This window comes from Lentzea indica (assembly GCF_012184385.1).
In the GTDB taxonomy this organism is placed as follows: domain Bacteria; phylum Actinomycetota; class Actinomycetes; order Mycobacteriales; family Pseudonocardiaceae; genus Lentzea; species Lentzea indica.
Genome location: NZ_VSRL01000044.1, coordinates 1 through 50,134, shown reverse-complemented (window position 1 = coordinate 50,134; position 50,134 = coordinate 1). Strand labels below are relative to the sequence as shown.

47 protein-coding genes and 1 pseudogene are annotated in these 50,134 nt (G+C 67.9%); 25 read left to right on the top strand and 23 right to left on the bottom strand.

All coding sequences use genetic code 11. The features are described 5' to 3' along the window. Nucleotides 1-553 (bottom strand): hypothetical protein (locus FXN61_RS52130; protein ID WP_246291556.1); only part of this gene is annotated, 553 nt, incomplete at its 3' end. On the opposite strand from FXN61_RS52130, the gene FXN61_RS52125 reads away from it, so the two are divergent. The 5 genes from FXN61_RS52125 (at nucleotide 534) to FXN61_RS15140 (ending at nucleotide 4,802) form a co-directional block, all read left to right on the top strand. Further along, on the top strand, nucleotides 534-1,511 hold the full coding sequence (locus tag FXN61_RS52125) for a glycosyltransferase family 2 protein (protein WP_312877750.1): 978 nt from the start codon (nucleotides 534-536) through the stop codon (nucleotides 1,509-1,511). The two genes, FXN61_RS52130 and FXN61_RS52125, sit on opposite strands and share 20 nt — an antisense overlap. Nucleotides 1,512-1,532: 21 nt before the next feature. Next, nucleotides 1,533-2,087, top strand: a complete 555-nt coding sequence (locus FXN61_RS54315) for a TetR/AcrR family transcriptional regulator (protein ID WP_223165444.1) — start codon at nucleotides 1,533-1,535, stop codon at nucleotides 2,085-2,087. Between the two features lie 78 nt (nucleotides 2,088-2,165). Next, complete coding sequence (locus FXN61_RS55335; RefSeq protein WP_167974378.1) at nucleotides 2,166-3,359, top strand: cytochrome P450; 1,194 nt, start codon at nucleotides 2,166-2,168, stop codon at nucleotides 3,357-3,359. An 11-nt stretch (nucleotides 3,360-3,370) separates the two neighbouring features. Then, nucleotides 3,371-3,565, top strand: coding sequence for a ferredoxin (locus FXN61_RS15145; protein WP_167974376.1), 195 nt, complete (start codon nucleotides 3,371-3,373; stop codon nucleotides 3,563-3,565). Between the two features lie 277 nt (nucleotides 3,566-3,842). Beyond that, nucleotides 3,843-4,802, top strand: a complete 960-nt coding sequence (locus FXN61_RS15140; RefSeq protein WP_512698747.1) for an NsdA family TPR-like regulatory protein — start codon at nucleotides 3,843-3,845, stop codon at nucleotides 4,800-4,802. 85 nt (nucleotides 4,803-4,887) lie between these two features. On the opposite strand, the gene FXN61_RS15135 is transcribed toward FXN61_RS15140, so the two are convergent. Beyond that, the gene (locus FXN61_RS15135) at nucleotides 4,888-5,349 is read right to left on the bottom strand and encodes a hypothetical protein (protein WP_167974372.1); all 462 of its coding nucleotides are present in this window, start codon (nucleotides 5,347-5,349) and stop codon (nucleotides 4,888-4,890) included. A gap of 72 nt (nucleotides 5,350-5,421) precedes the next feature. Here FXN61_RS15135 and FXN61_RS15130 point away from each other — a divergent pair, with 72 nt between their 5' ends. Next, complete coding sequence (locus tag FXN61_RS15130) at nucleotides 5,422-8,349, top strand: AfsR/SARP family transcriptional regulator (protein WP_167974370.1); 2,928 nt, start codon at nucleotides 5,422-5,424, stop codon at nucleotides 8,347-8,349. Nucleotides 8,350-8,364: 15 nt separating this feature from the next. Here FXN61_RS15130 and FXN61_RS15125 read toward each other — a convergent pair whose 3' ends face one another. Together FXN61_RS15125 and FXN61_RS15120 are read right to left on the bottom strand one after the other, a co-directional pair. Then, the gene (locus FXN61_RS15125) at nucleotides 8,365-9,327 is read right to left on the bottom strand and encodes a MerR family transcriptional regulator (RefSeq protein ID WP_246291554.1); all 963 of its coding nucleotides are present in this window, start codon (nucleotides 9,325-9,327) and stop codon (nucleotides 8,365-8,367) included. A 97-nt stretch (nucleotides 9,328-9,424) separates the two neighbouring features. Next, complete coding sequence (locus FXN61_RS15120; protein ID WP_312877749.1) at nucleotides 9,425-10,225, bottom strand: LURP-one-related family protein; 801 nt, start codon at nucleotides 10,223-10,225, stop codon at nucleotides 9,425-9,427. Nucleotides 10,226-10,274: 49 nt separating this feature from the next. Here FXN61_RS15120 and FXN61_RS15115 point away from each other — a divergent pair, with 49 nt between their 5' ends. Continuing rightward, nucleotides 10,275-10,904 (top strand): TNT domain-containing protein, encoded by a 630-nt coding sequence (locus tag FXN61_RS15115; protein WP_223165442.1) that lies wholly within the window; start codon nucleotides 10,275-10,277, stop codon nucleotides 10,902-10,904. Here FXN61_RS15115 and FXN61_RS15110 read toward each other — a convergent pair. From FXN61_RS15110 to FXN61_RS15095, 4 genes are all read right to left on the bottom strand, one after another. Beyond that, nucleotides 10,897-11,088 (bottom strand): ferredoxin, encoded by a 192-nt coding sequence (locus tag FXN61_RS15110; protein ID WP_167974365.1) that lies wholly within the window; start codon nucleotides 11,086-11,088, stop codon nucleotides 10,897-10,899. The genes FXN61_RS15115 and FXN61_RS15110 overlap by 8 nt on opposite strands. Before the next feature lie 2 nt (nucleotides 11,089-11,090). Next, complete coding sequence (locus FXN61_RS15105) at nucleotides 11,091-12,296, bottom strand: cytochrome P450 (RefSeq protein WP_167974363.1); 1,206 nt, start codon at nucleotides 12,294-12,296, stop codon at nucleotides 11,091-11,093. 31 nt (nucleotides 12,297-12,327) lie between these two features. Then, nucleotides 12,328-13,887 carry an ABC-F family ATP-binding cassette domain-containing protein gene (locus tag FXN61_RS15100; RefSeq protein WP_312877748.1) on the bottom strand — a complete coding sequence of 520 codons (1,560 nt, stop codon included), beginning with the start codon at nucleotides 13,885-13,887 and terminating at the stop codon, nucleotides 12,328-12,330. Between the two features lie 107 nt (nucleotides 13,888-13,994). Then, complete coding sequence (locus FXN61_RS15095) at nucleotides 13,995-14,531, bottom strand: TetR/AcrR family transcriptional regulator (protein WP_223165441.1); 537 nt, start codon at nucleotides 14,529-14,531, stop codon at nucleotides 13,995-13,997. A 70-nt stretch (nucleotides 14,532-14,601) separates the two neighbouring features. On the opposite strand from FXN61_RS15095, the gene FXN61_RS52110 reads away from it, so the two are divergent. The 8 genes from FXN61_RS52110 to FXN61_RS55325 all read left to right on the top strand — a co-directional run bounded on the left by FXN61_RS52110 (nucleotide 14,602) and on the right by FXN61_RS55325 (nucleotide 20,985). After that, nucleotides 14,602-15,285: an FAD-dependent oxidoreductase gene (locus FXN61_RS52110; protein ID WP_246291553.1), complete on the top strand. Its 684-nt coding sequence runs from the start codon at nucleotides 14,602-14,604 to the stop codon at nucleotides 15,283-15,285. Beyond that, nucleotides 15,264-15,647: an FAD-dependent monooxygenase gene (locus FXN61_RS54310; protein WP_281360470.1), complete on the top strand. Its 384-nt coding sequence runs from the start codon at nucleotides 15,264-15,266 to the stop codon at nucleotides 15,645-15,647. Before FXN61_RS52110 ends, FXN61_RS54310 begins: the two co-directional genes overlap by 22 nt. A 298-nt stretch (nucleotides 15,648-15,945) precedes the next feature. Beyond that, entirely contained in the window at nucleotides 15,946-17,121 is a 1,176-nt protein-coding gene (locus tag FXN61_RS15085; RefSeq protein WP_167974359.1) for a nitric oxide synthase oxygenase, read from the top strand. A 63-nt stretch (nucleotides 17,122-17,184) separates the two neighbouring features. After that, nucleotides 17,185-18,231: an APC family permease gene (locus FXN61_RS15080; protein ID WP_312877747.1), complete on the top strand. Its 1,047-nt coding sequence runs from the start codon at nucleotides 17,185-17,187 to the stop codon at nucleotides 18,229-18,231. A gap of 39 nt (nucleotides 18,232-18,270) precedes the next feature. Continuing rightward, nucleotides 18,271-19,368 (top strand): Re/Si-specific NAD(P)(+) transhydrogenase subunit alpha, encoded by a 1,098-nt coding sequence (locus tag FXN61_RS15075; protein ID WP_167974355.1) that lies wholly within the window; start codon nucleotides 18,271-18,273, stop codon nucleotides 19,366-19,368. Then, nucleotides 19,365-19,631: an NAD(P) transhydrogenase subunit alpha part 2 gene (locus FXN61_RS15070; RefSeq protein ID WP_045309221.1), complete on the top strand. Its 267-nt coding sequence runs from the start codon at nucleotides 19,365-19,367 to the stop codon at nucleotides 19,629-19,631. The genes FXN61_RS15075 and FXN61_RS15070 overlap by 4 nt, the downstream gene beginning before the upstream one ends. Beyond that, nucleotides 19,628-20,134: an NAD(P)(+) transhydrogenase (Re/Si-specific) subunit beta gene (locus FXN61_RS55330; protein ID WP_312877746.1), complete on the top strand. Its 507-nt coding sequence runs from the start codon at nucleotides 19,628-19,630 to the stop codon at nucleotides 20,132-20,134. The genes FXN61_RS15070 and FXN61_RS55330 overlap by 4 nt, the downstream gene beginning before the upstream one ends. Nucleotides 20,135-20,136: 2 nt before the next feature. Then, complete coding sequence (locus tag FXN61_RS55325) at nucleotides 20,137-20,985, top strand: NAD(P)(+) transhydrogenase (Re/Si-specific) subunit beta (protein WP_312877745.1); 849 nt, start codon at nucleotides 20,137-20,139, stop codon at nucleotides 20,983-20,985. 131 nt (nucleotides 20,986-21,116) lie between these two features. Here FXN61_RS55325 and FXN61_RS54305 read toward each other — a convergent pair whose 3' ends face one another. From FXN61_RS54305 to FXN61_RS15045, 4 genes are all read right to left on the bottom strand, one after another. Further along, nucleotides 21,117-21,518: a beta/alpha barrel domain-containing protein gene (locus tag FXN61_RS54305; protein ID WP_281360472.1), complete on the bottom strand. Its 402-nt coding sequence runs from the start codon at nucleotides 21,516-21,518 to the stop codon at nucleotides 21,117-21,119. Next, nucleotides 21,425-23,083, bottom strand: a complete 1,659-nt coding sequence (locus tag FXN61_RS15055; protein WP_167974353.1) for a diguanylate cyclase domain-containing protein — start codon at nucleotides 23,081-23,083, stop codon at nucleotides 21,425-21,427. The genes FXN61_RS54305 and FXN61_RS15055 overlap by 94 nt, the downstream gene beginning before the upstream one ends. Before the next feature lie 54 nt (nucleotides 23,084-23,137). Next, nucleotides 23,138-23,941, bottom strand: a complete 804-nt coding sequence (locus FXN61_RS15050) for an SAM-dependent methyltransferase (protein ID WP_167974344.1) — start codon at nucleotides 23,939-23,941, stop codon at nucleotides 23,138-23,140. A 75-nt stretch (nucleotides 23,942-24,016) separates the two neighbouring features. Beyond that, complete coding sequence (locus FXN61_RS15045) at nucleotides 24,017-25,051, bottom strand: MFS transporter (protein ID WP_167974342.1); 1,035 nt, start codon at nucleotides 25,049-25,051, stop codon at nucleotides 24,017-24,019. Nucleotides 25,052-25,128: 77 nt separating this feature from the next. On the opposite strand from FXN61_RS15045, the gene FXN61_RS15040 reads away from it, so the two are divergent. The 4 genes from FXN61_RS15040 to crcB all read left to right on the top strand — a co-directional run bounded on the left by FXN61_RS15040 (nucleotide 25,129) and on the right by crcB (nucleotide 27,555). Next, the gene (locus FXN61_RS15040) at nucleotides 25,129-26,295 is read left to right on the top strand and encodes an RNA-guided endonuclease InsQ/TnpB family protein (protein WP_167974340.1); all 1,167 of its coding nucleotides are present in this window, start codon (nucleotides 25,129-25,131) and stop codon (nucleotides 26,293-26,295) included. A 129-nt stretch (nucleotides 26,296-26,424) separates the two neighbouring features. Further along, nucleotides 26,425-26,865 carry a MarR family winged helix-turn-helix transcriptional regulator gene (locus FXN61_RS15035; protein ID WP_167974338.1) on the top strand — a complete coding sequence of 147 codons (441 nt, stop codon included), beginning with the start codon at nucleotides 26,425-26,427 and terminating at the stop codon, nucleotides 26,863-26,865. Further along, nucleotides 26,849-27,220, top strand: a complete 372-nt coding sequence (locus FXN61_RS15030; RefSeq protein ID WP_167974336.1) for a fluoride efflux transporter FluC — start codon at nucleotides 26,849-26,851, stop codon at nucleotides 27,218-27,220. The genes FXN61_RS15035 and FXN61_RS15030 overlap by 17 nt, the downstream gene beginning before the upstream one ends. Next, nucleotides 27,217-27,555: a fluoride efflux transporter CrcB gene (gene crcB, locus FXN61_RS15025; protein WP_167974334.1), complete on the top strand. Its 339-nt coding sequence runs from the start codon at nucleotides 27,217-27,219 to the stop codon at nucleotides 27,553-27,555. Before FXN61_RS15030 ends, crcB begins: the two co-directional genes overlap by 4 nt. Here the strand turns inward: crcB and FXN61_RS15020 are convergent. From FXN61_RS15020 to FXN61_RS15005, 4 genes are all read right to left on the bottom strand, one after another. Beyond that, a complete protein-coding gene (locus FXN61_RS15020; protein WP_167974332.1) occupies nucleotides 27,530-30,094 on the bottom strand; it encodes an NACHT domain-containing protein in 2,565 nt (854 codons plus the stop codon). The two genes, crcB and FXN61_RS15020, sit on opposite strands and share 26 nt — an antisense overlap. Before the next feature lie 9 nt (nucleotides 30,095-30,103). Further along, nucleotides 30,104-32,716 (bottom strand): NACHT domain-containing protein, encoded by a 2,613-nt coding sequence (locus tag FXN61_RS15015; protein ID WP_167974330.1) that lies wholly within the window; start codon nucleotides 32,714-32,716, stop codon nucleotides 30,104-30,106. 19 nt (nucleotides 32,717-32,735) lie between these two features. Beyond that, a complete protein-coding gene (locus tag FXN61_RS15010; protein WP_167974386.1) occupies nucleotides 32,736-34,967 on the bottom strand; it encodes a HelD family protein in 2,232 nt (743 codons plus the stop codon). A gap of 136 nt (nucleotides 34,968-35,103) precedes the next feature. Beyond that, nucleotides 35,104-35,544, bottom strand: a complete 441-nt coding sequence (locus FXN61_RS15005; protein ID WP_167974328.1) for a MarR family winged helix-turn-helix transcriptional regulator — start codon at nucleotides 35,542-35,544, stop codon at nucleotides 35,104-35,106. 136 nt (nucleotides 35,545-35,680) lie between these two features. Between FXN61_RS15005 and FXN61_RS15000 the strand changes: the two genes are divergently transcribed. The 3 genes from FXN61_RS15000 to FXN61_RS14990 all read left to right on the top strand — a co-directional run bounded on the left by FXN61_RS15000 (nucleotide 35,681) and on the right by FXN61_RS14990 (nucleotide 37,213). Next, nucleotides 35,681-36,283 carry a hypothetical protein gene (locus tag FXN61_RS15000; RefSeq protein ID WP_167974326.1) on the top strand — a complete coding sequence of 201 codons (603 nt, stop codon included), beginning with the start codon at nucleotides 35,681-35,683 and terminating at the stop codon, nucleotides 36,281-36,283. Nucleotide 36,284: 1 nt separating this feature from the next. Further along, the gene (locus FXN61_RS14995; RefSeq protein WP_167974324.1) at nucleotides 36,285-36,503 is read left to right on the top strand and encodes a DUF6343 family protein; all 219 of its coding nucleotides are present in this window, start codon (nucleotides 36,285-36,287) and stop codon (nucleotides 36,501-36,503) included. Nucleotides 36,504-36,598: 95 nt separating this feature from the next. Beyond that, a complete protein-coding gene (locus tag FXN61_RS14990) occupies nucleotides 36,599-37,213 on the top strand; it encodes a TetR/AcrR family transcriptional regulator (RefSeq protein ID WP_167974384.1) in 615 nt (204 codons plus the stop codon). Here FXN61_RS14990 and FXN61_RS14985 read toward each other — a convergent pair. Genes FXN61_RS14985 through FXN61_RS14975 form a run of 3 tightly spaced genes read right to left on the bottom strand, consistent with a single transcriptional unit; the run spans nucleotide 37,201 to nucleotide 40,167 of the window. Continuing rightward, complete coding sequence (locus FXN61_RS14985; RefSeq protein ID WP_167974322.1) at nucleotides 37,201-38,541, bottom strand: dihydrolipoyl dehydrogenase family protein; 1,341 nt, start codon at nucleotides 38,539-38,541, stop codon at nucleotides 37,201-37,203. The two genes, FXN61_RS14990 and FXN61_RS14985, sit on opposite strands and share 13 nt — an antisense overlap. Nucleotides 38,542-38,562: 21 nt before the next feature. Beyond that, nucleotides 38,563-38,922 carry a VOC family protein gene (locus tag FXN61_RS14980; RefSeq protein ID WP_167974320.1) on the bottom strand — a complete coding sequence of 120 codons (360 nt, stop codon included), beginning with the start codon at nucleotides 38,920-38,922 and terminating at the stop codon, nucleotides 38,563-38,565. Between the two features lie 12 nt (nucleotides 38,923-38,934). Further along, nucleotides 38,935-40,167 (bottom strand): hypothetical protein, encoded by a 1,233-nt coding sequence (locus FXN61_RS14975; protein WP_167974318.1) that lies wholly within the window; start codon nucleotides 40,165-40,167, stop codon nucleotides 38,935-38,937. A 143-nt stretch (nucleotides 40,168-40,310) separates the two neighbouring features. On the opposite strand from FXN61_RS14975, the gene FXN61_RS14970 reads away from it, so the two are divergent. Together FXN61_RS14970 and FXN61_RS14965 are read left to right on the top strand one after the other, a co-directional pair. Beyond that, a complete protein-coding gene (locus FXN61_RS14970; RefSeq protein WP_167974315.1) occupies nucleotides 40,311-41,657 on the top strand; it encodes a S8 family serine peptidase in 1,347 nt (448 codons plus the stop codon). 199 nt (nucleotides 41,658-41,856) lie between these two features. After that, a pseudogene (locus tag FXN61_RS14965) lies at nucleotides 41,857-42,359 on the top strand (DUF3145 domain-containing protein). Nucleotides 42,360-42,376: 17 nt separating this feature from the next. Here the strand turns inward: FXN61_RS14965 and FXN61_RS14960 are convergent. The 4 genes from FXN61_RS14960 to lanKC form a co-directional block, all read right to left on the bottom strand. Then, a complete protein-coding gene (locus FXN61_RS14960; protein WP_167974382.1) occupies nucleotides 42,377-44,095 on the bottom strand; it encodes an ABC transporter ATP-binding protein in 1,719 nt (572 codons plus the stop codon). Then, on the bottom strand, nucleotides 44,095-45,717 hold the full coding sequence (locus FXN61_RS14955; protein WP_167974313.1) for an ABC transporter ATP-binding protein: 1,623 nt from the start codon (nucleotides 45,715-45,717) through the stop codon (nucleotides 44,095-44,097). Before FXN61_RS14955 ends, FXN61_RS14960 begins: the two co-directional genes overlap by 1 nt. 143 nt (nucleotides 45,718-45,860) lie before the next feature. After that, nucleotides 45,861-46,019: a SapB/AmfS family lanthipeptide gene (locus FXN61_RS14950; protein WP_167974311.1), complete on the bottom strand. Its 159-nt coding sequence runs from the start codon at nucleotides 46,017-46,019 to the stop codon at nucleotides 45,861-45,863. Between the two features lie 42 nt (nucleotides 46,020-46,061). After that, entirely contained in the window at nucleotides 46,062-48,629 is a 2,568-nt protein-coding gene (gene lanKC / locus FXN61_RS14945; protein WP_167974309.1) for a class III lanthionine synthetase LanKC, read from the bottom strand. A gap of 600 nt (nucleotides 48,630-49,229) precedes the next feature. Between lanKC and FXN61_RS14940 the strand changes: the two genes are divergently transcribed. Further along, nucleotides 49,230-49,802 carry a hypothetical protein gene (locus FXN61_RS14940; protein WP_167974307.1) on the top strand — a complete coding sequence of 191 codons (573 nt, stop codon included), beginning with the start codon at nucleotides 49,230-49,232 and terminating at the stop codon, nucleotides 49,800-49,802. Nucleotides 49,803-50,134 lie beyond the last annotated feature (332 nt).

Here is a 50,134-nt window from a genome sequence, read left to right as displayed (position 1 = left end):
CGACGCGCTGCGGCGTCCACACGCGGCTGACCGGCGCGCGGCCGAGATCGACAGCGGCGACCGGGACTTCCAGGACATCGGCACGCTGGTGCGGATGTCGTTGCGGGAGCAGGGAGGCATCGTCCGGCTGCACGACGACGGCAGCATCGGCGCCGACATCGCCCTTGAGCTGGCGAAGGTGCCCGGCTACCGGTTCGTCCCGGTCACCGGCGACCAGCCGGTCGAGGCCACCGCGACGGAACGGTTCACCGGCGCGGTCACCACGTGGTCGCAGCGCAACGGTGGCGTCGTGCTCGTGCTGCTCGGCACGGCGATCGCGATCGCCGCCCTGCTCGGCATCCTGCGGACCCTCATGCAGCTCGGTCTCGCACACACCGACCGTCGGCTGCGACGAGAGAGCGACCAGGCACCGCCGCCGTGGTTCGCGCCGCCGGTCTCGGTGATCATCCCGGCGTACGACGAGGCACTGAACATCGCCGCCACGGTGAGGTCGATCGCCGCGAACAACCATCTCGCCGAACGTCGAGGTGATCGTGGTCGACGACGGTTCCACGGACGGCACCGCGGACCGCGCCGAGGAGCTGAACCTGCCGGGTGTCACCGTGATCCGGCAGGTCAACCAGGGCAAGCCCGCCGCGCTCAACACGGGCATCCGCCGGGCGAGGCACGACGTGCTCGTGCTGCTCGACGGCGACACGATCTTCGAGCCGGACACGATCGGCCAGCTCGTGCAGCCGTTCGCGGACACCGGCGTCGGCGCGGTCTCCGGCAACGCCAAGGTCGGCAACCGCCAGGGTCTGCTCGGGCGCTGGCAGCACCTGGAGTACTGCGCCGGGTCCAATCTGGACAGACAGATCCTGCACGGGCTGCGGTGCATCCCGACGGTGCCGGGCGCGGTCGGGGCGTTCCGCAAGGCCGCGATCACCGACGTCGGCGGCGTCAGCGACGACACGCTGGCCGAGGACACCGACCTCACGATGGCGGTCACGCGCGCGGGCTGGCGGGTCGCGTACCGGCCACAGGCCAAGGCGTGGACCGAGGCGCCGGTCACCGTCCGCGGCCTGTTCCGCCAGCGTTACCGCTGGTCGTACGGCACTTTCCAGGCGATGTGGAAACATCGCGGCGCGTTGATCGAGAACGGGCCGATGGGCCGGTTCGGACTCATCTACCTGTTGGCGTTCCACCTGCTGTTGCCGTTGCTCGCCCCGGTGATGGATCTGTATGTGATGTACGGATTCCTCGTCGCGGACGCGCCCCTCGCGGCGATCGTGTGGACAGTATTTCTGCTGATCCAGACCGCGAGCGCGGGCTACGCGCTGCGGCTCGACGGCGAGTCGCTCAAGCCGTTGTGGGCATATCCCCTACAGCAGATTGTATACAGGCAGCTGATGTACGCGGTCGTGATCCAGTCGCTGATCACCGCGCTGCACGGCACGCAGCTGCGGTGGATGTCGGTGCGGCGAACGGGTCGGCTCTTGGACGCGCCCGGCGGTACGGTGCACGTCACTTAGCCACGGTCGGAAGGAATGCGGGTGGGTCGCACTCCCTTGGACGCGCCCGCGCGTCAGCAGGAGGTCTTCGCCGCCGTGCTCGACGTGCTGGCCGAGGTCGGCTACGCCCGGTTCAACATGGACCTCGTCGCGTCCAGGGCGCGCGCGAGCAAGGCGAGCCTCTACCAGCGCTGGCCGTCGAAGGCGCGGCTGATCACGGACGCTCTGAGGGCGAACCTGCCGGAGCTGCCTCAGCCGGACGAAGGAACGTTCGCCGAGGACGTGCGCCAGATCCTGCGCTCGTGGGGCGAGCCGATGCCGTTCGACACCGCAGGGATCTTCCTCGGGCTGCTCGAGGGAAGCCGCCAGGACGCCGACCTCGCATGCCTCCGTGCGGAGCACATCGACCGCGCCTACACGGAGCATCTTCAGGTCGCCGTGGATCGGGCGAAAGCGCGCGGCGAACTGCCGGAGCGCCTCGACGCCGGCATCCTCATCACCGCGCTGATCTCGACTTTCGTCCTGCGTTCCGACGAGCAGGGTGTGATCGACGGCATCGTCGACGGCCTGTTGACACCGCTGATAGGGACCAACTAACTCGTCAGATCGTAGTTGCTGCGCTACGTTCGGTCATGGAGTCAAAAGAACAGTTTTGTTCTGTTGAGGGGAACTCTCGTGACCGAAGCTGCCGTCTGCCCAGTCATGCACGAACGCGACCACCCGCTGCAGCCGCCGGTCGGATTCGCCGAGGCCGTCAGCGACGGCCCGGTCAAGATGCTCTGGCCCAACGGCGTCGAGGCCTGGGTCGTGTCCAGCTACGCCGGTGTCCGGCAGGTGCTGTCCGACCCGCGCTTCAGCACCCGCAAGGGTGGCCACCCGGAGATGCGCACCGACGAGGGCGAGCCCGTGGTCGACGCTGACCAGCCGGGCAACATCAACGGCATCGACGGCGAGGCGCACATGCGGTTGCGCCGTCCGCTGGCTCGCGGCTTCATGGTCAAGCGCATGAACGAGCTGCGTCCGCGCATCCAGCAGATCGTCGACGAACACCTGGACGTCATGGAGGCCAAGGGCGCCCCGGCTGATCTGGTCGGCTCGCTGTGCCTGCCGCTGCCGTCGCTGGTGATCGCCGAGCTGCTGGGCGTGCCGCCCGAGCATCAGGAGTTGTTCCAGGCGACCGCCAGGGAGATGTTCGGCAAGAACGGCTCCAAGGACGAGTACATCGCGCACGCCACCAAGCTCGGCGAGGTGCTGTCGCCGATCGTCGCGGAGAAGAAGGCCGCGGGCACCAACGACGACATGATCGGCCTGATGGCCAACGACACCGACTTCAGCATGCAGGAGCTGATCTTCCTCTGCATCGGGCTGCTCGCCGCCGGCCACGAGACGACGTCGAACTTCCTGGGCCTGTTCACCCTGCACCTGTTCGAACAGCCCGACCAACTGGAGATCCTGCGGCGCGACCCGAGCCGCGCCGACGTGATCGTCGAGGAGCTCATGCGGTACACGGTCGGCCAGCTGGGCGGCGTCGGCATCACCCGCAGGGCGACCGAGGACGTCGAGGTCGACGGCGTGCTGATCAAGGCAGGGGACTGGGTGAGCGTGTCGCTGCTGGCGAACCTCGACGAGGAGCTCTGCCCCCGTGCGGAGGAGCTCGACCTGGAACGCGATGCCGTGTCGCACCTGGGCTTCGGTTTCGGGCCTCACCAGTGCCTCGGCGCCAACCTGGCCCGTGCGGAGCTTCAGATCGGATTGCGGTCACTTTTCACCCGGTTCCCGAACCTGCGTCCGGCGGTGCAGGTGACGGAGATGAGCTATCGCAACGACATGATCACCTACGGCGCGGCCGCGATCCCGGTGGTGTGGTGATGCCAGGGAGCGTGACGGTCCGGATAGACCAGACCGGGTGCATCGGATCGGGCCAGTGCGTGCTCGCCGCACCGGACGTGTTCGATCAGTCAGATGACGACGGGCTCGGCATCGTGCTGATCCCGGAACCCTCAGCCGACCTGCTGCCGGGCGTTCGTGACGCGGTGGAGAGGTGCCCTGCCCAGGTGGTGAGCCTGGAAGAGTGACTTGATCGGCCGTTCCGGTGAGGTGCCATCACTGGAAATTGATTCAGTTCCTGTTCGCCGGCACCTCGTTGGCCCCTTTCCCGTCACCATCACCGTCCAGAATCGTAAGCGCGACCACCACGGCGTTGTGGTGGCGCGCCAACGTGTCCGGGGAGAGTCGAAAGACCCTTCCCGACCAGGCCGGACAGCGGGATGGTGACGGCGGCGCGGTGAATACCGGTGGTGTGCAACGGGTACCTGTACAGCGGGGGTCCGGCGCACGTCAGGAGGGCCAGCTATGGTCAACAGCGACGCATTTCCAGCTCGCGTGGACAAAACCGACGTGCGGCACGTGGAAACACTGACCAGCGCACTGCGGGCACTGGATTACGAATATGGCGGCGGCGCCTGCCGTGACGCCTGCGTCGCGTTGTTGAACTGGGCGAACCCGCTGCTCGACGCAGGCTCGTCCGGACGGGTGCTGCACCGGCTCCAGGTGGCCATCGCCGACCTGCACAACCTGGCCGGCTGGGCGTCGTTCGACATGGGACTTCTCGAGTCGGCACACCTGCACTTCGGCCGTGCGATGAGCCTCGCCCGTGCGTCGGGCAACAGCGCGTTGGAGGCCAACATCCACTACAGGATGGGCCGCGTGCACCTGCACTATGAGCTGGCCGAGGACGCTTTGGCGTCGTTCCAACGAGGTCTGCCCATCGCGCAGGCCAGCGGATCCACGTTGGCCCTGTCGATCCTGCACGCCAACGAGGCATGGGCGTTCGCGAAGATGGGCGCCGAGAGGCAGGCGTTGCGCCAGTTCGCACGCGCGGAGGAGGAGTTCGAACGCGCTGAGGGCGAGGACGCACCGCCGTGGGCCCGGTTCTTCGACCTCGCCGACCTGGTGTCGATCGGCGGCATGGTGCACACCGAGCTCGCCCGCACCTGCGACGTGAAGTACGCGCGGTCCGCGATCCCGTTGCTGACCAGGGCCATTTCCTCCGGGGGAGAGGAAGCGTCACGCAGCCAGTCCTTCCGGCTCGCGGCGCTGGCGGTGAACTACCTGGTGCAGAACGAGGCCGAGCAGGCGCGGGACATCGGGGAGCAGGCGATCGCGGTCTCCGGTCCGATCCGCTCGGCGCGCACGCGGGACCGGATGCGGCCGTTGAAGCAGGAAGCGGAACGGATGCGCGGCAACGAGGCCGCGGACGAGCTCTCGGCCCGGCTCACGAGCTTCATGACGGCGTCGCAGGGGGCTGCCTGAGTGGAAGGCGTCGCCGGGGCCCGAGGAGAGGTTTGGGCTTCGAGCCCCGGCGACACCATGAACAGAGCGGCACCCAGCTGGGGGCCTAAGATGCCGCTCCGGCTCGTGTGTCAGCAGCGGATGTCGTGCGCACCGGGTAGGTCTGGGCGCCGGAGTTCCACTCGACGTAGGCGGACGTGCAGGTGTCCAGGGTGTTGGCGCCGCCGGACCACAGTTCCTTCTGGCGGTAGCGGCCCTTCTTCAGACCCTCGTGCCCGTACGGTTCACGCGCGTCCTTGTGCGCCCACTTCTCGATCACGATGAGTTCCGGGGTGTACGGGGCACCGGCGTTGTGGGTCTCCGTCCAGGTGTAGACGTAGGCCCAGTTCTTGCCACAGCCCTTGAACTGCTTCACCGACGCCCACCGCTGCCCGTGATCCCCGACGTAGGCGGTGTTGCCGATCTGGGTGACGGGTCCGCAGCCGGGAGCGCTCTCAGCCAGCGCGTTGTTCGCCGTGACCAAGCCGAGAAGCACCGCACCTGCGGCGATGAGTGCTGACCTCTTCATGAGCTGTGAGCATCACGACGGCCGCTGACATTTCGCTGACACCTCGGGTTACCGGCTGGTTAGGATCGGCTCATGCAACGGCGGTGGGGGTTCAGGGTTCTCGGATCGTTGCAGGTCATCGACTCGGGCCGGCTGGTGGAGCTCCGCTCGGCCAAACAGCGTGTCCTGCTCGCCGCGTTGCTGATGAAAGCCAACGCGCCGGTCTCGTCGTACGAGCTGATGGAACATCTCTGGGGCGAGGAACCGTCCGGGTCGGCGCGCGCGACTCTGCAGACGTACGTCATGCGGTTGAGACAGTCGCTGGACGACCTCGCCGACCGCAAGCTCGTCCGCACGTGGCCGACCGGCTACTCGATCCACGTCGAGGACGACCAGCTCGACCTGCTGACGTTCCAGCGGCTGCGTGCGGAAGCCCGTCGCGCACCCGACCTGGAGACCGAGGCCCGGCTTCTCGGCGAGGCCGCGGCGCTGTGGCGCGGACCCGCTCTGGACCAGATCTCGTCGCTGCGCATGGAACAGACCGACGTCCAGCGTCTGAACGAACAGCGCTGGGAGGTGCTGGAGCGCCGCAACGACGCCGAGCTGCAGCTCGGCCGGCACGACCAGATCGTCGACGAGCTGCGCTCGCTGGTCGCGGAACACCCGTTGCGCGAGCGCTTCTGGTACCAGCTGATGCTCGCCCTGCACCGCACCGGCCAGCAGGCGCAGGCGCTCGACGTGTACCGGCGGGCCAGTGAGGTGCTCGCCGACGAGCTCGGCATCGACCCGAACGCGGAACTGCGCGCCCTGCACATGGAGGTCCTGGCAGGCTCTTCCGCGCCGGTCGCCGTGCAGTCAGGACCCTCCTGGCTGCCGCCGGCGGTGGGTGACTTCTCCGGCAGGGCCGACGAGGTCGTGCGGCTCACGGCCGGCTTGCGCTCCGGCGGGACGTGGACGATCACGGGCCCCGGCGGTGTGGGCAAGACTTCGCTGGCCGTCCATTGCGCGCATGTCGTGCGGGACGCGTTCCCGGACGGCCAGCTGTACCTGAACCTGCGCGGCGGCGAGCAGAAGCCCGTCGAGCCCGCCGCCGCCCTCGACCGGTTGCTGCGCGGCCTCGGCGTCTCCGGTGGTGCCATTCCGTCCTCTGTGGAGGATCGGGTGGATCTCTACCGGGATCTGCTGTCGGACCGGCGGATCCTGGTCGTGCTGGACAACGCGATCAACGAGGCCCAGGTCCGGCCGTTGCTGCCGGGAACGACCTCGGGCGCGGCCCTGGTGACGTCACGGGCGGCGCTGGCCGGCCTGGAGGCGGCTCACGTCGTGCCTCTGGACGTGCTGCCGTCATCTGATGCGCTGGCGCTGCTGCGTGCGGCGGTCGGCGAGACCCGCTGTGCCGCCGAACCCGGTGCGGCGCAGGAGATCGTGACCTACTGCGGCAAGCTGCCGCTGGCGCTGCGGGTGGCGGCGGCACGCCTGGTCGCGCGCCCGCACTGGCAGCTCGCGAAGCTCGCCGGCCGGTTGTCCGACGAACGCCGCCGCTTCGACGAGCTGTCGCTGGGCGACCTCGACGTGCGTGCCTCCCTCGCGCTGTCCTACGACGGCCTGGACGAGACGCACCGAACCGCGTTCCGGCTGCTGTCGCTGGTCGACACCCCGGACTTCCCGGCGTGGGTCGCGTCGCCGTTGCTGCGCCTGGACCTCGACGACGCGGAAGACCACGTCGAGGCACTGGTCGACGCTCGCCTGGTCGACTACGCGGGCCGCGACGCGCTGGGGCAGGTGCGCTACCGGCTGCACGATCTGCTGCGCGCTTTCGGCCGTGAGGCCGCGTCCGAGAACCCGGCCGTTGCCCTGAAGGCGCTGTTCGAGCAGTGGCTCGACCTCGCCACGCGGGCGGACGTGGAGCTGCCGCACCAGGCGATCCGGCTGGAACCCCTTGCGCTGGAACGGTTCGACCTCGGCGACGCGGCAGACTGGTTCGACGCGGAGTGGCAGAACATCCACGCCGTGATCACCCAGGCCGCCGCTCTCGGCCTGGGTTCCACGGCCGCCGAGCTGGTGATCCGGTCGACGGCGTTCTGCGACCTGCGGGCGCGGTTCGACGACTGGGAGCAGATCAACGACCTCGGGCTGTCGTGCGCGCCTCCCGAACGCAAGCCGATCCTGTTCCAGCAGCGCGGAATCCTGTGCGCGCGGCTGCACAACTACGTCGCCGCGTCGGAGAACTTCCAGGCCGCCCAAGAAGGTTTCGCCCTTGCCGGCGACGTGTGGGGCGAGGCCTACGCCTGGTACGGCATGGGCTGGATGCACGAGTGGAGTGGCCGGTCCGCGGAGGCCCGTGAGGCGCATCGTGAAGCGATGAGCCGGTTCGTCGCATCCGGCAACCCGCACGGCGAGATCGAGGTCCTGTGCTCGTTGGGCGCCATCGAACGGCGTGCCGGTGGTCTGGCCGCGGCGCAGGAGTACCTGGAGCGCGCGCGACGAGTCGCCGGGCAGCTGGGCGACGAGCAGAGCGAGCTGATGGCGACGCTCGAACTGGGGCGGCTGCACCAGTTCACGGGTGAGCTGCGGATGTCGGCGGAGTTCCTGCGGTCCTCGCTGGCCGCCGCGCAGAAGCTCGGGGATCCCGACATGGCGGCGAACATCCGGTTGTTCCTCGCGGACACGTTGATCCGGTCAGGGCAGATCTCCCTGGCCGAGGAACAGTTGCGGCAGGCCTGGGAGTTCTTCGAGGAGCACGACGACCGGCAAGGCAGGATCTGGGTGTGGCGGCTGCGTTCCGGCTTGGCCGCGACACCGGAGGAAGCCGTGCGCCTGGCGTCGCTCGCGCTGGACCAGGCCCGGGAGATGGACTCGCCGCCGGAGTTCGGCCGGTCGTTGCGCGTGCTGGGCAACGCTTTGGAGCGGGCAGGCCGGGTCGAGGAGGCTCGGGAACACTGGCGGCAGGCCGAGGAGACGTTGACCGCGGCCGGGTTCCAGGCGGAGGTCGACGAACTCCGCCTGGCGACGTCCTACTGAGCACCAGGCAGTGTTTCAGGTAGCGGGTGAGTCTTGGGCGGACAGCTCTTCGGCCAGTTCCATACAGCGCAGGCGGGCTGGGGAGAAGTCGTAGGGCATCTTGCCGATGGCTTCCAACGCGCTCATGGAGTCAGCCTCCCGCCTGCCAGAGCTGAGGTCGGCCTCGTCCTCGCCGTCATCGGCGGTAGCAGCGTGCAAAGTGTCCCAGGCGTCGAAGAGGGCGTCGTCGTCCTTGTCCAGGCCGGACTCCTCGATGACGGCCTGCAGGGCGCTTTCGAAGGCGTGCCGCTCGACGGCCACTTGAGCCACCCGTGGATCATCGACGGCGACGCTGTCATCGAGTGCCTCCTCGGCGTCATCGATGCGGTCGGAATGCTCCCGCAGAGCGGGATGCGTGGCCAGGACGACGAAGCGGGTGGCCCGGACGGCCGCGCCGAGCGGGCCGAAGATCCGCTCAGTGACCAGCAGATCGTCCAGGTCCGCCTGACGCAGGGAGCCTTCGGGCAGGCTCTTGAGGCGTTCGGTGACGAAGTCGGAGAGCAGGCCCATCCGGCTGCCTTCGGTGCGCATCCGCTGCACGGCGGTCCGTTGCCGCCGCAATTCCGCCTCCTGCTCGGCGAGGGTTTCCTCCAACCGCTCCAGGATGCCCGCGATACCGTCTCCGCTGTCCGCACCGGCGGAAGCCATGCCGGTGGTAAAGGCGTCACGGATGTCGTCCAGGGCGATCCCGGCGTTGGCCATCTTGCGAATCCACAGCAGGCGGATCATGTCCTCGTACCCGTAGCGGCGGCGGTCATCACCGCCCCGCTCAGGCTCGGGGAGCAGGCCGATCTCGTGGTAATGGCGAATCGCCCGTGGCGTGCTGCCGGCGAAGGCCGCCGCGTCACCGATCTTGACCTGGCGGGGTGGCGTGAAAGACGAATGCATGAGCAGGGACCTTTCCTCAAGGGATCGGGACGTAAGTCCACTGGACCACATGCCGCTACGGAAGGTGCAACCCTGTACACACCGCCCCGCGCCAGGAAATGTGCCCTTCCTCCGCAATGACCGCAGGACCGTCGTTTCCTGCTGGGGTCTAGCCCTGGTTCTGGCTCAGCACGGTGTCGACCGTGACGCCGGACGCCACGATCATGCTCAGCAACGGGTCCGGTACCTGCCGGTGGAACTGCACGACGTAGTTGTCGGCGGTCGAGAACATGGCCTTGGCCATGCCCTGCCACGTCTTGGTGATCCGCGCGACCTCGGTCTCGGTGTGGTCGCGCAACGAGAAGTTCCACGCGCGGAAGTTCTCGGCGTAGATGCCGCCGACCTTCATTCCGTTGCAGACGTAGGCGAAGCGGACCTTGCCGAACACGTTCTCCTGGATGATCTCGCCGATCGGCATGCCGTCGCCGCGCTCGACCAGGACCTTGGACTTCCACATGGTCGCCGGACGCGTGATGCGGAGCACCGGATGGCCTTGGACGTCGCGGATCTCCAGCCGGACGTCGAGCATCGAGTCGAGCTTGGTGAAGGCCCGCAACGCTTTGGCGGCACCGGACTGGCCGACCTGCTCGACGGTGCCGATGTGGCGGGCGTGCTGGTCGTAGATGACGTAGGAGTTCGACATCTCGACGAGCTTCGCCTTCTGGTTCACGACCAGGACGGGCTCGGTGAACAACGTGCCGCCGCCGCCCTGCACCACTCCCTGGACACCGGCGCGCTGGACCTGCTGCGCGACGCGGTCCTGGCCGGTGCCGCCCATCTGCATTTCCGCGTGGTGGGCGTCGGTCTGCTGCTGGCGCGGCTGCACGTGTGACGTCCACTGGGTGCCGTCCCACCAACGGACGAAGCGCGGGTCGGCGTTGTCGGGATACCAGCCGGGAGCGAGATTCACGCGGATGAGGGTAGTGCGGAAGTCGCTCACCTGCGCCAGGATGCGAAGCATGTTCGCAGGCAAACGATTCTTGGTCGCGGTCTTCACCGCGACACTCGTCCTGTTCGGCGTCAATGCCGGAATCGCGACCGCGGCTCCGGAAGTCTGTGCCGGCGCCTACCAGGGCGACAGCCGGCTCGGGCCGGAGACGCTGCCCCGGCCGTGGCAGCAGCCCGTCGGCCCGCTCGTGGCCGGGTACAAGAGGTTCGGCAACCTCACCCCGGACGCGTTCCTGGCGAAGTACTGGAACGGCACGAGCTGGAACTACCCGCCGCAGGACGGGTTCTGGCTCAAGCCGGACGGCGAGCCGATCAAGTACAGGAGGACCCTCGGCGCCAACACGAAGCTCGACCGGTTCGGCAGCGAGTACGGCGGGTTCCTGGCGTACAAGGGCGCGCACTACTCGACGCGTGCGATTCCGCCGCAGAGCCTGAACACGTTCGACCCCGCGTATCGCTGCAACTACCACGCCTACAAGGTGACGAAGGCGTTCGCGGTGTGGGAGGGCCCGATCGCGCCGTGGTTCGAGCAGCCAGGCGGTGGTCTGCAGCAGAAGCTGGACAGGGCGCTGGTGCCAGGCGACGGGGCACTGAATGTCGCCTGGCTGCTCTCCAACGGCTACCTCGTGCGGATCAACTGACTGTGATCGCGCCCGCCGGGCACAGGCTCGCCGCTTCCTTCGCGGTGGCCTCGTGCTCGGCGTCGGGGTGCTCCTGAAGGAGCACGACCGTGCCGTCCTCTTCGTTCTGGTCGAAGAGGTCCGGGTCCGTCAGAACGCACATTCCCGAACCGCAGCACTTCGACTGGTCGACGGAAATCTTCATGTTCACCACGCTACTGGCAACGAGTGGACTCCGTAGATCCCCATGTCCGTGCGCAGTGGCACCTCCTCCGGCTCCACGTCCAGCCGGAGGTCGGGGAACTCCTGGAACAGCTTGGAGAACCCGATCCGCATCTCGATGCGGGCGAGTTGCTGGCCCAGGCACTGGTGGATGCCGTGCCCGAACGCGACGTGCCCCGACGCGGGCCGGCGCAGGTCGAGCTCATCGGGGTTGCCGGTGAACTTCTCCGGGTCCCGGTTCGCCGCAGGCACGTGCATCAGCACGGTGTCGCCCGCCTTGATCAGGTGCCCGTCGATCTCCACGTCCTCGACGGCGGTGCGCACCGGTCCGAAGTGGATGATCGACAGGTACCGCATGAGCTCCTCGACGGCGTTGTCGATGACCTCCGGCTCGTCCTTGAGGATCTTGAGCTGATCAGGGTGCTGAAGCAGCGTGAACGTGCCGATGCCCAGCATGTTCGCGGTGGTCTCGTGCCCGGCGAGCAGGAGCAGCAGCGCCATGTTCGACGCTTCCTCGTCGGTCGGCTCCCCGGTGGCAAGCAGGTCGCTGATCATGTCGTCGCCGCCGGGGTTCGCCTTCTTGCGGGCGATCAGCTCGCGCATGAAGTCCTGGATGCGCGCAATCGCGTCCATGGCTTCCTTGAACGTGCTGTCCAGGCTCAGCATCTTCGCCGTGTCTTCCTGGAACCTGTGCCGCTCGTCGTAGTCAACGCCGAGCAACGCGCAGATCACCAGTGACGGCACCGGAAGCGCGAACTCCTTCACGAGGTCCGCCTTGCCGTCGAACGTCCGCATGTGTGCGAGCTGGTCGTCGACGATCGTGCCGATCCACTCGGACAGCTGGTTCATCCGCCGGACCGTGAACTGGCCCTGCAGCATCTTGCGCAGCCGCGTGTGGTCCGGCGGGTCCTGGCTGAGGAACATGCCCGGCTCCGACTTGCGCTTGTCCTCGGGCACCTCGCCCTGGAAGCGCCGGTCGAGCATGTGGTGCTTCTCCGGGTTGTTGCTGAACTTGGGACTTCCCAGGATCTCGCGCACCTGGTGGTGGCCGGTGACCAGCCAGCCGAGGTGACCGTCGGCGAACTTCAGCCGGCTGATGCGGGCCTGGTCCCGGATCGCGGTGACCTCGGCGGGCGGGTCGAACGGGTTCTGGCGCGTTGTGGGCAGCTCTTCGGAGATCAGTTCGGTCATCTCGCACACCTCCCAGTGCTCGGCAGAGGACCTATTTCGAAGCTACAGAACTTTCATGACTCCGTGAAGGTGAATTCAGGGTTACGGTGCGCCACGTACCGAAATCTGTCCGCATCTGCCTGTCGTGGGTCGCGACGGCCACCGCGGCCTTCGTCCGGTGGAGTGCGTCGGTCAGCTCGTCGACCAGGGCGATCGACAGGTGGTTGGTCGGTTCGTCGAGCAGCAGGACGTGCGGTCCGCTGCTCAGGAGGATCGCCAGCCCCAGTCGCCTTCGCTGTCCAGTGGACAGGCGGCCGACCGGGCGCGCGAGGTCTTTTCCGCTCAGCAGACCGAGTTCCTCCCCCCGGGAACAGAGCTGTGCCGCGGTGGCGTCCTCGTTCTCGAACGTGGACTCCTGTGCCAGCAGCGCCACCTTGCCGACGTGGTGCACGGTGCCGGTAGCAGGCGTGATGAGGCCGGCGAGCACGTTCAGCAACGTCGACTTGCCCGCGCCGTTCTGGCCGGTGATCAGCAGCTTCTCTCCCGCGCTGAGCGAGATCGGCTCGGTGAGGTTCAGCCTTCCCGGTACTTCGAGCGGGGTGGCGTGCAGCAGGTCACCGCTGGCCTCGAGGTCAGGGGGAGCGAAGCGCAACGGTGGCGGGGGAGCGTCGACGCGCTGGTCGTCGAGCTCCTCCAACCGGCGAGCGACGTTGCGCATCTTGTTCGCCGCCCGCGTGCTGCGCTTGTGCTTGAACGCGCCCTTCGGCGGGCGCCAGGCGTCCTTCAGGCGTGACTGAGCGCGTTCGACCTTCTCGGCCAGTTCGCCGTGCTCGGCTTCCTCCTGGGCGAACCGCTGTTCCCAGCGCTGACGTGCGGCGCGTTTGGCCTCCTTGAATGCCCGGTAGCCGCCGCCGTGCAGGTGCACCTCGCCGTCCGGTGCCGGGTCGAGGTCGAGCAACTGGGTGCAGACGTCGTCCAGCAGCGTGCGGTCGTGGCTCACGAGAACCACGACGCCGTGGTGCTGCTGAAGGCGTTCGGTCAGGAAGGACAACGCGGCCGCGTCGAGGTGGTTGGTCGGTTCGTCGAGCAGCAGGACGTCGGCGCGTTCGGCGAGCAGGCAGGCAAGCCTGACGCGGTAACGCTGTCCGACACTGAGCTGCCCGAGTTTCGTCGACCTGTCGTGGTCGGCGTCGAGCGCCTTGAGTGCGATGCCGGCGCGGCGTTCCGCGTCCCACGCCTCGATGTCCTCGGCGTGGGCCAGAGCTTTCTCGTAACGCTGCTCGTCGAACGGCTCCGCCGCACTGTCCAGTTCGGACAGTGCTTGACGGCTTTCGCGCAGCGCTTCGGACAGCAGGTCCCCCACCGTTTCGTCTTCGTGGAACGGCATTTCCTGTTGCACGAGGCTCAACGAACCGTGCCGCGTGACAGTTCCCTGGTCTGGCACCAGGTCTTCGGCGAGCAAACGGAGGAGCGTCGTCTTGCCGCGGCCGTTCTCGCCGATGACGCCGAGACGGTTTCCTGCGGAGACTTTCAGCGAGATGCCGTCGACGACAGGGCCGGCCTCATAGCCCTTGGTGAGATCTTGGGTCGTCAAATGGACATGCGAGCGCACGGGAATCCTCTTTTGGGTACGCGAAATCAGGACGTGTTGCGTGGTGGCACACGTCCGTGATCAGAGGTAGAAGACCCCGTACCCGAATCCCATGAAACTCACGGTACCTACGGTCGCAACACCTTTTCGACGGCCTTCTTGAGGTCCCGCAGGCTTTCCTCGGTGCCCGGCCTCGGCCCGGTCGTGCTGCCCCCGCCGACGAGCCGGTAGAAGAGCAGGCCCTCGATGAACGCGGTGAAGTGTGCGCCGGCGTGTTCCGGGCTCTCGTGGCCCAGCGCCCTGGCCAGCGCGGTCGCCTGTTCGCGAGGGGAGTGGACGAGGATCGACTTGAGCTCCGGGTGGTGCGTGGCCTCGAGCATCGCCGCGTACCTGGCGAGCGTCCGGTTCCGCTCGACGAGCCAGCCGTCGATCGTCTTCGCGATGCCGCCGGCGAGGTCGTCCTGGTCGAGGACGATCTCCTGTTGCTCCTGGACGGCGAGACGTTCCACGAACCCTTCGATCAACGCCTTGCGCGTGCGGAAGTACGCGCTGGTGGAGCCTTCCGGCAGGCCCGCCTCGCGGTCGACCGCGCGATGGGTGAGCCCGCGCATGCCTTGTTCGGCCACGATCCGGATCGCGGCGTCGGTGATCAGGTCCTTGCGCACCGTGCTCCTCGTCTCTCTACAGCTGTAGTCTACAGGTGTAGAGTCCTCTACATCTGTAGAGGAGGCCGGGATGAAAGCGATCGTGGTGGGCGGCGGCATCGGTGGACTGGCGACGGCGGTGTCGTTGCGGCGTGTCGGCTGGGAGGTCGTCGTCTACGAACGTGCCGCCGAGTTCGGCGAGATCGGCGCCGGTGTGGGCGTGATGCCCAACGCGCTGCGTGCGCTGGAGTGGATGGGCCTCGCGGACGAGGTCCGACGGCTGGGCACTCCGCGTGTGTCGGGCGGTGTCAGAGCGTCTGATGGGCGTTGGCTGGCGCACTTGCCCGATGTCGGCCAGGAGAAGGTCATCGCGATGCATCGAGCCGATCTCCACGGTGTCCTGCTGCGCGCGTTGCCGTCCGAGATCCTTTTCAACAACGTCGAGGTGACCGGCGTTGAGGAGCTGGACGCAGACCTCGTGGTGGCGGCGGACGGCATCAACAGCCGCCTCCGCGCGGAGCTGCTGCCCGACGCGCGGGACCGGTGTACGCGGGGGCCACGGCGTGGCGAGGGGTGGCGCCGGGTCCCTACGACCTGCCGATCACGCAGGCACTCGGTCCCGGCGGCGAGGCGGGGATCCTGCCGCTGGGGGACGGCAGGGTCTGCTGGTACGTCGCCGCCGTCGCGCCGCCGTCGGCCCCGCTGGACCCGGCGGAGTTGTTCGCCGGCTGGCACGACCCGCTTCCGGAGCTGGTGGCGTCGACCGCCGACGTGATCCGGCACGACATCTACCAGCTGCCCCTGTTGCCCACGTTCGTGTCCGGACGGGTGGCGCTGCTCGGCGACGCGGCGCACGCGATGACGCCGTACCTGGGGCAGGGGGCGTGCATGGCGCTGGAGGACGCCGTGACGCTGGCTTCGGTCGACGGTGATCTCGCCCGGTACGACGCGTTGCGGCGGCCTCGCACCCAGGCGGTGTGGAAGGGCTCGCGGCTGGCGGGGAAGTTCGGGATCGAGGTGCGGTCGCCGATCGCGCTGGCGTTGCGGAACTTCGCGCTGCGGGCGTTGCCCGGCTCGGTGGCCGTGCGCGGGATGACCCGTTTCTCTTCGTGGGAAGTGCCTGCGAGTGCTTGGTGAGTACACAGTGGACGGTGTGCGGTGGATTCGCTTGGCCCGTGCGACGACCGACGAACCTCGCTGTCGCTGCTCGCGGCAAGGTTCACTCGAACGGGTCGAATCCACCGGTGAACTAGATCACCGGTCAATGTTTGATCTCGGTGAGATAACAGTCGAAAACCACCCTTTGTCGCGCCCTTTGTCACCCGGTTGCGGTATCAAGCACTCGCTGAGCGTGTCGGACGCGGTCCAGTGATCCAGATGGCGTAGCGCGAGAGGCGGTTTCGGCCACACGAAAGCGCAACTACGGTGCCTCGCCATGACCCCCGTCCCGACTGATGTGATGCCCCGTTCCCTCACGGCGCTTCCCCCGGCGCAGGTCGAGCACACCGTCGAGATCGACATTGCCGAGGTGGAGGACTTCGTCCGCCAGCACCACGCCGAACACCCCGGCCTCGGCCCTGTCGAGGACAGGCTGGCCGAAGTGCACGCGGAGATCGCCGCCACCGGCACCTACCGCCACACGACCGCCGAACTGACCTTCGGCGCCCGCGTGGCCTGGCGCAACAGCTCCCGCTGCATCGGCCGCCTGTACTGGCGCAGCTTGAAAGTGCGCGACCTGCGCGAGGTCTCCACCCCCGCCGACGTGGCCGCGGAGTGCGTCGAGCACCTCCGCGTGGCCACCAACAAGGGCAAGATCCGTCCCGTCATCACGATCTTCGCCCCCGCTGAGCCCGGCATGCCCGCCCCGCAGATCCTCAACGAGCAGATCGTCCGCTACGCCGCCTACCGCGGCACCGACGGCGGTGTGCTCGGTGATGCGCGAAATCTGGCGTTGACCGAGCTGGCGTTGAAGCGCGGCTGGCAACCGCCGGCCACGCGCGGCCCGTTCGACGTGCTGCCGCTGATGGTGTCCTGCGAGGGGCACGACCCCGCACTCGTCGAGATCCCCGCCGACGCGGTGCTCGAGGTGCCGTTGTCCCACCCGGATCTCCCGTGGCTCGGGGCGCTCGGCGTGAAGTGGCACGCCGTTCCCGCGATCAGCAACATGCGACTGCGCATCGGCGGTGTCGACTACCCGTCGGCGCCGTTCAACGGCTGGTACATGGGCACCGAGATCGGTGCGCGCAACCTCGCCGACCACGACCGGTACGACCTGCTGCCGTACATCGCCAAGCGGATGGGCCTGGACATGTCGTCGGAGGCGACGTTGTGGCGCGACCGAGCGTTGATCGAGCTCAATCGCGCCGTCCTGCACTCGTTCGGCGAGGCCGGGGTCACGATCACCGATCACCACACCGAGGCTCAGCGGTTCATCACCCACCTCGAGAAGGAGGAGGCGGCTGGTCGGGCGTGTCCCGCTGACTGGTCGTGGATCGTGCCACCCGTGTCGGGCGGCCTCACGCCGGTCTACCACCGCTACTACGACACCCAGGACCTGCTGCCGAACTTCTTCCCCGCGGCGGCTCCCGGGAAGTGTCCGGTCGCTCACTGATCGCTTGCCCGCACGGTCCGTGCCGGGTGGGATGGAGGTGTGCAGCTCACCAGGAGTCTGGGCGTGACCGACGCCGTCTTCGTCGGGCTCGGCTCGATGATCGGCGCGGGCGTGTTCGCGGTGTTCGCCCCGGCCGCGGCGGCGGCCGGGTCCGCGCTGCTCGTCAGCCTCGTCATCGCGGGTGTGATCGCCTGTTGCAACGCGTTGTCGAGCGCCTGGCTGGCGGCGAAGTACCCGCAGTCCGGCGGCACGTACGTCTACGGGCGCGAACGGCTCGGCCGGATCTGGGGCGACCTGGCCGGCTGGGCGTTCGTGCTGGGCAAGACGGCGTCGTGCGCGGCCATGGCGCTGACGGTCGGCACCTACGTCGGTGCGCCCAAACTCGTAGCGGTGGCGTCGGTCGTGGCGTTGACCGTGCTGAACCTGACCGGTGTCCAGAAGTCCGCGCTGGCCACCAGGATCATCGTGATCGCGGTCCTGCTCGTGCTGGCCTTGACGACCGTCACAGCTCAGGACGCGGCGGAGCCGGCTGACTTCCTCCCGACCGGCATCCTTCCCGCCGCCGCGTTGCTGTTCTTCGCGTTCGCGGGCTACGCGCGCATCGCCACCCTCGGAGAGGAGGTCAAGGAACCTCAGCGAACGATCCCGCGTGCCGTGGTCATCTCGCTGGCGATCACGTTGATCGTCTACGCGGTCGTGGCCGTGACCGCGTTGAACGCCCTCGGCAGCGACCTCGCCACGAAGACCCTCGCCGACGTGTCGCCGACCTTCGCGCCCGTCATCCGGGTCGCCGCCTGCCTGGCCGCTCTCGGCTCGCTGCTGTCTCTCCAACTAGGAGTGAGCCGGACCGCGCTGGCCATGGCCCGCGACCGCAGGCTGCCCAAGCAGCTGGCCGACCTGCGCGTCGCCGAGATCACCACAGGGCTGGTGACGATCGCGCTGGTACTGGCCGTCGACGTCACCAGGGCGATCGTGTTCAGCTCGTTCTGCGTGCTGCTCTACTACGCGATCGCCAACGCCAGCGCGTGGACGCTCGGTAAGCGCGTCGTTCCCGCGATTGGGCTGGTGGGGTGCCTGGTCCTCGCCGGTGCGGTTCTCTGGCAACTGTGATGTGGCCCAGGTCACCTTTGATCGCGTAACGTGCGTACGGTGAAAGTGGGAGCACCCGCAGAGTCGCGGCCCGCCGAGCGTCGCGTCGCCTGTGTACCTGAGACGGTGTCGTCGTTGGTCGATGCCGGATTGACCGTGCACGTCCAGGAAGGCGCGGGCCGTCACGCCCACGCCCTCGACGCCGCCTACCGCGCGGCCGGGGCGACCGTGACGCCCGAGGACCCGACGCCGGAGTCCGACGTCGTCGTGTCCGTGCAGCCGTTGACCATCGAACAGGCCGGGTTGCTCAAGCCCGGCGCGATCACGATCAGCTTCCTGCAGCCGGGCAGCGAGCGAGAGCTCCTCGAGGTCTACCGCGACCGTCGCGTCACGTCGTTCAGCTTCGACCTGCTGCCACGGGTCACGCGCGCCCAGAGCGCGGACGCCCTGTCCTCACAGGCGTTGGTGGCCGGCTACCGGGCCGTCCTGGTCGCCGCCGAACGACTACCGCGCTTCCTTCCCATGTTCACCACCGCCGCCGGCACCGTGCCTCCTGCCAAGGTGCTGGTCCTGGGCGCCGGTGTCGCCGGACTGCAGGCGATCGCGACCGCGCGCAGGCTCGGTGCCGTCGTCGAGGCGTACGACGTGCGCAAGGCCGCGGGCGAGGAGGTCCGCAGCCTCGGGGGGAAGTTCCTCGAACTGGACCTGGAGACGCAGTCCGGTGTCTACGCGTCCGTGCAGTCCGAGGAGTTCCTTGAACGCCAACGAGAACTGATCGGCGAACACGTCGCGGCGTCCGACGTCGTGATCACCACGGCCGCGATTCCCGGGCGCAAGGCCCCGGTGCTCGTCACGACCGACATGCTCAAGGCGATGGCACCCGGTTCCGTGCTGGTCGACCTGGCCGCGGAGTCCGGCGGCAACTGCGCCGCATCCGTTGCCGGCAAAGAGACCTGGGTCGGCGAGGTGCTGGTGCACGGCGCGTTGAACCTGCCGTCGTCGATGCCGGTGCACGCGAGCCGGCTGTACTCGCGCAACGTGCTCAACCTGCTCAAGCTGATGATCGTGGACGGGTCGGTGGTGCCGAACCTCGACGACGAGGTGCTCGACGGCTGCTGCGTCACTCACGACGGTCAGATCCGCAAGGAGTTGCCGTGATCGACCTGCTGACGATCTTCGTGCTGGCCGTGTTCGTGGGCTTCGAGGTGGTCTCGAAGGTGTCCACGATCCTGCACACACCGCTGATGTCCGGTGCGAACGCCATCCACGGCGTGATCCTCGTCGGCGCGATCCTGATCACCGGGTCCGCCGAGAGCACCCTGGAGCTGGTTCTCGGGCTGCTCGCGGTCTTTCTCGCCACGGTCAACGTCGTCGGCGGCTTCGTGGTGACCGACCGGATGCTGGAGATGTTCAGGAAATGATCGTCCAGCTGATGTACCTCGTCGCTGCGCTGTGCTTCATCCTGGCGCTGAAAGGCTTGAGCTCACCCAAATACGCACGCTACGGCAACTTCGTCGGCGCGTTCGGCATGCTGGTCGCCGTCGTCACCGCGTACCTGCACGGCGTAGTCCACAACGGACTGTGGATCCTGGTCGCCGTCGCACTCGGTGTGGTGGTGGGCATCCCGGCCGCCCGGTCGGTGAAGATGACCGCCATCCCGCAGATGGTGGCTCTGTTCAACGGAGTCGGTGGTGCCGCGGCGGCTCTCGTGGCGTTGGCGGAGTTCTTCGCGGTACCGGACAGCACTGTGATGTTCCGGCTGGCGACCGTGCTGACGGTGCTGATCGGCTCGGTCAGCTTCTCCGGTTCGGTGGTCACGTTCCTGAAGCTGCAGGAGCTGATGACCACGCGGCCGGTGCTCCTGCCGGCGGGGCAGCAGCTCGCGATCGCCGCCGGTGCCTCCTCGGTTGCCTGTGCGCTTTGACGATGGCGGTGCCGAACGGCTTCCTGCTGTGGCTGCTGGCGGTCGTCGGGCTCGCGCTCGGTGTGCTGTTCGTGCTGCCGGTCGGCGGCGCGGACGTGCCGATCGCGATCTCGTTGCTCAACGCGTTCACCGGTCTCGCGGTCGCCGCGTCCGGTTACGTGCTGGCGAACACGCTGCTGATCGTCGCCGGCACGCTCGTCGGCGCGTCCGGCACCATCCTGACCCGGTTGATGGCGCAGGCGATGGGACGATCGCTCGCGAACATCCTGTTCGGCGCGTTCAAGGCGACGACCGTTGCCGCGCACCAGGACGAGCAGCGGTCGGTCAAGTCGGGCACGGTCGAGGACGTCGCGATCCTGTTGGGATACGCGAACAACGTGGTCGTCGTACCCGGCTACGGGCTCGCGGTGGCGCAGGCACAGCACGCGGCACGGGAGCTCGTGTCGCAGCTCGAACGGCGCGGAGTCAGCGTGTCGTACGGGATTCATCCCGTCGCGGGGCGCATGCCGGGGCACATGAACGTGTTGCTGGCCGAGGCCGACGTTCCGTACGAGCAGCTCAAGGAGCTCGACGACATCAACCCCGGCATCTCGTCGATCGACGTCGCGCTGGTGGTCGGCGCGAACGACGTGGTGAACCCCGGCGCACGGGACGAGCCGTCCAGCCCGATCTACGGCATGCCGATCTTCGACGTGGACCGCGCGAAGTCCGTGGTGTTCATGAAGCGCTCGATGCGGCCCGGCTTCGCGGGCGTGGACAACGAGTTGCTGTACAACCCGAAGACGACGTTGCTGTTCGGGGACGCGAAGGACTCGCTCACCAAACTTCTGGCGGCGGTGAAGCAGCTGTAGGCGGCGTGACCAGGAACGTTGGCGGCTGATTCACGCTCAGTAGGACGCCTCGCGGCACCGCCCCCGCGCCCCCATACGGTCCAGTATGAGGACGCGGGGGCGGCACCACGATGCGCCCGCCTGACCGCGAATCACCTCGGCAACGTTCCAGGCCACGCCGCCAGCAGTTCGGTCACCTCGGCCGCGGTCAGGGCGGGCAGCAGCCCGATCACGCCGTCCGCGCCGGCCGACCGCCAGTGCTCGGCTTCCTCGAGGGTGTGCACCTCGTCGACGCCGAATCGCACGCCGAAGCTGTGCACTGTCGCGATGAGGTCCCGCATCGCCTGGCGCAGCGGGGAATCCGGTCTCGGTGCGGGTGCGCGCGTGATCACCGCGCGGACCGGTACCTCGGTCAGGACGGACAGTTCGTCGTGCCCGCCGTGGAACCCGTCCAGCGCCGTCACGATGCCGCTGTCGTGCAGCACCACCGCGTTGTCGTCCCCGGCCAGCACCGACGAGATGTCGAGCGCGATCCGCAGCCGTTCCGGCGGCAGACCGGTCTCGTCGAGCGCTCGCTTGACGTCGGCGACGAGATCCTCGTTGCGGGACTGCAAGCGCCCAACGCGATGTGCAGCGCGGGCGCCCTGTCGCCGAACTCGGCCACCCATCTCGCCGCCTGAGCGCACGCCTCGCGCAGGAGCCACCTGCCGATCGGCAGCGACAGGCCCGTCGAGTCGGCGAGCGCCATCGTGTCGTTGTGGCTCAGGTCGTCCCAGTGCAGGCGGGCGACGGCACCGAGCACCTCGCGGGTCTCCAGGTCGTGCGCCGGCGCGTAGACGATCTCCAGCTCACCGTGCTCCCACGCACCCGGCATCGACGCGGCCAGCGCGTACTTGCCGCGGCGGCGGGCGTCGTCGTGCGGGTCGTGCAGGGCCCACTGCCGCTTGCCGCGCGCTTTCGCCTGGCGCAGCGCGGCATTGGCACACCGCATCAGCTCGGCCGCTGTCGCGAACGCCGGCGGCCGGTCGACCACGCCGATGCTCGCCGACAGTGCGATGCCGTGATCGTCCACAAAGGTCGGTTCGGCGAGCGCGTCCTGGATCTCCTCGATGGTCGAGGTGACGTTGTCCGAGAACGTCATCATCGCGAACTCGTCGCCGCCGATCCGTGCCAGCACGGCCTTCTTCTCGCCGGCGAGCTTGCCGAGCCGGTTGGCGACGATCTTGAGCAGCTTGTCGCCGGTGTCGTGGCCCAGGCCGTTGTTCACGACCGAGAACGCGTCCAAACCCAGGTGGTACAACGTGATCGGGTCGCCCCCGAGCCCTCGTTCCACCCGCGTCATGAAGTGCTGGCGGTTCGACAACCCGGTGAGCGAGTCGTGCAGCAGCTGGTGGTCCAGGTTGCGCTGCAACAGGTGCAGGTCGCTGATGTCCTCGACCATCGTCACGTGGTGCGCCGGCTCGCCGTCCGCGTCACGCACCAGCGACGCCGCGAGGTACACCCACACCGGCTCCTCGTCCTCGCGGATCAGCTTGCGCTGGTCGCGGAACCTGTCGACCTGACCCTCGCGCACCTGCCGGTACGAGGCGGCCAGCGCGGTCTTGTCCTCCGGGTGGAAGAAGTCGATCAGCTGCCGCCCGATGAGGTCGGTGCCCGACTCCAGGCCCACGATCTCGGCGAGCGTGTCGTTCGCCTCGACGCACTTGCCGTCGAAGCCGGTGATCGCGATGCCCAGCGCGGAAGAGGCGAACACCTCCTGGAACCGCGCCTGGCTGACCTTCAGCGTGCGCTCGACCCGCTGTTTGGCCCGCACGATCGCGACCTTGATCTGCTCCTGCTGGTCGAACGCGTCCAGTCGCATGGCGTGTGCGTACGCGGAGCTCAACCGGGCGAGCAGAGGTAGTTCGAACTTGGGCGAAAGAACGTCGATCGTGGCACGCAAGGAGTCAGGGCCGGTTGCGTGCAGTGACACCAATCGAGTGGCCACCGACTCAGGTGACTCCGGCAGCTCCACGAGCGCATCGAGAAGAACCTGCTGGATTTCGGCGTGGGACAGCGGGATGTACGCGGTTGACGTCAGCGCGTGCATCCAGCGGGCGGCGAGCTCCGGAAGTTCCATCCTGTTCACAGAGCGTACGGATTCACCGCCCCCTGGCCAACATCGACAAGCGGGCTAGATCTTGCGGCCCACAGCAGCGTAAATGCCTGCCTTGTCCGGATCGTCGGTGTTCGTGCCCTCCGGCCGCCACAACGGCAACGGCACGATGCCGGGCTCGACCAGTTCGAAGCCGTCGAAGAGACCCTCGATCTCCGTTTTCGTGCGCGGGAACATCGGGTTCTGGCTCTTCTTCATGACCTCGACGACGCCGGCCATCTCCTCGGGCTGCAGGTCTTGGGTGAACTGCGAGAACGCCAGGTAGCTGCCCTCGGGCACGGCGTCGCGGTAGGCGGCCACGACCGCGCGCGGGTCGGCCTCCGGTGACACGAAGTGGAAGACACCTGCGGTCAGCACGCCGACGGGCCGCGTGAAGTCGATGAGATCGCTCTCTCCTGCGGCCTTCAGCACGTCTGCGGGGCGGGTCATGTCCTCCTCGATGATCGTCGCGCGCGGGTCGTTCTCCAGGATGAGCTGACTGTGCGCGACCGCGACCTCCTCGAAGTCCACGTACACGACGTTGGTCTCCGGATCCGCTTTCTGCGCGATCTCGTGCACGTTGCCGACCGTGGGGATGCCGGAGCCGAGGTCGAGGAACTGCCGGATCCCGTTGTCCATCATGAACAGCACGGCCCGGCGCAGGAACGCCCTGTTCAGCCGTGCGATCGTGCGCGCGTTCGGCTGGGCCTGCAGGAACTTCTCCGCGAGTGTCCGGTCGGCGGCGAAGTTGTGGCCGCCGCCGAGCAGGTAGTCGTAGAGACGAGCAGCACTCGGCTTTCCGGTGTCGAGACCTTCAGGAACCCAGCTCACCCGTTCAGACATGGCCACAGGCTACTGAGGCGCCACACGCGTGCGGCAGGGGTGGAGCCCCTTTTGTTCTAGTAGAACCTGCTGCTGTCACTGGAAGGTGCGAATCAGCACCGTGGCCACGGCGACGCCCAGCGCCGTGCCGAGTCCTCGCGCGACGTTGACCAGTCCGCTCCCGACACCCGCTGACGCCTCCGGCAATGCGCTCATCACCCGTTTCGTGCAGGCCGGCGCGATGATCCCGAGCCCGATGCCAGCTGTGACGAGTTGAAGCACTTGCGGCACAGGCAGAATCAGTGCGACCGCGGTGATCAGTGCTCCGGTTCTGATGCCCGGCTTGCTGAGCAACGTCGCCGCCAGCGCGAACCCGAGCGGCAGGGCCGCCGTCGTGAATCCTATGTGAGCCAACGGTTGTCGCATGGTGAACGGAAGCAAGGTCATCGGCGCGAACAACGCGGCGTAAGTGAGCAGCACGCCTGCCAGCCCAGGCAGGACCTTCCAGTTCGGCTTCGTGCGTTCGGGCTTCGTTTTCGTGCGGGGAAGCAGGTAGTGGCCCGCGATCATGGCCGTGACGCCGATGGGCACGTTGATCGCGAACACCGCCTGCCAGCCGTGGTGCTCGGTGAGATACCCGCCGAGCAACGGTCCGGCCGCCAGCCCCGCCGCCTGAGCCGCAGCCTGGACGCCGAGCGCCTTCCTCCTCTGCTCGGGCGCGACCGCCGTGGTGACCAGCGCGACGCTGTTGGCCTGCAACATCGCCGCACCCACCGCCTGCGCGACGCGGGCGGCGATGAGGGCGTCGAAACCAGGCGCGTACACACACGCGATGGACGCTCCCGTGAACAGCGCGAAGCCGTAGATGTAGACGATCTTGCGCCCGACGCGGTCCGCGATCCTGCCCATTGGGACGAGCAGTGCCACGAGAGTGATCAGGTAGCTGAGCGAGATCCACTCGGGATCGCTGCCGAAGTGCGCGCTCATGGCCGGGAACGCCAGCGTGACGATCGAGGCGTCGAGCTGCCCCATGAACGCCCCGAAGCAGACCGTCGCGATGACCAGCCACGGCGCGTACGACCTGCGTGCGATCCACGCCGGTCTGGGGGACTCCGTGACGAACCAGTTCATCGTAGTCAGATTATATCTGACACAGAGCTATTGCCCCTCCGATCCCGGTTCGAACGCGTGTTCGCTACGGTCATGTTGTGAAGATCGTCGTGCAGGTGAAGCTGCTGCCGGACGCCGGGCAGGCGTCGGCGCTGGCAGCGACCCTGTCCGCAGCCAACGACGGGGCGAACTGGGTATCCGCGGTCGGGTTCGAACGCCACGGACTCAGAGCCTCGGTCCACGAGCTGCGGAGGCTCTGCTACGGCGAGCTGAAGGCCCGTGGGCTAGGGGCGCAGGCAGCGCAGCACGTCATCAAACGCGTCGCCGACGCCTGTACCGCGCTGCGCGCGAACATCCGTGCCGGGAACCTCGGCGGCACGGCGTCGAAGCGACGCCGCAAGGCGGAGTCGAAGCCGGTCACGTTCCGCGCCGAGGCCGCACACACCTACGACGACCGGTGTCTGTCGTGGAACCACGACCAGCGGACCGTGAGCATCTGGACTCTGATGGGCAGGGTGAAGGGTCTCCGGTTCACCGGCTCGGCCGAGCAGTTGGGATTCCTGCGTGAACATCGGCGAGGCGAATCGGATCTGGTGTGCCGCGGCGGGATGTGGCTTCTGATCGCGACGTGTGAGATACCCGAGCCGGCTCTGATCGAGCCGGTCGACTGGCTTGGTATCGATTGTGGCATCGCCAATCTGGCGACCACCAGCGACGGCGCGAACTATTCAGGTCGCAGGCTGGGCCGCTATCGCCGGTGGCAAGCCCGGCTGCGGACCCGGCTCCAAACCAAGCAGACCGGATCTGCCCGACGGCGCCTGAAACGTCGCGCTCGTCGTGAGCGGCGGCACGCCCAGCATGTGAACCATCGGATCGCGAAGGACGTTGTGGCTGTTGCCGAACGCACCGACCGCGGTATCGCCATGGAAGAACTGGGCGGTATCCGCGACCGGGTCACGGTTCCCCGGCACCAGCGAGCCACTTTGTCCTCGTGGCCCTTCGCTTATCTCCAACGGGTCATTGCCTACAAGGCACGCCGAGCCGGGATCCCGGTAATCAAGGTTGACCCGGCTTACACCTCGCAGCGTTGCCCGCGCTGCGGCCACACCGAGAAAGCCAACCGGCCTGCTCGGGGCGATTTCTGCTGTCGTCGGTGCGGTCTCGCTGGACCTGCCGACCACGTCGCCGCCGTGAACATCCGCAACCGAGCACGGCGCGCGTGGGTTCTTGTCAACGGACCCGCACCCGACTCCGCCGCCGCATGAGCGAGGCGGGAACAGGGTGGATGCGTTCTGTACGCGACAGCCAGTCGTGGACAGGAACGCGACCCGGCTTGAGGAGGCGAGCGATCACGCTCGGAGCTTCAGGGCTGAGAAGTTGACTAGGATTTCTGCATGTCAGACGAAGCCCGCACGCTCACCGACGTCGTCACACGCCTGCGCAGGGCGTTGCGGACGAGCATCCGGGCGGACTGGCCGTGGGAATCCCTGCCGATGGCGCAGGTAGAGCTGCTGCAGACCCTCGCGGAACGCCCGCCGATGAAGGTCGGCGATCTTGCCGGGGTCCTCCGGCTCGCCCCCAACACCGTGTCGGGACTGGTGTCCCAGCTGATCGATTCGGGCCTGGTCGTACGCGGCGGAGACCCCAAGGACAGACGGGTAGCGCGACTGTCCGTCTCACAACGTGGACACGAACAGCTCCTCGTCTGGCAGCGCGAACACGAGAAGCGAATCGGCTCCGCGTTGTCGAAACTCGAGCCATCGGAGCGCGAAGACGTCGTGCGCGCGCTGAAGGCCCTGGACCACCTGGTCGAGCACCTTGCCGAACCAACCTGACCCGATAGACCCCGACGTCGACCTGCACGTCCCGGCCCAACGCCGCGAGCTCGGCCTGCCCTTCGTCGCGTTGGTGTCCTTGGGCGGCGGGCTCGGCGGCGTGGCGCGCTACGGCTTGTCGTCGTTCGTACCGGGACCGTTGGGGCTGTTCGTCATCAACGTGCTGGGGTCGTTCCTGATCGGCGTGCTGATGGGACTGGTGCCGCGGCCGTTGGTGCGGGCCTTCTTCGGGGTCGGTCTGCTGGGCGGCTTCACGACCTTCTCGTCGTACGCGGTGTCGTGGTCGCCGTACCTGTTGCTGACGCCCGTTTGTGCTGTGGCGGCGGCGTTCATCGGATTGCGGGTGACGCGATGACCGTCTTGGCGGTGTTCCTCGGTGCCGCTCTCGGGGCTCCTTGCCGGTACCTGCTCGACCGGTTCGTGCAGTCGCGGCACTCGTCGGACTTCCCTTGGGGCACGCTGACGGTGAACGTCGTCGGGTGCTTCCTCATCGGGTTCGTCGTTGGTACGTCTTGGATGCCGTTGCTCGGGCTGGGGTTCTGCGGCGGGCTGACGACGTATTCGACTTTCAGCTATGAGACGGTGAAGCTGCTGGAGCAGGAAAAGTACCGACTGGCGCTGCAGAACGTCGTGGTCAGCGTGGTGCTCGGTGTAGGAGCGGCGGCTATCGCTCTCGGTCTATCACGCTGAGCTCGTTCTTCATCCAGGCGTTGACGAATGCGCGCACGGGTTCGGGCAGCTTGGCGTCCTGCGGCAGCTGGTGCAGGGCCCTGCCGTCGACTTCGAGGTAGGGCAGGCTGAGCATCAACACCAACGCGCTGACCTCGCGGTCGAGCTCCGGAATCGTCGGCAGGTCCGAGCTCCTGAACTCGGATCCGTTGAACCAGGGCCTGCCCTGCTCGGTCATCGTGACAGCGAGCTGGTCAGCCGCCTGAGTCGAGGTGAGCTCCTTCGACCAGAGAAGTTGTTCCGCGACGCTGGGCGCCGTCCAGTCGAAGTAACTGCAGCGGTGGTACAGCGCCTTCACACCGTGGTGCCGAATGATCGCTTCCAGCAATGAGGGATCGGAGTGCGCGAGCGGCGCCGCCCAAGTCGACGCCATCCGCAACTTGCCGAGGTCTTCCGCGCGTGTGATCGCGAGATCGCGTTGAACTGCTTGCCAACGCTGGTGCGCATCTCGCACCGGCTTGAGCATGAGGTCCAGCACCAGCGCGGCGCCCTCGTGCCGTTGCGCGATCAGCTCGCCGAGATGCTCCGCGACGATCTGTTCGACGATCGGCAGGTTCACGGGCGAGGCGTTGACCATGCAGGCGACCAGTGCGGCGTCAGTCAGAACCTGCCGCTGGTGGTGCACGGTGATTCGCTGCTGGATCGGGAAGCCCACCGCCATGCCCAGCGCTTTGGTCGTGATCGCCCGCACGACGCGTGTGCTGGGGTGCGTGTAGTGCAGCGCTCTGGCGGCAAAGTCCAGCCCGTCGCGGCCGAGTGCTTCGGTCAGCAGCTCGTCCACGCCGTCTTCGACGTTGCGGTCGTAGAGCTGGAGCACGATCTGCGCGACGACGTCCCACTGGCTGCCCTCCGGCCGCAGCACCTCCCACAGCTCGGCGGCGGTGCGGTGCGTGCGCACCAGGTACTCGGCGGCGAAGTACTCGAGGAACGTCCGGTGGGTGAAGCCGAACTGCGGTTCGGACTCGGTCGCGCCCATGTCCGTGAGGATCCACGCGCGGCCGGTGCAGAACGCGAGGAACTCCTCCGCCATGGCCACCGACTCGTCACGGTCGTCGAGCTTGGTGTCCAGGTAACTGGTGAGGATGTTGACGATTCTTGTGCGCGACAACGCTTTGCCGGACTCCGCGGCGTTGAACATCCTCCAGGCGAGGTGTTGCACCGCACCTCGTAGCCGCCCGTGGAACTTGAGCGGCAGCGCGATGCCACGTTTCGAGTCCCACTGCTCGAACAGCATCAACGCGCACCGCTCGTAGACCTGGGCGAGGTTGCGCGGCAGGTACCGATCACTGGAGTACATGGCGCACAACAACGTGAGCAGCAACGGGTTGCTGCGTAGTTCGGGGATCTGCCGGCTGTCCTCCATGAACGACCTGATCAGTTGTTCGCGTTCGGCAGGCGAGGTGGCTTCATCCAGCTCGAACCACCGCGTCACGTAGTCGGCGACCTGTCTGTCGCTGAACTCCGCGATGTGGCTCGGGATGAACATGTCCACGCTCAGCGGCGCGTCCTCATAGCCGACCTTGCGCGCGGTCACGAGGATCGGCACCAACGGGTACAGGTGCGCGAATCCCTCCACCAGCGACACAACCCGTCGGCGCAGCTCGGTCTGCACCAGCTCGTCCAACCCGTCCAGGATCACGACCGCACGACCGGTCCGCAGGAGATACTCGACGCCATCGCGCGGTGGCTTCACGTTGTACGGCGCATGGCAAAGCTTCTCCAGGTAGTAGACGAGATCGCGGCCACCTCCGTCGAACGAGGTGGCGAACTCCCGCAGCACCAACAGGAACGGCACCCGTCCGGACCCGTCCACGGCGATGTCGTGCGCGAACTTCGCGGCCAGCGTCGACTTGCCGGCACCGGGATCGCCCTGCACCAGGACGCGTTCGCCGGGAGCGCCGAGCCTCATGGCGAACGGCGAGGCCAGCGTGGGCTCCACGTACAGCTGGTCGAACCGGACTGATCGGCTGACCCCGACGTGCGGCAGCCTGATCCTGCTGTGCAGCGCGGCGACCTGGTCTCGCATGCGGGCGGCGAAGGCGTGGATGCGGGCGGACGACTTGAGCCGCTTGAGCACGAGGCCGTTGACGGAAGCCGCGGTGAACAGATCGGTGCGGTCGATCTTGGCGCTGGGCCCGCTGAACTGGGGCGCCGCCTCCTGGCAGGCCGCGACCATGACGTCGTGCACGATGGCGGTGACCCGCGTGAGCAGGTGGTCGGACAGGCCTGCGAGCCGAAGTCCCTCGCGCAGCTGGTCTTTGGCGGCTTTGCCCATCATGTTGCCGATGCGCTTCTGGACGACGACCGTGGCGAAGTCGGGTGAGTCCAGGTAGGCCTCCAACGCTTCCACGTCCGCACGATGGAGGTCCTTGAAGAGAGCCTCGGTCGCCGCGCTCGTCGCCGATGCCTGTCGCAGCTCCACCTTGTCGGCCAGTCGCGGCGAGAGCTGGTCGCTCACGTCGACGACGACCCGGATGACCGCCGACTCGATGCTGGGCAACGAGAGCTCCTATTCGAAGACGTTGAAGTCCCTTGTGGTCCACATGGCCAGCAGGTCGGCCACCTCCTCGGACATGCCTTCCGGCGGTGTCCAGGGGATGGCGGCGCCGCTGGGCTCCGCGGTGCGGCTGTCGACCAGGTCGTCAAGAGCCGGTGTCAGCTCGAACGGCAGCTCGAAGTCGAAGTCGACGTAGGCCTCGAGGTAGGGCAGGCAGAGCAGGTGTTCGAGGTCGGCACCGAGCTCACCACGTGGCTCCAGTGCCAGACTCAGCCCAACGGCGTGGTCACGAGCCCAGTGCTCGTACTGGATCCACGGTCGCCGCGATCGGGCCATCTCCGCGGTCAGGCGCAGAACCGCGCGGCTGGCGGGTGTGAAGTTGTTGGGGAACAACAGGAGTGTCACCACCGGCGCTGGGGTGGTCCGGCCGAGGAACGAGTAGCCCTCGAACAGGGTCCGAGGGCCGAGGTTCTTCACGAGTGCGGTGAGGTCGGCCAGGCCGTCCATGTCACTCAGCCATGGCCCCGGTGCCTGGAGCAGATCCCCGTCAGTCGCTCGCCAATAGATGTCGTGCACCTGTGACTGCAGCTCTGTGCCCGACAGCGCTGTGTGCCCGAGCATGCCACGGACGAGGTGGGGGATCGCCGTGTTCCGTTCGTCGTAAAGCCGGCTGACCTCCTCGACCACTGCGTGGCAGACGATGGTGGCGTTCGCCGGAAGGCTCAGCAGGAGGCAGCTCGTCAGGGGAAGATCCGCCATGGCCGAATGAACACGCAGGGTGTAGGAGACGCGGCTCTGACGAGGAACAGCCACCGCTTGGCGGAGGGAGGCCATGGCGATGCCGCGGACGATGTCCGGCCGGGGCGTCAGGTAGCGGAGTGCCTCCGCCGCGAAGACGAGCTCACCGTCGCGGATCGCCAGCGACAGCACGTCGTCCGCACCGTCCTCGACGTTGCGGTCGTGCAGCTGCAGAGCGACGCGGCAGACGACGTCCCAAGAACCCTCCGACACGTGTGAGCGCAGGGCGGTCCACAGCGAGGAAGCGGTGGTGTGCTTGCGGACCAGGTGTTCGGCCGCGAAGTACTCCATGAAAGTCCGGTGGGTGAAGCCGAACAACGGCTCGCTCGCGTTCGCGCCGACATCGGTCAGGATCCACGCCCGGCCGGTGCAGAACTCGGTGAAACGCTCCGCCGCGCCCTCCGCCTCGTCCGGGTCGAACGACTTCGTCACGAGGTAGTTGGCGAGCAGCTTCACGATTCTGCTGCGCGGCAACGCACTGCCGGGCTCGGGGCCGGCGAACAGGTACCACGCGAGGTGTTGCACCGCAGCCCTCAACCGACCTTGGAACTGCACGGGTAGGGCTATGCCGCGCATGGAGTCCCAGCGGTCGAACAGCATCACGGCGCACCGCTCGTAGACCTGGGCGAGGTTGCGCGGCAGGTAGTGCTCGCTCGAGTACATGGCGCACAAAAGGGCCAGCAGCAACGGGTTGCGGCGCAGCTCCTCGATCTCGGAGCTCTCGCTCAGGAACGCGTCCGCGAGCCGGGCCCGTTGGTGCGAAGGCGTTGCGGCGTCCAGTGCGAACCAGCGCGTGGCGTAGTCGGCGACCTGGCCGGAGTCGAAGTCGTCGACGCTGCCCACGGTGAACAGCGACTCGCTCAGGGGCGCTTCGAGATAGCCGACTTTGCGGGCGGTCACGACGATCGGGGTCAACGGGTACTGGTGCGTGAAGCCCTCGACCAGCCGGACCACGCGGCGCCGCAGTTCGGGCTGAACGAGCTCGTCCAGGCCGTCCAGGACGACGACGGCGCGGCCGTTGCGCAGCAGGTATTCCACGGCGTCGCGCGGGGGCGTGAGGTTGTACGGGTCGCTGCAGATGTGTTCGAAGTACTTCAGCAGCTCGCGGCCGCCTTGGCGGAACGACGTGGTGAAGTCGCGCAGCACCAACAGGAACGGGACCCGCTCGTCAGCACCCAGAGCGATGTCGTGGGTGAGTTTTCCTGCCAGGGTGGACTTTCCGGCGCCGGGATCGCCGAGCAGCACGGTGCGACGGCCAGGCGAAGTCAGGTCGGAGACCGCGATGTCGGGCGACAAAGTCGGCCGCACGTACAGCTCGTCGTACGGCACGGAGCGACTGACCCCGATGTGAGGTAATCGCATCTCGCCGTGCATGGCGGCGATGCGAGCACGCAACTGGCGGGCGTAGTCGTGGAAGTCGGCCAGCGACGGCGCTCGCCGCAGCACGAGAGTGTTGTTCTTGACGGCACTCGCCAGGTGCGCGACCCCGACCGCGGTCGGAGTGTCGAGGTCGCCCGTCCGCAACGGTTCCGCGGAACTCAGTGCCTCCAAGACCGCCTTCGGGTCAGCCGACGCACCGGACAGGCGCAGGCCCTGGACGATCTGCTCGCGCAGGTCGGCGGACAGGCCGGAGTCGAGCGAACCGCGCATCGCCCGCCACAGCACGACCTGGCGCGCCACCTCGGCGAAGTCGGGGGACTCCAGGTAGCCGAGCAACACCGGGTCGACGTCCGGCGGTGGGGGAGGAACGAGCTGGGAGAGCCTGGGGGCGAGCTGGTTGCTCACGGACACGACGATGCGGCCGACCGCCGCGTCCACGCTCGCCACCCAGGCCTCCAAACGTTCGTTACGAAACGTCCTTCAGCCGGGATAGCACATCGGGCAGCGATCCGGTGTGCACGACGCCAAGTCGTTGCGTGGCACGAGTCAACGCGACGTACAGATCCGAAGCGCCGCGCGGCGACTCCTCGAGAATTCCATCCGGATCGACCACGACCACGGAGTCGAACTCCAGGCCCTTCGCGTCGGTCACCCCGAGCACCACGACCTGAGCCTCCTCCAGGTCGTTGCCCAGCGACGCCCCCGGCACCGAAGCGACCACGGACGAACCCACCGACGACAGCAGCGCGCCGGGCACGATCACCGCGATCTTGCCGTCACCGACGGCGGTGACCTCCGAGGCGATCAAGCCCGGCACCTCCGCGTCGAACGACGACACCGAGGAAACCCAAGGCGCCACACCGGTTTCCCGCACGGACGTCGGTGGCACCAGGGAGGAGCCGACGGAACCGAGCACGTCCGCGGCCACCTCCATGATCTCGGCGGGCGTGCGGTAATTGACGGTCAGCTCGGTCAGACGCCAGCGGTTCTGCACGTACGGCGACAGGACGGAACCCCACGAGGTGGCGCCGCCGATGTCACCGGTCTGTGCGATGTCACCGACAACCGTCATGGACTTGCTGGGGCAGCGGCGCATCAGCGTGCGCCACGCCATCGCCGAGAGCTCCTGGGCCTCGTCCACGATGATGTGGCCGAACGTCCAGGTGCGGTCGGCGGCGGCACGTTCCGCGGCGGTCTCGTAGCGGTCCACGCCGTGGCGCTCGGCCAGCCGGTACGCGTCCATCAGGTCCGTGGCCATCAGGATGTCCGGGTCCGCGTCGTCCTCGAGGTCGAGGATGTCGAGAACGCCCTGGGCGTACTCGATGGCCTGGCGCCGCTGGCGTTCGGCGCGGGCCTTGGCCTCCGTGTCGTCCTCGCCGAGCAGCTCCGCGGCCTCGTCCAGCAGCGGCACGTCCGCCGGAGTCCAGTCATCACCAACGCGCTGCAGCAGATCGCGTTCCTCGCGGGTGAACTTCGACATCGCGCGGTTGCGGCGCTTCGGGTTCGCGTAGAGCTCGGAGAGCAGTGAGAACGGCGTCAGCACCGGCCACAGCGACGAGATCACGGCCTGGACCTCCTCGGACTCGCGCAGCTCGCGGCGGATGTCGTCCATGTCCGCCTTGTCGAGCAGATGCCCACCAAGACGGGAGGACACCATCGAGGCCAGCGTCGAGATGATCTCGCGGGCGAACGTGCGGCGCGCCTCGTTGTGCGGGCGGCGGGTCCGGCGCGCCCTGCCCCGCGCGTCGGAGATCGCTCGCCGGTCCAGGCGCAGCACGTCGTTGTCGAAACGGATCTCGACGAACGGCGGCGCCTCCTGGCGGTCGCGCACGGCCGCGGCGATCACGTCCGCCATCTGGATGCGGCCCTTGATGGCGGCGACGTCGGCGGACTCGCGGCCCGTCGCCGTCAGGTTGGGGTAGAGCTCGCCCACGGTCGACAGCAGCACGCCGGTCTCACCCAGCGACGGCAGAACCTGACTGATGTAGCGCAGGAACGTCGTGTTCGGGCCCACCACGAGCACACCGCGCTTCGCCAGCTGCCGGCGATGCGTGTACAGCAGGTAGGCGGCACGGTGCAGGGCCACCGCGGTCTTGCCGGTACCCGGACCGCCCTGCACGACGACGACGCCGTTCAGCTCGGACCGGATGATGACGTCCTGCTCCGCCTGGATCGTCGCGACGATGTCGCTCATCTGGCCGGTGCGCGACTCGTTCAACGCCGCCAGCAGCGTCGCCTCGCCGGTCAGGCTCTCGCTGCGCGACGCGTGGACCGAGTTGATGTCGAGCACTTCGTCGTCGAGGCCGATCACCTTGCGCGAGCGGGTCCGCAGGTGCCTGCGCCGCCGCACACCGTCGGGCGAGGCGGCGGTGGCGAGGTAGAACGGCCTGGCGGCGGGTGCGCGCCAGTCCATCAGCAGCGGCTCGTATTCCTTGTCCTCGTCGAAGAGACCGATTCGGCCGATGTAGAAGCGGTCACCGTTGTGGAAATCGAGCCGGCCGAAGGCGAGTCCGTTCTCGACCGCGCTGTACTGAGCCAATTGATCTGTGTACATCGCGACGGAGGTGTCGCGCTCGGACCGCATCTGGTGCGTGCCGCCAGTTTGTCGCAACGATTGTGCGAGTCGTTTCGACGTCTGTTCGCGGAGGTCGTCGAGCCGGCCGTACAACATGGCCACGTATTCCTGCTCCGGCTCCATTTCGGCGAGCCGGAGGTCATCGGAGGGGCTTGACAACGTGCCTCTTTTCTCGATACTGTGCTCTATCAGGTATCGCCCTGGTAGAACTGTAGTTAATGCGCACTGCCCGCGCCGGGTTCGCGTGAGCGCAGACTGTCTAATCTACACGCAAATCAGCGTGGTGTAGGTACGCCTTCCGCAGCAGTGTGGTCAACACGATGCGCTCGTGCGGCGTCAACGGCGCCAGCAGCTCCTCCTCATGCGCCCGTGCCGCCTCCAACCGCTCGCGCAGGGCCTCTCTGCCCTCGTCCGTGATCGCCACGGTGAACCGCCGCCGATCCCGCTCATCCCTCTTGCGCTGGGCGAACCCCCAACCTTCAAGATCATCCAGGGTTGCTACGAGGTCGCTGGCGTCCATCCGCACCCTGTCGCTGATCCGCTTCTGCGCCACGGCTTCCTGCTCCGCGAGGTACGCGAGCACCGTCAGGTGAGGCCAGTGGAGACCTTGGGACAGGTCGGCACGGCCGATCCTGCGTGCTTCCCGCACGAGCTGGAGCATCAGGTAGCTGGGAAGACGCAGAAGTTGATCGATGCTCATGTACTCAGCATAGGAAAGATCTGTCCCCCGATCGTGGATTGCGCTGCGTGATGAACGCGCTCGGACGGGGGCCGGGCGGGTGAGCGTTGGGGTGACGTTTCTCCGCAAACCACCTGGAAACGGCATGGTGGGGGGTATGACGCGTGCGGAGATCGTCCGGCTCGCCCGCTGTGTGGTGCGAAGGCCTCGGTGGCAGCTGGCCGTCGCGGTGCTGATGTCCGCGTGGACACTCGCCTGGGTGCTCGGCCAACTCGCCGACACCCCGATCAGGCCGCTCGGCGTACTCGCCTGGACCGGTATTCCCCTCGACGCGGCATCCGTCTGGGCGCAGGAACGCGCCGACGTCCTCGCCTGGCTCGCCACGATCGGCGGTCTGAGCTGGGCCGCCACCACCGAACAGGGGCAGCTGCCCGCGCTCGCCGGCTGGTTCGCGGTCCTGGTCGCGGGAGAAGCAGCCGGGTACGAGCATGCGGTCCAACGCGCGATGCTCAGCATGGTCGTGTTCTTGGTCATCCTCGCGGCGGTGTCCCTGACCGGACGGCGGGCGTTCGTCGTCGACCGCGTCGCCGTCATGCCGAAGGACGTGATGCGAGCCGGCGTCACAGCCGCCGTGCTGACCGCCGTGGTCCCGCTCATCGCCCCTGGTCTGGCCCTGACCCGTCTCGTTAGGCCCTATGTGACGAAACCGCCACGCCCGCTCAGGCGGGTTGAGACCCCGTTGCTGCGGGAAACCGGGTGATGTGAGCGACTACCTGCCACCCCCGGCGCCGCCGAGGAGTGCGCTGACTTTGCGGTTGTGGCTTGCCGGGTTCGGCCTGGTCTTCAACTCGGTGGCCGGGTGGCTCGCGGTCAGAGCTGACCTCGTCTGGCTCGGGGTCCTGCTTTTACTACTCGCCGTTGTCTGCGTTGTGGACTTCGGCTGGGTAGTTCACCGCAAACGTCGCGGCGATCCGGGCTGAAACCTGTCGGGAACCTGTGCTTGGGCATGACGGCCCATATGGATAAAGATGTTCACGTGCATGAAGACCCGGCTAGGGACAGATTAGCCAGGGTGATGCGTCGACAGCCGGTGCAACAGCGTGGCGCGGCTACCGTCTCCGCCATCCTGGACGCTTGTGCGAGCCTGCTGAACGAATACGACTACGACGACATCACCACGGCGCGCATCGTCGATGTGGCCGGAGTGCCCATTGGTTCCTTCTATCAGTACTTTCCCGACAAACGATCGGTTGTGCACGCTCTGGCACTTCGCGGGATGGAGACCTATCTCCGCGAGGTCGAGGAGCTGTTCGCCGCCGATCTGATCGCGGACACGTGGCGTGAGGCCATGGCGCAGACCGTCAGCGTCTACATGAGGATGCTGACCGACGTGCCGGGCTTCGGCCGGGTGCGGTTCAGCGACATGCTGGACAGCCACCGGCTCGACTCCAGCGTCGACCAGTACGAGCTCATGGCCGAACGGCTGGCGGAGATGTTCGTCAACCGGTTCGGCGCGAACGGCGACGCCCCGGTGATGCTGACGTTCCGGATCGCCGTGCAGACCGCGGACGCGCTGTTCAAGCTCGCCGAACGAGTCGACGAGGACGACCGCGCGTACGTGGTCGGCACGGCGAACGAACTGCTCACCGGCATGCTGGGTTCAGTGCTGGAGGCCCCTCACAGGCCGTAGGCCTCGAGCATCCGCAGCCAGACCTCGCTGATCGTCGGGTATGAGGGCACCGCGTGCCACAACCGGTCCACCGTGACCTCCCCGACGATCGCCACGGTGGCCGAGTGCAGCAGCTCGGCCACGTCCTGGCCGACGAACGTGACGCCGACCAACGTCCGCGTGCGCTCGTCCACGACCATTCGCGTCTTGCCGCGGTACCCGTCCGCGTGCAGCGAAGAGCCGGCGACAGCGATGTCGAGGTCGACGACCTTGATCTCGCGGCCTGCCGCCCGTGCCTCCTCGGCGGTGTGCCCGACGAACGCCACCTCGGGGTCGGTGAACACGACCTGCGGCACCGCCACGTGGTCCGCCCACGCCTGTCCCGCCGACCACTGCTTGGGCTCGAACCCGCGCGAGCGTTCCAGGATCGCCGTGCCGACCGCCCGTCCCTGGTACTTGCCCTGATGCGTCAGCAGCGCGCGCCCGGTGACGTCGCCGGCCGCGTACAGCCAGCGTCCGTCCACACCGGACACCAGGCCGGAGTCGTCGATGGTCAGCGGCTTGCGGTCCTTGGTCGCGGGCACACGTCCTGTCGCGACGAGGATCTCGGAGCCCTTCACCACCCGGCCGTCCTGCAGCGTCAACGCACCCGGCGCTATAGCCGACGCACGGGCGTTGAGCAGCACCTCGACGCCGTCCTCCTGCAGACCCTCGACGACCAGAGGCCCGACGAACTCCTCCATCCGCGGCAACGGCCTGTCGCCGGACACCACCAGCGTCACCTTCGACCCGAGCCGTGCCCACGCCTGCGCCATCTCGACACCGACCACGCCGCCGCCCAGCACGACCAGCGAGTCCGGCACCTCGCGCGCTGACGTGGCCTCCCGCGAAGTCCACACGGGAGTGTCGGCGATGCCTTCCAGCGGCGGCATCTTCGGCACGCTGCCGGTGCACACCACCACGGCCTGGCGGGCGCGGTGGACCTCACCGCCGACGGTGACTTCGCGCTCGCCGGTCACCTCACCGTCGCCGCGGATGACGTGGATGTTCTCCGACTCTGCCCACTTGACCTGCCCGGAATCGTCCCAGTTGGACGTGAAGCTGGTGCGCCGTGCGAGCACCGCGGCAGGGTCGAGCGAGCCCGCGTTCACGCCTTGCACGCGCTGGGCGGCCGCGAGGGCATGACCGGGCCGGAGCAGCGCCTTCGACGGCATGCACGCCCAGTACGAGCACTCGCCGCCGACCAGCTCCTTCTCGATCATGGCCGTGGACAGGCCACCCGCGGCCGTCCGCCACGCCACGTTCTCACCAACAGGGCCACCACCGATGACGATGACGTCAAAGTCCATGGCCGCCACACTAGGCGCGGATCAAGAAAGCCACACGAGGCAGAACGGGTGCCCCACCGGGTCCGCGTAGACCCGGAACGTGTCGTCGTTGTCCCTCTGCACCAGCCGCGCGCCGAGCTCCAGCACCTTCGGCTCGGCCTCCTCGACGTCCTCGACCAGCACGTCGAGGTGGAACTGCTGCGAGCCGTGCGGATCGGGGAACACCGGCGGCCGGTAGTCGTCGCTGCGCTGGAACGCGAGCCTCGTGCCGTTCGCGACGATCACCACCCAGGTCTCGTCATCACCGGCCAGGCGATCGGCCCCGAGCAGTTTCTCGTAGAACGACGCCAGCTCGGAGGGATCAGGACAGTCGAGCACGACAGAACGAAGTTGTCCGACCATGCCCTCCACCCTCTACCGGGTGGCTGGCAGCCGCAACGCCTGCTTGGCGATCGGGTCGAGCGCGGGGTCGCCCTGCCCGCCCGACCACACCACCAGCGCCAGCTGCACGTGGCTGCCCTTCACGCCGCTCGCGAACGCCGCGTTCTCCAGCGGTTTGCCGTCCAGCCCGTTCACGCCACCGGAACCCGGCAGCGAGACGACCGAGTGCAACGCCTTCGCGCTCGGCACGTCCAGCAGGTCCAGGTCCGCCACCAGCACGGTCGCCTGCTTGCCCTGCACGGTCGTCTCGTACGTGGCGCGCAGGAGCTCACGGCACTCGTTCGCGATCAGCCACGCCTTCACGTCACCGATCGCCTGGCCCTGGCACTCCTTGTCCTTCTTCGTCTCCTTCGGCACGAACGTCGTGCCGTCCACGACCACCGTCGTCGGCGATGTCGCCGACGGCGCGGGCGTCGCGTCGGCCGGCTTGCCGTCGCCGGGCAACGCCACCACAAGCCAGACGATGAGGATCAACGCGACCAGCGCGCCCACCGCGATGTAGGGCAGCGGCAACTTGGCGGGCAAACGTTTGCGGATCGCGGGCCGGACGCCGATCTTCGGGATCAGCATCGTGCTGGCCGACGCGAGGTCGGGGGAGACGGCGTCGCTGAACCCCTCGGCCAGCAGCGCCGCCGCGGTCGGTGGCGTACCGGTGGTCTGCAGGATCGCGAGGAGTTTCGCCGCGTGGTCGGCCGTGCACGGCACCGCCGACGTCGCGAGCTCACGGGCCGCATTGAGCACAGTGGACGGTTTGGGGTGCAGAACCCGCACGCCGCGGTTGAGGTCGACCGTCGGCTGCACGACCTGGCTCACGAACGGACCGACCGCCACGACGGTGCTGACCGGCAGCGGTTCTGCGCGCATCGCCTGGATCCGCTGCGCCACCGCGGTCGCCGCCGCCACGGCCTCGGTCGCGGGGTTCGCCGCGCCGTCCTGGGACACCAGCGGCCAGCCGTCGATCTTCCACTGACCGCCGAGCGGAGCTTCGAGCTTCACGGCGGGATCGGGCAGGTCGACGCCGACGATCACCAGAACGCCCTTGGGCAGCACGACGATCGCGTCCAGCGGCACGGGGCAGTCGGGTGGCTGCACGCCGGTCAGCGCAACGCCACCGAGGACTTCGGTACCCGCGCCGCAGGCCGTGAGGGCGGCACGGACGTCCGCCCCAATGGCCGAGGGTTCAGCACCCAGACGGATCAGCCGCACAGGACCACACCTTTCCGCACGGATGCACACGGTAGCGGTCCGGGGTCGTCCAAACGCACCCAGTCGAGACGTTGCGTGATGGCCGTCACCGATAAGTGGATCACTCGTTAGATGGATTGCCTGCCTATGCTCACGGAGGGTTCATGTTCAAACGCGCCGCACTGCTCGCCGTAGTGCTAGTGGCCGCCTCTACCCCTGTCGGGGCAGCCGAGACGGCCTCGACGGTCTACGTCCACGGCACTGATCTCACCTCCGCCGAACACGCGGTGGAGGCGGCCGGTCTGAAGAAGCTCGCGAGCTTCGGCAAGATCGGCGTCGTCGCCGCCCGCGGCACCTCGACGCAGATCTCCTCTGCACGCGCCAAGCCGGGCGTCACGAACGTCGAGGTGACGAAGCGGGCCAAGTTCCTGGGCTCGTCGGGCACCGTCGCCACGCGCAGCCGTGAGGCCCAGCAGGCGTCCGGACTGACCGGAGCCGGCGTCTCGGTCGCGGTGATCGACTCGGGCGTGGACCCGACGCACCCGGCGTTCGCGGGCGGCAAGATCGTCCGCAACCTGAAGAGCCTGTGCGTCGCGGACGGGTCCACGGACACCGGATGCATCGTGCCGGTGCCGAACATCATCGACACCGACACGACCTCGCTGGGTGGCCACGGCACGCACGTCACCGGCATCGCGATCGGCACCCCCTACAAGCTCGCTGACGGCACCGAGGTCGGTGGTTCCGCGCCGGGTGCGAAGGGCGTGGTGATCTCGACCGGTGCGGCGATCCTCATCCTCGGCGCGGACGCCGCGTTGAACTGGGTGCTGGAGAACCACAAGGCGCCGTGCGGTGCGGGTGTGCCGGCCGCGACCTGCCCGCCGATCAAGGTGATCAACAACTCCTATGGTCCGTCCGGCGGCGGTGCGTTCGACCCTGAGTCGGTGACGGTCAAGTTGCAGCGCCGGCTGGTGGCCGAAGGCGTCGTCGTGGTGTGGGCGAACGGCAACGACGGCGGCGACGGTGCGACCAACCTGTCCAACCCGCCCGGCCAGGACCAGACTCCCGGCGTGATCTCGGTGGCGTCGTACAACGACCAGGGGACCGGAACGCGCGACGGCGCGTTGTCCGACTTCTCCTCGCGCGGCCTGGCGTCCAACTCGGCCACCTGGCCGGACATCTCGGCACCCGGTGAGAACATCGTCTCGGCCTGCCGGCTCTACCTGCCGATCTGCGCGACCGGCCTGGCCCCGCAGAACGGGCCCGGGCTGCTCGACCTCGGCACGTACAACACCATCAGCGGTACGTCGATGGCGGCACCTCAGATCGCCGGCATCGTCGCACAGCTGTTCCAGGCCAAGCCTTCCGCGACCCCCGCCGACATCGAGCGGGCGCTGAAGGCGACGGCCCACAAGTACGGCACCGGCTACCAGCCGGCCGGGCCCTACACCTCGTCGTTCGACAAGGGCACGGGTCTAGTCGACGTGGTCGCCGCGGTAAACGTTCTGTAGATCACGATCACGCATCACTCGGCCGGGGAGATCGGGACTTAAGGCCTGTATCTGCCCCGGTCGGGTGATGATCGAGCTGGTTCTTATGGCGGACATGCCTCAAGTCGAGGCAGAATGCAGCGAACGGGTTTCACGGTGATCACCTCACTCGACAAAGGCGTAGGGGAAGACGTCCCTCGTCGAGTAGCGGAGGTCAGCAGTGAGCACCCGTGGCAGCACCAGTGGCGTGGTCTACGTCCACTCGTCGCCGTCTGCGGTCTGCCCGCACGTCGAGTGGGCGATCTCGGGCACCCTCGGTGAGCGAGTGGACCTCAGGTGGGCAGCGCAACCCGCAGCACCAGGTCAGTTGCGCGCTGAATGCGCATGGACGGCGGAGGCCGGCACCGGCGCCAAACTCGTGGCTGCGCTGCGCGCGTGGCCAATGCTTCGCTTCGAGGTGACCGAGGAACCATCCCCCGGTCAGGACGGCGAGCGCTTCTGCTTCGCGCCCGTTTTGGGACTGTGGCACGCCCGCACCTCGGCCAACGGCGACATCGTCGTCAACGAGGATCAGCTGCGCGCGCTCGCGGTCAGAGCCCGTGGTGGCGAATCCTTCGCGCACGGCGTCGACGAGCTGCTCGCGCGGCGTGGGACGACGCGCTGGAACCGTTCCGCCGCGCGGGAGACGGCGCGCCGGTGACCTGGTTGCACCGGGTCGGCTGAGTCCTGAGTGGACCCCGCTACCGTTTGGGCAGCGGGGCTTCCTCGTGGTGGGTGGGGTCCCAGGCCAGCATGAGCTGGCCGTAAAGCGAGGACGTCTTCAGCAGGTGCTCGTGGGTGCCGAGCAACGGCTTGCCGCCGTCCATGACCAGCACGCGATTCGCCCTCAACGCCGAGCTCAGCCGGTGTGCGATCACCACGAGAATTCCTTCTCGTTGCGAGAAAGCCCGTTCGACACGGGCCTCCGCGGCGGGGTCCAGGTGTGAGGTCGCCTCGTCGAGGATCACGACGCTCGCGGACGTCACGTAGACCCTCGCGAGAGCCAGGAGCTGGGCCTCACCAGCGGAAAGTCCTTCACCGGCGTGGCCGAGCGTGGCGTCGAGGCCGCCGAGCCGGTCCAGAAGCGGTTTGGCGCCAACCTTGTCCACCGCCTCGATGAGATCCTGGTCGGTCGCCGACGGGGCGAGCAGCGCGAGGTTCTCCCGCACCGTGCCCGTGAACAGGTACGTCTCCTGCGGGATCAGCGCGATCGCGTGGTGTCTCACCACCGGTACGACCAGGTCGACGGGGGCGCCGCCGAACAGGACGCTGCCGAAGTCCGGTGGCATCAGGCCGGTGAGCAGACTGGCCATTGTGGACTTGCCGATGCCGGACGGCCCGACCACGGCCAGGTGGTCGCCGGGACGCAGGTCGAGCGACAGGCCGCGGACCACCGGTTCCGCGTCCGGGCTCCAGCCGAACGTGACGTCTCTCAGCACGAACTCGCCGTTGGAGGGGACCTCGTCGCCGACCTCCTCGCGCGTTCGTGGTGCGGCCTCCTGAAGTCGTTTGAGTGCGACCATCAGGCGCATCACGATGGTGCTGGTGGTGCGGGCCAGCCCGTGCAGCGCGGGATTCACGTTGTTGGTCAGGTACACCACCGCGGCGAGCACCGCACCCGTGGTCAGCTGGCCAGAGGCCACGAGCGGGGGAGCGAACGCCACGAGCAACACGATCGGGGTGAAGCCGCCGATCGCGATCACGGTGGCGCGCAACGCGTTCGCCCACGCGACGGTGACGGTGGCGTCGGCCTGCCTGCCGACCTGGGTGGAGATGTCCTCGAAGGCCTCGTCGGCGGCTCGGCACGCGACGACGTCCCGGAGCCCGGTCAGCACCGCGCCGGACGCTTCGGCGGTGTGCTCGTCCGCCATGACGGCGTCGCGTTGCCGTTTGGCCAGCGAGGGAAGCATCAGGGCGAACAACGCCAGAGCGGCCACGATGGGGAGGACCACCAGCCAGATCAGCGCGGTGGCAGTGGTCGCCAGGCCGATGAGCGCGGCGAGCGTCGTGACGAGGAGCGCGCGGGCCTGCACCAGAACGCCCGCCGTGGCGTCGCGGACCACCTCGACGTGCCGAGTGATCATGGCGACCGCGCTGGCGTCCGGTGTCCTGCGGTGCGTCGGGTCGTTCAGCACGCCCTTGACGATCCGCGTGACCAGCGCGTCGCGCATGGGTTCGACGACGGCGCCGAGCCGCGCGAACACCTGGCGCTGACCGAGCGCTCCCGCCACCGCGAGGGCCGCGAAGGCCAGTAGCCACAGGACGCCGGTGAGCGGCTCGCCCGCGGCAAAACCCTGGTCGACAGCCGTGCCGACGAGGCGGCCGCCGAAGAACGCGGGCACGCCTTCGAGCGCTGACCAGGCGAGCAGCATGAGGACGCCGCGGCGGTGCCCGGCAAGAGTGGAGAGGTAGAAACGCATCATTCGCCCCCGGTGAAGACGGCCCGGTAGTCCTCGTCGTCCCACAGCTCCCGGTGCGTGCCGCTGCCGCGTACCCGGCCGTTCTCCAGCCACACCACCATGTCCGCCCGCGCCGCTGTCGCCGCGCGGTGCGTCACCACCACCCGCGTCCGCCCCGGCAGAGCCGTCGTCAGCGCCTTGTCCACTTTGGCCTCGGTCACCGTGTCCAGGCTGGCGGTGGCGTCGTCCAGCACGAGCACCTCGGGATCTCGCACGATCGCGCGGGCCAGACCGATCCGTTGCGCCTCACCGCCGGAGAGCGGAACGTCGGCGATCGGGGTCTCGTAGCCCTGTGGCAGTCGGATCAGCACGTCGTGAACCTGGGCGGCAACGGCCGCATCCCGCACTTCGGCCCCGTCCGCGTCGGTTCCGTAGCCGATCGAACGGCCGACCGTGGTACCGAGCAGCGCGGGGCGTTCGAAGGCGTACCCGACCTCACCGTCGCGCAGCACCTCGCCCGAGTCCACAGCGGACAACCCGCCCAGCACCGCGGCCAGCGTGGACTTGCCGGCGCCGGAGCTGCCCACGATCGCGGCGAACGTGCCGGCGGGGATGGTCAGGTTCACCTCGTGCAGGGCGCAGCCGACGCTGACGTCCCGCAGCTCGATCGAGCCGGACCCGTTCGTGGTGGTGGTACGGGCACGTTCTGCCGGCGGAACGTCGAGGACCTCGGCGATCCTGGTGGCGGAGGCGCGAGTGCGTTCCAGCGCGGTCAGCTGCGGGACCTGGCCGACGATGCTCATGCCCAGTGCGGCGTAGCCGAGTGCGGCGAGCACGTCACCGGCGCTCAGCCTGCCCGCCATCACGCCGAAACCGGCGGTGATCAGCACCACGACCTCCACTGCCGGCAACAGCAGGCCCGCTCGCCACATCATCTTCGCCTGAGTGCGCCACATGCCCGCGCCGGCTGCGGCGAGCCGGGGCAGCGGCTGCAGCACACGTCCGGCCTCGCGGTCTGCGATGCCCGCCGCGGCGATCGTGCGCTTGCCCGACACGGCGTCGACCAGACGCGCCGACACGTCGCCGGAAACCACCTGATAGGTCAGCACGTCATCCGCGGTGAGCTGCATGTGCGTGCGGACCAGGAACATCGCCAGCGGCACACTCACCACGAACACGGCCGCGAGCCTCCAGTCCAGCAACGCCAGCGCCACGACGGAGCCTGCCGAGGTCACCGCGGCGATGGCCAGCGAGATCAGCGTGACCACGACACCGCCCGCGTTGCTGCAGTCACCGGTCATCCGGCTGACCGCGTCGCCTGCCGCGAACGGCGAGGGGTGCCCGAGCGCGAGCAGGTGGCGGGACAGGCGGTTGCGCAGCCAGGCCGTGGCACGGCTGGTGATGCTCGCGGCCAGCACGATGCCGATCGCGTCACCGATGATCTCGGTCGCCGCCATCCCGAGCAGCCACAGCAGCGTGAACAGCGCGAACTTGCCGCTGAGCGCCATGTCGACGGCGTCGGCGAGCGCCGCGGGGATCAGCAGCCCGCCGGTCGTGGCGACGGCGGCGTTGAGCATCAGCAGCCACGGGCGGTGGTCTCGGCGCACCACGGAGAACAGCAGGGCGTCACCGGGTTTGGCCATCGGCTGTTCCTCCGGAAGTCATGAGAGCGCATCATGAGCGAGGGCCCGACAGCTGGCCGGCTGCCGGGCCCTGCAGTTGGCGGGTGAGCGGCATACTTCGCCTATGCCGCTCACCGGCCGTGATGAATCAGTTGTGGCGTAGCTCAGCAGGCCAGCAGGCTGACGGTGCTGTGCGAGCAGGGGAGCAGCAGCGAGGCGTTCGACGCGGTCGTGGAGCCGCCGCCACCGCCGGAGCCACCGGACGCCATCACGTTCGTGGTCTCGGGCGTCTCGAGGTCCTGCATGTCAAGGATGAAACCCATGACAACTCTCCTTGTTCGAGGGATCTATCTCGGGGGTTACTGCTACCGGTCCGCCAGGACCGGGGCCTGGGTCCTGCCCAGGAAGGGCAGGGGTGGACGTCCGTCCACTGTGGAGGCGATGGCGAGCAGGACGCCCGCACCGCCGGTGTTGAGGTCCATGGAAAGCCGGCGCAGCTGCACGCCGGGGAACGCGAGTCCACCGCCGTAGCGCACGGCGTGCCAGCCGAGGGCCCGCAGGTGCCGCTGGACTGCGCGGTCGAGACGTTCGTCCGGTGTGTGCCTGCTCGCCTGAGCCAGCGTGGTGAGCAGTCCGGCCCTGCCGAGCGAGAACGCCGGCTGGATGACGAACTCGCCGGTGCAGCCGCTGAGCAGCTCGGGCAGCTTCTCGACGCACGGGCGTTCCGGCGCCACCGCGGCGAACTCGGTGAGCACCAGTGCGATGCCCGCACCGCCGATGCCGACGTACGGCAGCGTCCTGAACGTGCCGTCCCGCACCTGCAGCGAGCCGTCGAGCGCGATCATCGTCTCGGACAGGTCGTGCTCCAGTGCCTGTTCCGACAGCTTGAGCCAGCGCCGTTCGCCGGTGTGCTCGAACATCCGCAGGAAGAACAGCGCGGGACCCGACCACCCGTGCAGCAGACCGGCCTTCGCCTTGGCGCCGGCCTGCGGCGCTTCCGCCAGCTGCGTCGCGAGCCGTTCGGCCAGCTCCTCTGCCTGCGTCGCGAAGCGGTCGTCGTGCCGGGAGTCCGCGAAGTGCAGCAGGTTGAGGCCGATGCCCGACAGACCCGCGCTCAACCCGTGGTCCTGCGTGGTGGCGACGAGCTGCGCGTAGTCCTCGACGAGCTCGGTCGCCAGGTCGTGGTGGCCGAAGTTCTCCAGCACGTGCGCGATGCCGTGCGCGCCGACGAAGAAGCCGGGCTGCTTCGGCGGGTCCTTCTTCACGGCCTTGATCAGCCAGTCCTCGTGCTCGGGGTAGCGACCCTCACCGCTGACGTCGAGCGCGTGCAGCACGCCCGCCGCGCCGTAGCCGAAGCACGTGCCGCCGACTTCGAACTGCTCGATGTCGCCGGGGAACAACCGGTCGGTCCGCTGCGGCGTCGCGCTGTGCAGGATCGCCGTCGCGATGGACTTCCTGACCACCGTCCAGTCCGGTTCCGGGTCGTCGAACGCGGTGAACGCGGGCTCCTCCGGCGGGTCCACGCGCGGCGTGAGCACGTCGACGATCGACCGGCAGTACTCCTCGGTGAGGCCGAAGCGCTGCTGGATGACGTGCACGTGCTGCTTCAGCTTCGCGGGCGAGAGTTCGAGCACCGCGTTGAGCGGCAGGAAGATCCACAGCTTGAGCGCCGTGAGCGGGTACTCGTCGATGTCGAAGCCCTCGCGATCGGTCGGCGCCTGGAACCCCGGCGCGCCGAGCGTGGGCCGGTGCACGTTCTCGATCGTGGACGACAGCTCGAAGTCGATCAGCGAGACCTCGTCGTCCTCGTCGACCAGGATGTTGAGCGTGTGCAGGTCGCCGAACACAACGCCGCGTTCGTGCACCCGCGCCATCAGGTCCTCGACCTTGGCGACGAGGGTGAGTGCCCGCTCGCGGTACTCGGCCAGCTTCTCGTCGTCGGTGTCCTTGTGCGTCAAGGGGTAGTTGTGGCCGAGCCACTGCCCGAGCGAGCGTCCCGGCATGAACTCCATCGCCACGAACAAGTGCTCCCACTCGATGAAGCGGTCGTACACCTCGGGCACACCCTTGACGCCGCTGAGCCTGGTGAGAATCTCGTACTCGCGCTCCAGCCGTGCCACGGCGTCGCGGCCCTCGCGGTCGAGCCCGGCATGCGGCCGCGCCTCCTTGAGCACGACCTCCTTGCCGTCGCTCTTGCGCGTCGCCAGGTACACGCCGCCGCCGTTGGAGAAGTGCAGCGAGCGCTTGATCTGGTACGGGAAGGCCTCGGGATCGCCGGCGTTGCGCTCGGCGAGGTGCGGTGCCAGGAAGTCCGGCAGCTCGACCCACTCCGGCACGCTGAAGACCGGCTTGCGCTTGTCCGCGACGAGCTCGCCGTCCGGTCCCTCGATCGCGAGCACCTGCTGGCCGTCGACCTCGAGCCACTGCTCGGAGAACCCGCCGTAGCGCACGTAGAGCGGACCCTTGCCGTACCGCAGGTCGCTGAGGATGTAGGCCCCGTGCTCACCGGCGAGGATCGCGCCGAGCTCGGTGAGGATCCGCTGGAGCTGGTCCGTGCCCGCGGGGTAGATCGTGATCAGCTTGCCGCTGCCCTCACGGGGCGCGTACTTCGAGTTGCGAGCCAGCACGATCGAGATCGTCGGCAGGTACTTGAACGGAATTCGCCGCTCGACGCAATACTCGAAGGTCGCCTTGAGGACCTTGTTCGCGTTGTCGAGACCTGCCGAGACGTGGATCTTCCAGCCCTGCTTCGGCAGCCGCACTCCGTGGGGGTGCAGGTGCCGCCACACGTTGCGTTCGATCTGCACCCAGTCAGCCGGCGGTTCGGGCAGCTCACGCGAAAAGTCGTCGCCGGGGAGGTCGCTTTCGGTGCTGCTCTGCAGATCGTAGAACCGTCGATCCGCGAAGCAGAACGCCTCGTATCTGAGGTCCACCGAATTCCCTCCTCGGTTCTTGTGCGATTTCGTTGTGCGGCATATTCCCGCACAATTCAGCGCCTATGGCCAATCCGCCATTCGAGGTATATGGGTCGCCTGTTCGCGTCCGAACGAGGGTGGGTTACCGGCGCGTATGTCACTCCTCGTGATGAGGTTTGGAGCCAGATCACCCACCTGCTAAGTTTGCTGATTGGTGAGTCAGCCCACCCGTCCTGGGCTTTTGCTAAACGGGACTGTATCGTTCCATATTGGTGCAGGGTCGATGAGCTGCGGTATTCCAAGTCGGTCTCGACGTATAGTTGGCAGACCGCAACGTTCGTGCACACACCGTGTCCTGTGCTCTTTTCGGGTGAAGCCTTAAATGGCGACATATGCGCGTTTAGTGCCGCCGTTCGGTGGTGGAGGTACCCCCGAAAGAACTCAATCGGAGTATGGGATTGGACATCCGGAATTGTGTAGCAATCATTGTCTTGCTACATGCAAGTTGTATCGATAAGCAATGTAGTCTTTCGGGTGAAGTTTATGTTTTGATGTAACAAATCCCGTTTGTGAGCAGTGCTCTGCTGCCTCTGGGGGTGGTGCGGCTAGGCTGCGTGCGTGGGGAGCGTGGCAAGCCGCTGGCTGGTGCCGGCCGTGGTGGTGATCACCGGTGCCGCGGTGGCGGCAGGGATGGTGGGGCGGACCGTGTACTCGCGTCCCGCGGAGGCCAAGGGCGCGCCGGCGGTGCCGTCGTCGTCCGTCGCCGGGCCGCTGCCGGGGACCTCCGAGGTGCGGCTGAGCCCGGACTCGTTCACGCACCCGGACCGGACCTCCGTGCAGACGGTGCTGCAGAAGTACTTCGACTCGATCAACGACCGTGACTTCGGGGCTTGGCGGGCCGTCGTGTCGTCACGGCGTGTCTCGCAGGCCGTGGAGTCGACCTGGGCGGCCGCGTACGAGACCACTCGGGACGGCGGGATGGTCGTGCAGCGGATCGAGTCCGACGTGGTCTCGCGGCGGCTGCGGGTGTTGATCTCGTTCGTGTCCACTCAGGACGTTGCCAAGGCTCCTGTTGCCTTGCCTGAGCCATGTATTCGGTGGCGTGTGGTGTATGTGATGGTCTGGGAGGGTGGGGAGCTCAAGGTGGATGAGGCTCCTGAGAACCGGACTCCTCAGATGGAGAAGTGCTGATCTTGTCGGGGGTGTTGAGTAGGTTGAGTTGTAGGGGTTCCCGGATCGGGGGGACGCCTGCGTGAGCGTGGGTCCGTAGGTGGTTGTGTTGCGTTGGCGGGTTGCGGTTGCGTGCTTTCCCTGGGGGCTCTGCCCCCAGACCCCCGGCAATCTGATCGGGGGTCCAGCGCCGTGCGCGGGTTGATGGCACGCCTGTTGGGTTGGGCGGGGTGCTGTTGCGTGGGGTGGTCCCGTCACGAGTCGCACCAGAGGCAGCCGCGCTCGGGATCTGGGGTCAAGTCGACGAAAAGCGTGTCGACTTGACCCCAGATCCCGAGCGCGGCAGGGCTTCG

Excerpts from the sequence above, each read along its gene's own strand:
- FXN61_RS52110 (WP_246291553.1), top strand. The coding sequence starts at position 14,602 with ATGAAAGCGATCGTGGTGGGCGGCGGCATCGGTGGACTGGCGACGGCG.
- FXN61_RS14980 (WP_167974320.1), bottom strand. The coding sequence starts at position 38,922 with ATGGTCGGACAACTTCGTTCTGTCGTGCTCGACTGTCCTGATCCCTCC.
- FXN61_RS14960 (WP_167974382.1), bottom strand. The coding sequence starts at position 44,095 with ATGCGTTTCTACCTCTCCACTCTTGCCGGGCACCGCCGCGGCGTCCTC.
- FXN61_RS15085 (WP_167974359.1), top strand. The coding sequence starts at position 15,946 with ATGACCCCCGTCCCGACTGATGTGATGCCCCGTTCCCTCACGGCGCTT.
- FXN61_RS15135 (WP_167974372.1), bottom strand. The coding sequence starts at position 5,349 with ATGAAGAGGTCAGCACTCATCGCCGCAGGTGCGGTGCTTCTCGGCTTG.
- FXN61_RS14955 (WP_167974313.1), bottom strand. The coding sequence starts at position 45,717 with ATGGCCAAACCCGGTGACGCCCTGCTGTTCTCCGTGGTGCGCCGAGAC.
- FXN61_RS15130 (WP_167974370.1), top strand. The coding sequence starts at position 5,422 with ATGCAACGGCGGTGGGGGTTCAGGGTTCTCGGATCGTTGCAGGTCATC.
- FXN61_RS15105 (WP_167974363.1), bottom strand. The coding sequence starts at position 12,296 with ATGACCGAACTGATCTCCGAAGAGCTGCCCACAACGCGCCAGAACCCG.
- FXN61_RS15050 (WP_167974344.1), bottom strand. The coding sequence starts at position 23,941 with ATGTCTGAACGGGTGAGCTGGGTTCCTGAAGGTCTCGACACCGGAAAG.
- crcB (WP_167974334.1), top strand. The coding sequence starts at position 27,217 with ATGACCGTCTTGGCGGTGTTCCTCGGTGCCGCTCTCGGGGCTCCTTGC.
- FXN61_RS15035 (WP_167974338.1), top strand. The coding sequence starts at position 26,425 with ATGTCAGACGAAGCCCGCACGCTCACCGACGTCGTCACACGCCTGCGC.
- FXN61_RS55330 (WP_312877746.1), top strand. The coding sequence starts at position 19,628 with ATGATCGTCCAGCTGATGTACCTCGTCGCTGCGCTGTGCTTCATCCTG.
- FXN61_RS15055 (WP_167974353.1), bottom strand. The coding sequence starts at position 23,083 with ATGGAACTTCCGGAGCTCGCCGCCCGCTGGATGCACGCGCTGACGTCA.
- FXN61_RS14950 (WP_167974311.1), bottom strand. The coding sequence starts at position 46,019 with ATGGGTTTCATCCTTGACATGCAGGACCTCGAGACGCCCGAGACCACG.
- FXN61_RS15125 (WP_246291554.1), bottom strand. The coding sequence starts at position 9,327 with ATGTGGTCCAGTGGACTTACGTCCCGATCCCTTGAGGAAAGGTCCCTG.
- FXN61_RS15140 (WP_512698747.1), top strand. The coding sequence starts at position 3,843 with ATGGTCAACAGCGACGCATTTCCAGCTCGCGTGGACAAAACCGACGTG.
- FXN61_RS15110 (WP_167974365.1), bottom strand. The coding sequence starts at position 11,088 with ATGAAGATTTCCGTCGACCAGTCGAAGTGCTGCGGTTCGGGAATGTGC.
- FXN61_RS15010 (WP_167974386.1), bottom strand. The coding sequence starts at position 34,967 with ATGGAGCCGGAGCAGGAATACGTGGCCATGTTGTACGGCCGGCTCGAC.
- FXN61_RS14985 (WP_167974322.1), bottom strand. The coding sequence starts at position 38,541 with ATGGACTTTGACGTCATCGTCATCGGTGGTGGCCCTGTTGGTGAGAAC.
- FXN61_RS14970 (WP_167974315.1), top strand. The coding sequence starts at position 40,311 with ATGTTCAAACGCGCCGCACTGCTCGCCGTAGTGCTAGTGGCCGCCTCT.
- FXN61_RS15115 (WP_223165442.1), top strand. The coding sequence starts at position 10,275 with ATGTTCGCAGGCAAACGATTCTTGGTCGCGGTCTTCACCGCGACACTC.
- FXN61_RS15005 (WP_167974328.1), bottom strand. The coding sequence starts at position 35,544 with ATGAGCATCGATCAACTTCTGCGTCTTCCCAGCTACCTGATGCTCCAG.
- FXN61_RS15000 (WP_167974326.1), top strand. The coding sequence starts at position 35,681 with ATGACGCGTGCGGAGATCGTCCGGCTCGCCCGCTGTGTGGTGCGAAGG.
- FXN61_RS15045 (WP_167974342.1), bottom strand. The coding sequence starts at position 25,051 with ATGAACTGGTTCGTCACGGAGTCCCCCAGACCGGCGTGGATCGCACGC.
- FXN61_RS55325 (WP_312877745.1), top strand. The coding sequence starts at position 20,137 with ATGGCGGTGCCGAACGGCTTCCTGCTGTGGCTGCTGGCGGTCGTCGGG.
- FXN61_RS14990 (WP_167974384.1), top strand. The coding sequence starts at position 36,599 with ATGCGTCGACAGCCGGTGCAACAGCGTGGCGCGGCTACCGTCTCCGCC.